Source organism: Chlorobiota bacterium (assembly GCA_016700335.1).
In the GTDB taxonomy this organism is placed as follows: domain Bacteria; phylum Bacteroidota; class Ignavibacteria; order OLB7; family OLB7.
Genome location: CP065014.1, coordinates 2,534,189 through 2,591,859, shown reverse-complemented (window position 1 = coordinate 2,591,859; position 57,671 = coordinate 2,534,189). Strand labels below are relative to the sequence as shown.

The following is a 57,671-nucleotide window of genomic DNA, read 5'->3' as shown; positions in this document are numbered from 1 at the left end:
AAATTAATTTTAAGTTAACTTCGGCAGGAGAATTAAATTCACTTTGGGATAGATATGATAATGCAAATATTATTGTTGAAGTGCAATTTAGAGTTACTATAACTGAGAAAGAAAAAAGAAAATTTTTAAAAATTAAGAGTATAAACTTTAAACAAAATTGGATTAAATCCATAATGAATTCTGGTAAAATTGTAGATGTACTAAAATCGAAAAACAATGATTTGACCCCCTTTACTTTACCTACAAATTTGATTATTTTACCTTCAAGTAAATGTTGGAAAAATATACTTAGACTTCAAACTTTTAAAGCTATATATTTTTTCGATAATAAGATAATGCCTATAATTGGTGTTGAGCAGGGAAGGGGACATTATTTAAGCATCAACCCAAATTATGATAAATTAATTCAAGCTATTAAAATAACATCAGATAGAATTAAAGGAAATAATAATGAATTACTTAAAAAGGAATTTGAAGGACATAATGATATTCAAAGTGACAAAATAATTCCAAAAGAGACTAGTAATTTATATTTAAAATACTTGACAATTAACTATTTCAAGAAATACAAAAAGGAGTTAAATGTACCTTTTATTGAAATTGAAGATCCAACAATTAAACAAATAAATTGTGATTAAAAAAATGTATTATTTTTCAATTCAGATTAACGATAACATACCATTTATAAATTGTTATTTCTAATTTGTTCAAAAAAAACTCCTGAACAAATTATACATTAAAAGATATTATTTTAATGATAAAATTATTCAGGAGAATTCAAAACAAACTATATTTAAGAATTTGCTCTTATTTTAATTAATCTTCATCATCATCATGATGTTGAGCTGCAGCAACAACTTTTGATTCTACATCTCTTGGAACTTCTTCATAATGGCTAAAATTTCTTGAATAGCTTCCACGTCCTTGTGTTAAAGACCTTAACCTAGAAGCATACCCGTTCAATTCAGCCAAAGGAATATGAGCTCTTATTAATTGAGAAGTTCCTTTTTCATCCATACCTAAAATTCTACCTCTATGAGATGACAAATCACCCATAATTTCACCCATAGATTCTGGAGGTGTAACAATTAAAATCTCCCATATAGGTTCCATTAAATATGGTTTAGCCTCTTTAATACCCTGTTTTAAACAATTTTTACCAGCAGTTCTAAAGGCATTTTCATTGGAATCAACTGAATGCATTTTCCCATCAAACAATACAACTCTTACATTTGAAACAGGGCAAGCAGCCATTGGTCCTTGATTCATAACTTCCATAATTCCTTTTTTAACTGCTGGAACAAATCGAGCATCTATAGCCCCACCAACAATAGAATTTATAAAGTGCAATTTTCCGCCCCAAGGTAATTCTTCAAATTCTTCACCCCTAACATGATACTGACCTGGTACAGGTTTGCCTTCTTCATAAGGTTCAATATGTAAGTGAACCTCTCCGAATTGACCAGCTCCTCCAGTCTGTTTTCTGTGTCTGTAACTAGTTTGAATTGAAGATCTAATTGCTTCTCTATAAGGAATTTTTGGGGATTTAGTTTCAACTTCAACATTATATCTAGCCTTAAGCCTTTGAATCAATACCTCAAGTTGAAGCTCTCCCAAGCCACTTATTAATGTCTCATTCGTCTCCATATTTACATTGACCCAGAAAGTAGGATCTTCGTTATGTAATTGATGTAAACCCTCAGCAATTTTTGCTTCATCACCCTTGCCTTTCATAATAACAGATAAATCTACAATAGGGCTTGGGTAAACTGTAGGGGCAAGCTTGATAGAATAATTTTTAGAAGTTAAAGTATCATTAGTATGAACTTTCTTTAATTTAACTAATGCACCAATATCACCATTATTAAGGTTATGTACTTCTTTTCGGTTTTTCCCATTTATAGAAAATATTTGATGAATTCTTTCCATACTATTATTAGAATTATTAACCATATCTAAACCGGAATGAATTGATCCGCTATAAACTCTAAAAAAAGATAACTCTCCAACATGATGTTCATTAATAGTTTTAAAAATAAATATTGTTGGTTCATCAGGCATAATACCTTCTTGTGAAGGTTTCTCAATTGGGCTTGGGCAATCTTCAACAATAAAATCCATTAATGGAGTAACTCCAATATTATCAGTAGAAGAAACCACAAACACAGGGAATATTTTTCTTTTTCTAAGTGCAGATTTAAGTCCTTTATCAATCTCAGAATCAGTAAGAGTACCATTTTCAAAAAAAGTATTCATAATTGATTCATCGCTTTCAGCAAGAGTTTCCATGAGTGCTTCACGTAAAGCTAATACTTTATCTTTAACAGAATCTGGAATATCTTTTTCATCATTGTGGGTACCACTTTTATCTAAAGCAAATCTCATTGTTTTTAATGATAGCAAATTTACAGCACCAACAAAATTTTGCCCTTCATAAACAGGGTATTCTAAAGGTATAATATCTCTAGAAAAGTGATTTCGTAAATAATCTAAAGACTCTTGAAAGTGAGCTTGATCTAAATCAGCTTTAGTTAAAGCAAAAATAACAGGCATGTTCATTTCTTCTGCTGCTTCCCATGCAATATCAGCACCATATCCAACACCTGTTGATTCATCAACTGTTAGCAACATAGTTTCAGCAACATGAGAACCAGATTTTACATCACCCAAAAAGTCTGTTAATCCAGGTGTATCAATTATATTGATTTTATGGTTATTCCAGCTGCAATTAAGTAATGATAATGTTAATGAATGTTGACGTGAAATTTCATCGGGATGGAAATCTGATTGAGTTGATCCTTCCGCGATTGACCCAATTCTGGAGATTTCATTTGTTGTATAAAGCATTGCTTCAGCAAGTGTAGATTTCCCAGAGCCACTATGTCCAGTTAAAACAATGTTGCGGATTTTGTCTGAAGAATAGTCTGTCATATTGAATACTGTTTAAGTTATTAAAAAAAATATTTTTAAAGCATTTAAAGAAAGAATTTTATAAAAAAAATGAAAACATTAGGTTACTAAAATAGTAATAGTTTGATGAAATTATTCTTCAAATTAGAAAATAATACTTGAAGTAAAGTAAAATGAAAAATCCTTAGATAATCTTTTTACATATTAAACTACTTTTATTAAAATTTATGAATTTTAAAAAAAATATCTCCCTTCTGATTTATCAAAAGGGAGATAAAAGAAAATATAAATTTAAAATGAAAAATATAAATTTAAACGGAATCTAAGAAAATTTCATTTTTAAGATTACCTAATAAATCAATTTCACATTCAACAACATCACCTGGTTTTAGCCACCAATTGTCTGTAATTTTAGAACCATTTAGTTCTAGAAAACATCCTGTACCAACCGTCCCAGAGCCAATAACATCTCCAGGATAAAGAGTTGTACCATAACTTGCACGTTCAATAATTTGAGCAAAAGTCCAAGTCATATCTTTAAGATTCCCTCTGGAAACTTCAGTTCCATTCACTCTAGTTACCATAGTCAAATCATATCTTTCACCCTTTTCACTTGGAATTCTCTTTTCTATCATTTCATCTCGAGTTAAAATATATGGTCCTATTGAGGTTGCAAAATCTTTTCCTTTTGCTGGTCCAAGACTCATTTTCATTTCTTCGAATTGAATTGTTCTAGCAGACCAATCGTTCATAATTGTATAGCCAAATACATAATCATCAGCATCTTCAGCTTTTATATTTCTACCTTCTTTTCCAATTACAATTGCACATTCAAGTTCAAAGTCAAGTTTATCAAGATGCAATGGCATAACTTCAACTTCGCCAGGACCAGTAACTGCATTATGGTTTGTAAAATAGAAAATAGGGAAAAGATCAAATTCTGGTATCATTTCAACTCCTCTGTTGCGTCTAGCTGCTTCTACGTGTTGTCTGAATGCATAGCCATCTCGCATTGAAGTTGGGTGAGGTATAGGTGCTAATAATTCAACTTCAGAAATAGGCTTTGATAATTCAGATGTTTCATCTTGATGATTTTCCATCCAAGATAAAACTTTATTTAAGAACTCCTTTGCTTCATCTCCCCCAAAAAGGAAATCATTAATAGAGGCTAAGTTCTCGAGTTTCATAAAGTCATCTGCTCCACCTGAAAGTTCGCAATAACTCTGACCTGCTAAAAATAAATTAACAATTTTATCATCTAGAATAATTCCTAAATATTGTTCATCATTCTCTTCAATAAATGTAACTAATTTCATTTTGATTTTTAAAATAAATTTTATATGTTCTATTTGTTCATTAAGTTTTATCATTAACATATTTCTAATTTCAAAATACATTAATGATTTATAAATTCAATCATTACTTTTTTTCTTTATTCCAAAAATTATAATATGTGTACTCTTCAAGTGCTTTGGAATATAAATGTAAAAATTCTACGCCTTGAGTAGGTTTCAATTTTTTGGCTTTAACACGTTTTCTAATAATAGATTCAATTTGTTTTTTTAAATCACTAGGAAAATATTGAACAATTCCAAGGGCTTCAACAACTTTTGTTCCACTGATATATTCTTCAATATAAAAATTATTAGGTTCATCACTATCAGCATATACATGAACTTCATTTACACGACCGAACAAATTGTGCATGTCTCCCAAAATATCTTGATAAGCACCCATTAAAAAGAAACCAAGGTAATAATCTTCGTTATCTATTAGCTTGTGTAATGGTAAATAATTTTGTTCCCCTTCTTCAGAAATAAATTTATCAACTTTACCATCTGAATCACAAGTTAAATCTACAATAGTTCCACGTTGAGTAGGCTTTTCATTAAGTCTGTGAATTGGCATTATTGGAAAAAGCTGACCAATTGCCCAATGATCTAATATGCTTTGAAATACTGAGAAGTCGCATAGATATTGATCAGTAAGATGTTCTTCAATATTATACAAATCAGCCGGCAAATAATCTCTATCTAAAGTATTAAGAACTTCATTCATTTTATTCATAGCAATCCAATATAACTGTTCAGCTTTTGCTTTATCTTCAAGTGACATATAACCAAGTGAAAATAACTGATCTGCTTCGGTTCTTTTTTCAACAGCATCATGATAAGCTTCTAACAATCTTGCTTTTCGTTGATTCTCACCTTTAATTGAGGTAATTGAATTTAAAGTTAAAATTACATCATTTAATTCTCTGACAGCAGGAACATCATTATTTGAAACAATAGGAATTTCAATTGCTTCATGTTTTTGAGTTTCTCCTAAAACACCCACAACAAGAACAGAATGATGAGCAGTTAAAGCTCTTCCGCTTTCAGTAACAATTATTGGGTGCACAACCTCCTCAATATCACAAATTTCTTTTATGGTATAAACAACTCCATTTACATATTCTTGAAGTGAGTAATTGATTGCTTGCTTTAAACCCGATTCTGGTGCATCATAATTAATACCAAGCCCACCCCCAACATCAAGATATTTGACACCCATACCAAGTTTATACAATTTGGCGTAAATTCTTGTAGCTTCTTTTACAGCACTTTTCATTGTTATTACATCTTGAATTTGAGATCCAATATGAAAATGTACTAACTTGAATGAGTCTTCTAAATTAAGTTCCTTAAGTTTATTTACAATCTTAACTGCATCACTAATTGAAACACCAAATTTTGAATCATCACCTCCAGACTCTGCCCAAATGCCACTTCCAGAAGTAGAAAGCCTGACTCTAACGCCAAATTGAGGCTGAATGCCAAGTTTTGAAGACTCTAAAATAATTTCTTCAAATTCTCTATACTTTTCAATAATTGGAATAACATTTTGGCCAAGTTGTTGCCCCATTAGTAACATTCTCATCATTGTTGAATCTTTGTATCCATTACATATCATGAGCATGTTATCGCGTTCTAAATAGGCTAAAGCAGCAACAAGTTCAGCTTTTGAACCACATTCTATTCCAAAATTATATGGTTCTCCTGCTTCTAAAATTTCACAAACAACTTCTTCGAGTTGATTTACTTTTATAGGGTAAACACCTTGGTAAATATTTGTATAATTAAATTCTTTTATTGCTTTTTTAAAACTTTCATTTAACTCAATTACTCTAGTATGTAATAAATCTTGAAACCTTATTAAACAAGGCAATTGAATTTTTCTTTTTTTTACTTCTTCAACAATGGAATGGATATCTATTTCAATTTTAGAGTTGTAAACTGGGCTGACAGCAATGTCTCCAGCTTTATTAATTGAAAAGTAAGGATGCCCCCAAGTATCTATACTATATAATTCAGTAGAATCCTGAATTGTCCATTTGTCATTTTGTTTCGAATTGTGTAAGCCATTCAAATTTTGGTTTTTTTTGGCTTTTGGTAATACTTTCTTTTTAACTACCGATTTTACGGATTTATTCATTAATTATTTAAATTTGTAAATAAAATTAAAATGTAACATTAAAGGTTATGTTCTAAATTACAATTGATATGAAAGTGTAAACTTAAATTTGTAAAAATTTTAAGCAAAATTAATGTAAGTTAAAATCATATTGAAAGTTTTTTAAAAATATGTTTTAGAATTAGAATCAATAATAAATTATCATATTAAAAAATGTTAATATTATCAAATATTAACTATTGATATTTTTTTTCAATCTTAAGGAGTTGGATACAACACATACCGAGCTTAATGCCATTGCAGCACCAGCTATCATAGGGTTAAGCAGACCTAACACTGCTAATGGAATTCCAATTATATTATAAATAAATGCCCAGAATAAATTTTGTTTTATTATTCGCATTGTTCTTCTTGAAAGTTTTATAAGCAATGGAATTTTATCTAGTGAACCACCAAGAATGCTAATCTGAGCAGTTTGCATAGCAATTTCAGTCCCTGTAGCCATTGCAATTCCAACGTCTGCTACAGCCAAAGCAGGAGCATCGTTAATTCCATCTCCTACCATTGCAATAATTTTATCTTGGGTTTTAAGTGCTATTACTTTATCACTTTTTTCGTTTGGAAGAACTTCAGATGCAAATTTTTTAATATCTAACTCCAGTGCAACCTTTTCAGCTGATTCAAATGAATCTCCGGTTAACATTGCAATATCATTACCTAACATTTTTATTTCATTCAAAATTTCTTTAGCATTTGATTTTACAACATCTGTCATTGCAACTGCTCCACTTAAAATACCTGATATTTCAATCCAGATTACACTTGACTGAGGAGGGGCATCATATCTGAATTCAGAAGGAAAAAGCTCTACACCACCAGATTTTTTGTTTAATTCTATAGCATTTAAAAGTTTTTCAACTGCCTTGCTTCTATCTAACCAGTCACGCCTTCCAACGAAAACATTTTCATTGTTTACTAAAGCTCTAACTCCAACTCCAGTTTCACTATTAAAATTTGTAGTTTCAAAAAAAGGTAAATTTTTTTCTTTTACAAAATTTACTAAAGCAACAGCTAAAGGATGCTCTGAATGCTGTTCAGCAGATGCAGCATAACTCATAGTCTCATCAAAAGTTAAGTTGCCAAACGATTGAGCGTCAATAACTTGAGGTTTCCCAATTGTAAGAGTTCCAGTTTTGTCAAAAACAAACAAGTTAACTTTCCCAATTTTTTCTAAAGCAACTGCATCTTTGATAAGAATTCCATTTTTAGCAGCATTGCCAGATGAAGTAATTACAGCAGTAGGTACTGCCAATCCCATTGCACATGGGCATGCAATAACTAAAACAGAAATTGCATTTAATAATGAGTAAGCCAAGTTTACACTTGTAAAATAATACCAATAAAAAAAAGTTCCTAAAGCAATTAACAAAACAATAGGGACAAAAACACTTGCAATTTTATCTGCAATTCTTTGAACAGGGGGTTTTGAAGATTGTGCTTGTTTTACAGTTTTAATTATTCCAGCTAGTAAGGTTTTATTGATTTCAGCGGTTGCCCTGAACAAAAAAGAACCAGTTGAATTAATGCTTCCTCCAATCACTTTATCATTTACAACTTTATCTTTTGGTAATGGCTCTCCATTAATCATAGATTCATCAATAGAAGAAAACCCACTTACAATAATTCCATCAGTTGGAACAACTTCGCCTGGTTTAACAAACAATATATCATCTGGTAAAACAAATTCCATGGGAACATCTGAAAATTCATTTTCACCAATTTTTTTGTGTGCAATTTTAGGTTTTAATTTAATTAAATCTTTTATTGCATCTGCAGAACTGTGAGTAGCACGGGCTTCGAGCCATCTTCCCAATAGTACTAAACATATTACCACAGAAGAACTCTCATAATAAATATCATGCAAAGTGAGTGATGAAATATCTAGGGAAGTAATTAAATAACCACCTTTGATAAGTAAAGTAAAAGTACTAAAAACAAACGCTGCCCCAGTCCCAATTGCAACAAGTGTATTCATATCAACTGAAAGATGTAATAATCCTTTAATTGAGGTTGTAAAAAATATTCTTCCAGGAAAAATAATAATAAACAATGTTAATACAGCTTGAGAAATTATAATTTCTTTCTGATAGTACATAAAGAAATCCATAAAACTTGGAATTATCATTGGTAACATTGCAGAAAAAAATACTAATGTTGCAGGAATCAATGATAAATAAAATCTTTTTTCAGCAATAACTAAATGATTGTTAGCAGCAGATTCTAACTTATAGTCATCTTCAATTAAAATAGAATTATAACCAATTTTTTTTATTTTATCATTAATCGAATCATATATTGTATCATTCGAAGTAATTACATTTGCACTATGATTAGCAAGATTAACAGAAACATCTATAACCCCATTAATTGAACGAATTGCATTCTCAACACGAACAACACAACTACTGCAGGTCATTCCATCAATTGAAAAAGTATAATTTGTATTGCCCATATTCATATTTACAAAAATAAGGAATTTGTTTTATAGTTCATTTTAATGTATTTACTTAAGTTAGTTATTATTATATACACTGGTTTTATTCCAATCTTATAAATTAAGTTTTTAAATTGAGATATTTTTTATTTTTTCTTCTAATTTCTTTCAATTCTTGTATTGATACAGCTAAAGAAGAGGCTAGAAAATTAAACAATCAAGCAATGGATTCACTTGATATTAATCCAGACGAATCAATGGCTTTAACAGATAGTTCATTATCACTTGATTCAACAAACACAGCTGTTTATTTTAATAGAGTTGGAATTTTTATGAGCAAAGGAGATTATCCAAAAGCTTTAAAAGAATTATTATCAATTGAAAAATACGAGCCAACAAATGCTGAAGCAATTGTATTTGAAGGGTTATTATACGAAATGACTGGAAATAAAGAAATGGCTAATTCTAAGTATAATAAAGGGGTAGAAATTTCTCAAATAAGAATTAAAAAAATGAGTTCCAACCAAGATAATTATAAATTCTATTCAACTATGTGTGGGGTTTATTTGATTCTTTCTGGAAAAGAGATTCAAGGTAAAAACTTGATTAAAAATGTGTTGAAAATAGATTCTAATTATGTTATTGCAAAAGAATTTTACAACAAATCAGTTGAAGAAATTAAATTAAAAATGCTTCACAATCCTAGTTCTAATTAATCAATTGATTTATTCTTTAAAATTAATTCTGCAACTATAAAATCAATTGGGTATGTAATTTTTATATTTGAAGATTCACCGAGAGTAATAAATATTTTTCCTCCGTTGGCTTCAACTAAAGATGCATCGTCAGTTCCTAAATATTCGTCCTTCAATGCTTTATTATATGCGGCTTTAAGAACCTCAACTTTAAACCCTTGAGGGGTTTGTGTTGCTCTAAGCTCATCCCTTTTTAAAGTTTCTATTGACAAACCATTAACAACTTTTTTTATAGTGTCAGCAGGAATTAAACCAGGTGATGCACCATCATAAATAGATGCTTTATTAATTACTTCAAGAATTAATTCTTTGGATGGGTTTGGTCTGGCAGCATCATGAACCAACACAATAGAACATTTTTCATCAAGAGAATTTATGGCATTAGCAATTGAATACTGACGTTCAGAACCACCTATAACATATTTAATACTTTGGAAATATATTTTATATTGCTCCAACCAATCTTCAATAAAAATTAACCACTCACTATCAACAGATATAATTACTTCATCAACAATACCAATAAATGCCGCAACAGTATGAGCAATTACAGGTAAACCATGAATTTGAACAAATTGTTTTGGAATTGTACTTCCAGTACGTTTTCCAATTCCAGCAGATGGAATGATTAATGAAATCAATTTAATGACTGAAAATTAGATAAAAAATTAATTATAAATTAAGCAAATTTAAATAACTAAATATTTAAAATTAAAACTTAATACTTAAATTTAAATCAATTTGTTAATCAGAGATTTGAATCTTAAGGTATGAAGTATAGCTGCAATCATAAGCCCAAATGTAAGACCTAACCAGTAACCAAATCCACCAAATTTAAAGTGTATTGCTAACAAATAACCTAATGGCAAACCAATCAACCAATAGGAAATTAGATTAGTAATCATTGGTCTTTGAGTATCCTTAAGTCCTCTTGAAGCACCAACTGAAGTTACTTGAATACCATCAAATATTTGAAATCCACCAGCAATAATTAATAAGCTAGAAGAATATTTTATTACTTCAAGATCAGTTGAATAAAGAGCAACAATGTCTTTTGAAAAAAGAAAAAAAGATAATGCTGTAAGGAACATAAAACCTGTCCCAAGAGAAATACCAACCCAACCTGATAATTTAGCAGAGTGAGGTTCATCCCTACCTATTGCATGTCCAACTCTTGTTGAAGTTGCAATAGAAATACCCCAAGGCACCATAAAAGTTAAGGCTGCAACATTTATGGCAATTTGATGAGAAGCTAAAGGAACCGTACCTAACCTGCCCATTAACAAGTTAACAAAATTAAACACACCATACTCAAGGCTGGCTGAAATTGCAATTGGCAAACCAAGTTTTAACAAAGTAATTATATTGGTATAATTTGGAATTAAAATGTACTTTCTGAAATTATAGATTTGAAATTCTTTATTAAATGAAACAATAAAGAAACAAATAATTAACTCCATAGTTACTGCAGTTGAGAATGCATAACCACAACCAATAATACCATATTTGTTGAACCCAAATTTACCAGTTACTAAAATATATGCAGTTATAGAATTAGTTAAAAAGCCAGAGAAAGCAATAATCATTGTTAATCTTGATTTACCTAACCCCAAAATAAATGACCTAAGAACTGAATAGAACATCCCTGAGAATATTCCAAAACTCCCTGCAAAAATATATTGTGATGCAAGTTTAGCTGTAGCCAAATTTTGCCCTGAATAAATTAAAATATTTTCTGAGTATCTTAAAATAACAAATCCAATAACTGAAAGTAAAATTGCAACCCAAAATCCTTGAGCTGTAGATTCCTCAATTTCAATTTTTCTGTTTGCACCAAAGGCTTGAGCAACAATAGGTACGATTCCTGAAATTGTAGAAAATCCAAATACTAAAAAAAAGAATAATAAAGAAGAACCAATACCTAAAGCACCAAGACTCTCTTTATTTATTCTACCAGCTAATAAAACAGCTACAACACCTGCACCCATACTTGCTAGATTATCTGCAACTACTGGCAATGCAAGTTTTGTCATCGCTTTAATTTCAGAGAAAATTTTTAATCTCATTCTTTACGCATTTAGTTGTCAAAAATATAGAATATTAAATTCATTTAAGATGTATAACAATATAAGTTGTGAATTCATATTGATAATAAACTGTTAGATAAACACAATAATAATCTTAAAAACAATTAATTTGGAAAATCAGTGTAACTTTAAGTGTTATTTTTGTGTCTTGAATAACTGAATAGTCTGCCTAATGTTTTATTCACTTGAATTTCAAAATTAATCTTTTACAAATATATTTATTCACAAATTGATGAATTCTAAAATTACAACTAAATTATTTTTTCCTTTGCTAATGCTAATTGGGTTTTTATTATTAAATAATTACTCTTCAGCTCAAACTTCAGCTCCTGATGAATTTTCAATGGGAAAATATTTTATAATTGCAATACCAGATACTACAGTTGCAAATATTGCAGATACAAATTCTAAAAGTGGTCAAACTGATGAGGCTGCAATTTACATTTACTCACAAGTGAATAATAAGGTTAAAGTAATAACACCAGGAGGAGGTCAAGTTAGGAATTATCAGATTGATGCAAAAAAATTCCAACAAGTTGATATGATGACTGGGATTGCTAAAGTAGCTAATCCAATAACTATACTTAGTGGAGTTAAGAGCATGGCAGCATTAAGGGTAGAGGCTGAGTTCCCTGTTATTGTTTATGTATATGTTTCTACCAAACATGGATCCGAAATGTATACAGCATTACCTGTTGAAGCATGGGGATTTGATTATTTTGCTGCAACAACACCGTCTGAGGTTGTTGTTAATACTGCTTTCGTAACAAACCCTAAGGATGCAACAACAACAATTGGATTTAATTTATCTGGAGCACCTGCTGAAGTTCTAATTATGGCTGCTCATGATAACACTATAGTTAGTTTTACCCCAAAATGTCCATTAGATCCTGAGCCGGAAGAAGGATACGTTATAACATTGAATGCTGATGAAGTATTTCAATTTACTGCTAAAGTAGATACAACAATTTCAGGATTTGGTGGAAATACATATGACTTAGCTGGAACAAGAATAACAGCATCCAAACCAGTTGGAGTAGTATCTGGAAATTCTAGAGGTAGAGTATTTTCAGATCAAGCTGGTGCAACAACGGGTAATAGTTGTAAAAATTTAATGATTGAATCACTTACTCCTATAGATGAAAACGGAACTAAATTTGTATACATGCCAACATTTGATGACAAAGTTCCAACTGGTGCAGCATTAGAAAGAGGTAAAAGACAAAACGAAATTGTTCGTGCTTATGGCACTACTCCTAACAAAACTACAAAAGTTACTATAGCTCCTGTCAATGGTACAGGTTCACCTCAAGTTTTATCTGTTGATTATGGTTCTGTTACACCATTAGTTGCAATGAATTTTATTCCTACTCAGGCTCGATATATGAAAACTGATTTGCCTTCTCAGTTAGTAATGAATTCAATTGGAGTATATGATGGTAAGCAGGGAGCCAGACCACCAAGAGGAAGCACTGATCCTGGTTCAGCACGCAAGACTCAAGAAGCGGATACTAGATCTCCATATAGTGTAAATTTAGTTCCAAGAGAACAATGGATATCTTTTGCTCCTTTTGTAAGCCCAGCAACATCTGTTGGAGATTATGTGCATAGAATTAATGTTGTATCAGATACTTCAAGCAACGGTAAAATTAAATTAGATAACGGACAGATTGTATTGTTAAACAGAGTAATACCTGGAACATCTTTGGCTTGGGGTTCTTCTGTTGTTAATCAAGGGTTCCATTATGTATATTCAACTAATGGAGCTAAGTTTTTTGCATTTGCATACGGATTAGCACCAGGTGAAGAAGTTTATGCACCGGCTGGTGCTACAGGACCTGGTGGTGGAGGAGCTACTGCACCAGATGAATATGATGAGTTTATAGCTTTATCTTATGGTTACCCATTAGCTCCAATGAGATATGCGTTTAGAAGAGAAGATACTCTTAATAAAAGATTTAGGGATTCAACTAATTTAACTTATGGAGATTCATTATCAAAAAGAATGGGAGATTCTATTATCTTTAATGATACTATGAATTGTAGCGAATTAACAACAAGAATGTTTGTTGTTAATACAGGTGCTGATTTAACTTATGTTGGTTTGAGATCTATTGAATTAATCAATTCTGTTAATTCAATTGTAAAATTTGTAAATCCTTCAAAACTTATAGATATTCCAGGCTCTATTGAAGCAACAATTAAAGTTACTCCAATTGATGCTACAAAAGATGCATCTGGTACTTTATTAATTAAAGATAGAAGTGGAAAAGTTTGGAAGAAACCTTATTTATATCAAAAAGTGTATGTTGATTTTGCTCCTACTAAATTAGATTTTGGTATTGTATCTTATGGTCAGCCTTCCTTAGCTAAAGATGTTATAATAACAAATCCTTTACAAAAAGATGTAAGTGTAAATTCAATAAAATTCAGAAAAGCAAATTTAGGCTTTAAGTTTGTGAACCTACCAACTTTGCCTAAAGTATTAAAACCAGCAGAACAAATGGTAGTTCAAGTGATTATTGATCCAGCATTTCAAAATAAAGATTTAGTTGATTCAATTGTAATTGATGGAGGTTGTGCAATTGTAAGTATGCCATTAACAGCAAGCACATTAAGAACTTGTATATTTGTTGAAGACTTGGATTTTGGACCTATGCAAGTTGGTCAAACAAGAAATTCGTATGTTAGAATATGCTGTCGAGAAGGTATTTTGAGATTTGATAATCCACTTATAACTGAAATAGTAACTTTGTTAAATAAAAATTTCATTCTAAATCCAGTTGAAATTGCATCATTAAAAACTAAAGTACTTCAAAGAGATGAATGTTTTAATCTATCTGTAAAATTTGTTGCAACAAAACCAGGTGAGGAAATTACAACAATAAGAGTATTTTCTAACGCTAACGGTTGTATAAAGGATACTGCTACTATTAGAGCCTATGTTGCAGAGCCAGGCAAAGCAGGACCAAAAATATCAGGACATGATTTTGGACAACGATGGGTTGTAAACACTGCTTTATGTACAAAGGATTCAATTCAACAATATGATACTCTAATATGGATTTATAATGAAGGAACAGCTCCTTTTAAGGTAAAACTTATTGAATTAATTGGTACAGATGCTGATAATGGAATTTTTGTTCTAGGTACTGGTCCTTCAGTAACACCTGGTACTGAAGTATTTGATGGTGATCCAGAAGCAACTAGAAGGTATCTTAAAATATTATTCAAGCCAATTGCTGAGAAAAAGTATAAATGTACAGCAAGATTAACTACTGATTCTGGAGTAGTAAAAGAGTCTGTTATTGAAGGTGAAGGAATTGAATCTCATATTGATGTAACTGACTTAGATTTTGGTAAAGTTCAATATAAAGGAGTAGGTTATAACGAAGTAGTTATTGTGACTGCAAAACCAACAAGAAGGCTTACTATAACAGATGTTGTTATTTTAAATAATCCAGATAAAGTTTTTTCATTAGCGCCTGGTTATGTTAAACCTACAAAAAATAAACCAATTATATTAGAACCTGGTGAAATTCATAATGTTGCAATTCAATTTAAAGGTAGAGATGCAGGTAAGTTTACTGGAACAGTTTGTATTGTTGCTGACCATACAACTTGTGAAGATTCTTGTGGAACTTTAAATGCACAGATTTCAGATACTATTGATGTACCTCCTGCTGAATATAAATTTAATATTACAGACTTAACTTACCAACCAATTTTAACATGTTTGAGTGATACTAATTATGTGGTTGTAACTAATATTGGTAAAACAAATGTTTTGGTTAAAAATGCAGTACTTGCTTCAACTAAAACTGAATTTGTGGTTGATAATTCAAATCTTCCAAAATTATTAGCCCCTGGCGTACAGGTTAGAATTAAAGTAATTTTCTCACCTTTTTCACCTGGAATTTATACAGATAAGTTAATTGTTACTGTATTAGATGAATCTGGACAGAAGGTTGTTGGATCACTCAATTCAAATTTAGTTGGAACAGGAGTTGAAGTTGCAGCAACAACTAGTATGAAAAGTAACTATGATTCAAAACCATGGGGTAATATATCAATTCCAATTTCTTTAGATAAATCTATTGATGAAGCAAAGCTTACAAGTTTAACTGTAAAAGTTAACTATGAACTTAATACAATTGTTTTAACTAATGGAAGTGAAGACAGAAAAAATTCACTTGTTGAAAATACAATTTTAAGAGGTTGGGATGTAAATGTTAAATCAGATATTAAAGGTGTTAATGGTGGTCAGTTTGAAGTTGTTCTAAGTGCCCCAGTTGGATCAGGTAAATTCTTAGAAGGTTCAGGTCAAATTCTAGATATGGATTTTGGATTGTTCTTAGGTGCAAAAAGTACTGATAAAATTTCTTATACTGTTACTCCTTCAGGTAATAATTGCATTATGTTTAGTGGCAATACTTCATTAGTTTCAGTTGATACAGTTTGCGGATCTAGAATTAGATTGATTGATATTACTTCTAGTACTTATGCTCTCAAACAAAATTCTCCGAATCCATTTAATCCTACAACTGATATTGAATTTAGTTTAGGTTTAGATGGTCAAACTAGAATAGAAATTTATAATATGAAAGGAGAAAAAGTAACAACTGTACTAGACCAGTTTATGAATCCAGGTACTTATAAAGTAACTTGGGATGCAACTGCCTTCCCATCTGGAATGTATTATTATAGACTTTCTTCAGGAGTTTGGAGTGAAACAAATACACTGATATTGCAAAAATAATTTATTCATCACGAACTTTGAATAATGTGATGTTGTATTAATTTATTATAAAAAGGTCAGGTATTTTTAATACCTGACCTTTTTTATTTTTGTATTTGCTATGAATTATAAATGATGTAAGTTAGTTTATATTTAATTTTAAATTACAATTGTCAGCCTTTAAAATGAAAAATATATTACTTTTATTTGCTTTAACTCAAATTCTATTAATTGAATGTTCTTTTGCTCAAGTACCTGGAGAAGAAATTTCAAAAGTTAGTAAAGCTAAGTTGAAAGATTCTTTATATATATTCAAACCAATTGCTCCTTTAATAGATTCAGTAGCTAACCTTAATGCAATCAATTCTGCAAAGTTTTCTTTAGATGTCCTTTTTAGTGGAAGTGGATTGGGCTTTGGAGCTACTTATTCAAAACAATTTGGAAATAAATTTGGAGGATTTATTTCATTAGGAATTTCTGGTTTTAGAAATAAAGATGAATTTGAACAATGGGTTGTTGACCCTATTCAGAATGCTTATGTACTTAAAGTACCTAACAAAATTAATAGGCTTTATAATATACCTTTAACTTTAGGAATAAAATATAGGTTATTAAGTGAAGGAGTTTTAGATAATGTATTCCCTTACTTAAATTCTGGTGTTGGTCCTGGATTAGTTATCAACGTACCGTATGAAGATACTTTCTTTTCAGATTTACCTTATACAAAAATGAATTTTACATTTGGCGGATTTATTGGACTTGGTGCTGATATTGGAAATGTTAACAACCCTACAATAGGAGTTAACTTAAAATATTATTTTATTCCTATAAAGCCAAGTATTGAAAGTATAATAAATGAACCAATTAATGATTTAGGTGGATTTGTAATTACAATGAACATTATTCTTTAATTATATCTGTAAAATTCAAGACTAACAAATAATATATTTTTATGAAAAAAACATTTCTTTTAATTCTTATCAATTTATTTGTAGCATTAAATTTAATTGCTCAGAATAAAGATTTAAAGACCTTCACAACCAAATCATATTCAGTTCAATATCCAAAGAATTGGGAATTCTCGAGCGATAAGATTAATAAAAATTTTTCGACTTTTATGATCAAATCACCATTAGAAAATACATTAGATACTTTTCAAGAAAATATTAATTTAGCTTTTGAAGACTTATCAAAATATAATACAAAAATTGATTTGGATATTTATATTGTTTCTGCTAAAGCAAATATATTGAAGATGTTGCCTGATATAAAAATACTTACAGAAAATAAAGGAATTCTCTCAAAATACGATTCTTACAATATCGAATATACTGGTACTTATGAAAGCTATAAATTAAAATGGAGACAAGTGATAATTCTTAAAAATAAAAAAGTATATATACTAAGTTATACTGCTAATGAAGATAATTTCAATGACTTTTATAATATTACAGATGATATTATAAAATCTTTTGTGTTAAAATAGATTACTTAAAATTGATTAATGGCTAAAATATTATTCTTTGCAATTGCAAGCGAAATTACAGGTATTAATGAAATTAACTTTCAAATTAAGAACGAAATTAATGTTGATAAACTATGGTTAGAATTATCTTTTTTGTTCCCTAAGCTAATTGAATCAAAAAATAATTTTAGAGTTGCAGTAGATATGGTTTATGTAAAAAACGATTTTATTGTAAATGATAATTCCTTGATTGCAATAATCCCACCAGTTTCTGGAGGTTAGTAGAATTGATTATTTTAAAAAACAATTTCCATTTGAAAATTTGAATTGAATTTATTTTTATAAATATTACTTCCCATGTTATAACTATTTATTGACACTTATTGTTACCCAAATTGTAGATAGTAAATCTTAAAAACTTTTAACTTTGTGTTTTTTAATTCTGAATTTAAATAATGATTATTGGAATAATTGGTGGAGGGCAGTTAAGTAAAATGTTTATTGAAGAGGCTAATAGATGGAATGTGAAATGCTTTTATCTTGATCCATCTGCTTACTGTTCAGCATCAATAGTAAATTCAAATGGTATTGTTGGTTCACTCAATGATGAAGAATCAATTAATTTACTTGCTTCTAAATGTGATGTTTTAACATTTGAAATTGAAAACATAAATGTTGAAGCTCTAATAAAGTTAGAAAATTCTGGTAAAAAAATAATCCCTAATGCAACAACATTAAAATTTATAAAAGACAAAGGCTTGCAGAAGTTATTTTATCTAAAAAATAACATTCCAACTTCGGATTTTTTAATATCAGATAATGCTCAAGATTTTTTATCAAAGTATAATTCAATTAAATCAGATAAGTTAGTTGTAAAAACTCGTACTGGCGGATATGATGGGAAAGGAGTAATTATTATTGCTAAAAGTGAAATTGGAATAAATAACATTCCATTTGATGGTGAAAATGTAATTATTGAAGAATGTATTAATTTTACAAAAGAAATATCGGTAATTACTGCAAGAAATCAAAATGGTGATATCTCTGTATTCCCTCCCGTTGAAATGGAATTTGATCCAAAAGGTAATTTAGTTAAGTTTACTTATTGTCCATCTTCTTTAAGTGATATTGTTTCTGAAAAAGTAAAGAACGTTGCTATCGACTCAATTGTTAAAATGAATGGTATTGGACTTTTTGCTGTTGAAATGTTATTAGATGTAAATGATAATGTTTTTGTAAATGAAATTGCTCCAAGACCTCATAATAGCGGACACCATACAATTCAGTGTTGTTATACTTCCCAATATGAACAGTTACTTAGAGTATTACTAAACAAACCATTAGGGAGCACTGAAATTATTAAACCTGGAGTAATGATTAACATTGTTGGTCCTGAAGGTTTTGAAGGTGATTATGAACTTGAAGGAGAAGATAAAGTATTACAAACTAAGGGTGCCTATTTGCACATGTATGGTAAAAAAGTCTCCAGACATTTTAGAAAGTTAGGGCATGTAACTATTATAGATGATGATATTGATTTATTAAAACAAAAATCTCATGAAATTGAAAAGCTCATTAAAGTCATTCAAAAAAAATAATGCTCAAGTTGCAATTATTATGGGGAGTGATAGCGACTTACATGTAATGCAATTAGCCGCACAAATTTTAGATGAGTTTGAAATAAGTTATGAATTAACAATAGTTAGCGCTCATAGAACTCCACAAAGGATGTATGATTTTGCAATAAATGCGTTGGAAAATGGAATAAAAGTTATTATTGCAGGGGCTGGGGGTTCGGCTCATCTACCAGGTATGGTTGCTAGCATTACACCATTACCAGTTATTGGTGTTCCTATAATGACTAAAACTTTAAATGGGGTTGATTCTTTGTATTCTATTGTTCAAATGCCAACTGGAATTCCAGTTGCTACTGTTGCAATAAATGGAGCAGCAAACGCAGGACTTTTAGCCGTGAGAATGCTAGCATTATCTGATGAAAATTTAATACTTAAAATGAAAGATTATCAATTAAATTTAAAAAATACAATTGAATCAAAAGCAAATAAATTAGAAAAATTAGGATATAAAAATTACAAAATTTAATTTTATACAACTCAATTAACATCTAATTGTTAGTTGATATGCAGCAATCCCAAAAGCTACTGCCACATTTAACGAATGCTTAACTCCTAACATTGGAATTTCAATTGCAGAATTACATAATTTTAATGCTTCTTCACTTACCCCAGAAATCTCATTCCCTGCAATAAATGCTAACGGATATTCAATTTTATTTGAATCTTTAACTGAATCAATTTTACTAATATCTATACTTGAATCGGTTTGCTCAAGAGCATAAACTTTAAAGCCCTCACTTTTAAGTTTAATAATTGCTTCACAGATATTATTATAATATTCATATGGAACTGAAAGATCTGCACCCAAAGCAGTTTTAGATATTTCCTTAAGCGGAGGTGATGGTGTGTAACCAGTTAATATGAGTTTTTTGAGTAACATTGAGTCTGCTGTTCTGAAACATGAACCAACATTATACAAAGATCTAATATTCTCTAATATCCCAATAACTGGCTTTCTTACGGTCTCTAAGGCATCTTTAGGTGATAACCTTTGAGTTAATAAATCTTCATAAGTTAATTTAATCATTCATATAACCAATATATAAGTTACTTTAAAAATGGGTTAGATTCTCTTTCAATTCCTATTGTTGTGCGGTCGCCATGACCTGAAAGAACTAATACTTTATCCTCAAGTTTGAGGAGTTTATCTTTAATAGAATTAATTAAAGTATCATAATCTCCACCAGGCAAATCAGTTCTTCCAATTGAGTTTTGAAAAAGAACATCACCTCCAAACAAAATTTTTCTTTCGTTATCATAAAAGCAAATACTTCCTTCAGTATGCCCAGGAGTATGCATTAATTTCAAATTTATATTTCCAAAAGAAAGTTCATCGCCATCCTCAATCAAATCAAATTTTGTTACAGGAGGAATATCAAAAGGTAATTCCCAAATGGTATGTTTCATCGGTTCAATTAGCCTATACGAATCTAAGTTGTGAATATATGTTTTCATATTAGGATACAGCAATTGCAACTTTTGAGCATCACCAATATGATCCCAATGGGAATGAGTTAATAGTAATGCAGAAGGGAAGGAATTGTAATCTGAAAGCTGAGAACAAAGCTTCAAAACCATATCTAAAGGAGCATCAATTATAACAGATGTATTTGTTTCTTCTTCATATAAAAGGTATCCATTTGTGTCAACAGGACCAGTTTCATACGTGTGTATTTTGATTGGCATATTTTAAAAAATGTTAAAAGATAACACTATATTTTTTATTGCAAAAATAAGTATTGTGAATAGAATTAATCATTGAAAACAAATTTGAGGATATAGAATTTGAATTCATATTTTATAAAAATTAATTTTAATAATTGAAAATTTGAAATTACAAAAAATTATTAAAAAAACCGAAACCTATGATATTAACAAAGGTTTCGGTTAAAAGAAATAAGATAAATAAAATAAATACAATTTGAAAATTTTTCAATCTTCAGAATTAAGATTATTATATTTATATATTGAAAAAAAAAGTAAATATAATATTTGGAAATAAATAGAAAAATGATTTTAAATAATCACAAATATATAAAATAAAAAAAACCGAAACCCCTGTTTTTAACAAAAGTTTCGGTTATAAAAAATTAGAATATTTATATAAAATAACTAACTAAGCATCAATAGGTTTTTTACCACTTTTTTCAATAACTTCAAGAGCAACACTTTTTGGTACTTCAGCATAATGATCAAAAGTCATTGCATAAATAGCACGACCTTGAGTTGCAGAACGTAGGGTTGTTGAGTAACCAAACATTTCAGCTAAAGGAACCATTGCTTTAATAACTTGAGCATCACCACGATTATTCATACCTTCAATTCTACCACGACGACTAGATAAATCACCCATTACATCACCCATATATTCTTCAGGAGTAACAACTTCAACTGAAACAATAGGTTCAAGAATTACAGGGCTTCCTTTTTTGCTAGCCTCTTTAAGAGCCATTGAAGCTGCAATCTTAAATGCCATTTCAGATGAATCTACATCATGGTAAGAACCAAAATGCAATCTAGCTTTTATATCAACAACTGGGTAACCAGCTAACACACCATTACGCATTGCTTCAATAAGCCCTTGTTCAATTGGCTTAATATATTCCTTAGGAATTGATCCACCAACTATTTCAGATTTGAATTCAAAACCTTTTCCTGGTTCATTTGGAGTAAACTCAATTACAACGTGACCATATTGACCTTTACCACCAGATTGACGAACAAATTTAGTATCTTGGTTAATTGTTTTGCGGATAGTTTCTCTATATGCAACTTGTGGCTTACCAACATTAGCTTCCACATTGAACTCACGTCTAATACGGTCAACTAAAATTTCAAGGTGAAGTTCACCCATACCAGCAATGATTGTTTGCCCAGTTTCATCATCAACACTTACTCTAAATGTAGGGTCTTCTTCTGCAAGTTTAATCAAAGCATCGCCAAGTTTATCTTGATCTGCTTTAGTTTTAGGTTCAATTGATTGTGAAATTACAGGTTGAGGGAAAATCATTTTCTCAAGTACAATTGGATTTTCCTCAGCACATAAAGTTTCACCAGTTTTTGTATCTTTTAAACCAACAATTGCAACTATATCTCCAGTATAAACCTCATCAATATCTTCACGGTGGTTAGCATGCATTTGAACTAAACGGCCTACTCTTTCACGTTTATTACTAACTGAATTAAATACATAAGAACCAGATTTTAAAAAGCCTGAATAAACTCTACAGAAAGTTAATCTACCAACGAATTTATCTGTAATAATTTTAAATGCCAACCCCGAAAATTTTTCTTCATCATTTGGCAAACGTTCAACATGTTCTTCTGTTTCATAATCATGACCAGGAGTAGGTCCAACATCAACTGGAGATGGCATGAATTCGATAACAGAATCTAACAATTGCTGTACACCTTTGTTTTTGAAAGATGAACCTAATAGAACTGGAACAATTTTTACTTCTAAAGTTGCTTTTCTAAGTGCATTCTTTACTTCTTCATGAGTAAGTTCTTCACCATTCAAATATTTTTTCTAACAATGTATCATCAACTTCAGCTACAGCTTCAAACATTTTTGTTCTATACTCTTTTGAAATCTCTAACATATCGTGAGGAATATCAATTACATCCCATTTCATTCCCTGAGTTGAATCATCAAAAATATATGCTTTCATATCCATTAAATCAATAATACCACGAAACATATCCCCCTGACCAACTGGTAATTGAACTGGAATAGCATTTGCACCAAGCCTTTCACGTATCATTTCAACAACTCTTATAAAATCTGCACCAACACGATCCATTTTATTTACAAATGCAATTCTAGGAACCATATATTTGTCTGCTTGCCTCCAAACTGTTTCTGATTGAGGCTCAACTCCACCCACTGAACAAAATAATGCTACTGCACCATCAAGAACGCGAAGTGAACGTTCAACTTCAATAGTAAAATCAACGTGACCTGGAGTATCAATAATATTGATACGGTGTTCCTTGAATTGAGTTTCAGAACCAGACCAAAAGGCAGTAGTTGCAGCAGAAGTAATAGTAATACCTCTTTCTTGTTCTTGTTCCATATAATCCATAGTAGCAGCTCCATCATGAACTTCACCTATTCTATGAAGTTTACCTGTATAAAAAAGTATACGCTCAGTTGTTGTAGTTTTTCCTGCATCAATGTGCGCCATGATGCCTATATTTCTCATTCTATCTAAAGGAGTCTTGCGTGCCATTTAACTAAATTGAATTATTGAAAATTAATTTGATTGAAAGAATTTTATATTAAAAATGTTCAGTTTTTAGTATGTTCTAAAAAATGCAATGGTCAGACAAAAATGCCTGACCTTTACAAGATATATCTATTGAAAAAATTATTAGGCTTTATTACAACATGAAGTTTATTTGTTACAAAATAAAAATTCAAAAAAGTCTAGTAATGTATCGATTTAATTACCATTTAAAATGAGCGAAAGCCTTATTTGCTTCAGCCATTCTATGTGTATCTTCGCGTTTTTTAACAGATGAACCTTCACCGTTAGAAGCAGAAATTAATTCATTTGCTAATTTGTTAGTCATCCCTTTTTCACGGCGGTCACCAGCAAAACGGATAATCCAACGAATTCCCAAAGTTTGTCTTCTTTCTGGACGAACATCCATAGGAACTTGGTAAGTTGCTCCACCAACACGACGAGAACGAACTTCTAAAGCAGGTGAAACATTTGAAAGTGCTTTTTTCAAAACTTCTAATGGTTCATTTCCTGTTTTTTCAGCAACAATATCTAAAGCACCATAAAGAACTTTACGGGCTGCATTTTTTCTACCTTGATATAATAACCCGTTTATAAACTTAGTTACAACAAGATCGTTAAATCTTGGGTCAGGTGTTACTATCCTTTTTTCTGCACGTTTCTTTCTCATTATGTATAAATGTATCTAAAATTAAATTCTTAAAAAATTCTTAATAAAATTATGTGAACTTACTTTCAAGTTAGTTAGTAATATTCAAAAAAAAATAATTCCCTTATTGATATAGCAATTTATTATGCTTTTTAAGGTCTTTTAGCTCCGTATTTAGATCTACTCTGCTTACGATTAGCAACTCCTTGAGTGTCTAAAGCCCCACGAACAATATGGTAACGAACTCCTGGAAGATCTTTAACACGACCACCACGAATAAGAACGATAGAGTGTTCTTGAAGATTATGACCTTCTCCTGGAATGTATGCAATTACTTCAAACTTACTAGTTAAACGTACTTTTGCAACTTTTCTTAAAGCTGAATTTGGTTTTTTTGGAGTAGTAGTATAAACACGTGTACAAACCCCTCTTCTTTGAGGACAAGATACTAAAGCCGGAGAAGAACTCTTGTATGGCTTATTAATACGCCCTTTGCGGACTAATTGGTTAATCGTTGGCACTTTTACTTATATATTAATTCTTGAAAATTAGACTTCTTTTAAAATTGAGAACTGCAAATATAGGGAAGTCAGTATTTATGACAATAAAATTATTTATATAAAATGAAAAAAATAGTAAATAAGGATTTGCTAGTTGTTGAATTTTGCAACTAGTTCATTAAATAATCTAAAAATAATCTAATAGCTGATTTTTATAACGAGTTTTAAGTTTGAAAATTAATTGATGAAAAGAAATAAAATTAAACATTTTACTTTATTTGATTTGTTTAAAACTTGGTTTGATATAAATTCAAAATCATTTCTATTAATCCCTAAAGTATAAAGCATTGGACTTACTAGAAATTATTATTCAATTATAATTATTAATTTAAATTTAGAAATAATTAATTTAGATAAGTGTAACTTTGCTTTTATAATTGTGTCAACCCTTTATAAAATTTCATTTTATGATTGAAAATAACATTTTTCAAGAAATACTTCTGAAATAATACCAGAAATTATCTATTAACTTTAAACATATATTTTTCACTTTTTATGATTTCTACTAGACTATCTAGATTACCATTTATGGTAATTATTTTTATGATGTTATTTGTAGTGATATCAAATAATGCCTTTTCTCAACCAAAAGTTATTGGCACCCCAAATGAATATGCTATGGGGAAGGTTTTTGTAATTGCTATTCCTGATTCAACAACAGCTACAAATGCAGATCCTGGTGCTTTTAATTTAGTACCTGGTGATGAGGCATGGGTTTATGTATATTCTGCTGTTGCAAATAAAATAGTTGTTTCTATTCCTGGAGGAGCATCTAGGAAATTTGATTTAGAAGCTGGTAAATTTAAACAAGTAGAAATTATGGCTTCAACATACAAAGTAACTAATCCAATTGTTACTGAAAGTGGAGTTATAAAAGATGCAGCAATGAGAATTGAAGCCGAACAGCCAATTCTTTGTTATGTTTATATTAATTTATCACAGTGTGCAGAAATGTACACAGCTATTCCTGTTGAGGCTTGGGGTACTGATTATAATGTAGCAAGTGTAGCTGGTGAAAGTGTTAAAAATACAGCAATTGAAGGGACTACTATTGCAACTACAAATAACCCTGCTGGTGGGCAAGCATTAATTATAGCAGCACACGATAATACTGTTGTAGCTTTTTTACCTGCTTGTCAGTTAGATCCTGACCCAATTGGTGGTTATTCAGTAACTTTAAATGCAAACCAAGTTTTCCTTTTAAGATCAGACATAGATTCTTTGACTGATGGTAAGTTTGATTTATCTGGTACTAATATAATTTCAAGTAAACCAATCAATGTAATATCTGGTGCAAGTAGAGCAAGAATTGATTATGATCAATCTGTAATTACAGGCAATACATGCAGAAACTATCTAATGGAAGCTTTATCACCAAATGATGCTCAAGGTACAGAATTCGTTTATTTGCCAACTTTAGATGGAAGGCAACCAACTGGAGCAAGAGAAAACGGAAAAAGAAATTATGAATATGTAAGAGTATATGGCACTACACCAGATGTTACAACAAATGGAACTTTCCTTGATGCAATAACTGGTGCACCTACAAACTTTTCAGTTCAAAAAAATAATGTTACTGTCATGAATACATTAAAGTTTGTTCCTCAAAGAGGAAGATATATTGAAACTAATGTACCATCTCAAGTTGTTAAATTTTGCCCTGGTGTTAGTGATTATGATCCAAATGCAAAAATTGATAGAAGAGCTGGAAGATTCCCTCCAAATGGGAATCCAAGCACTACAGTGCCTGCACAAGCATCAAAAAACTGGGCTTCTTATATGGTTAACTTAGTTCCAAGAGAGCAGTGGGTTTCTTTTGCACCATTTTATGTTCCAACTGGACCTAGAACAGATATTAATAATTATTATGGAATTGTTACTGATACATCAAATATAGGAAAAATTAAAACCGAACAAGGTACAGTAATTATTTTTAATAAGTTTATTCCTGGAACTAGGTTTGTTTGGGCAATGAATAATGTTAATGTTGGTCCACATTATTTTGAATCAACTAATGGTGGCAAATTTTATGCTGAGATTTTTGGGTTAACAAGCCCAGATGATCCAAGTGAAGTATATATTCCAGGTACAACTTCAGATCCTCCAGAATATGATGAAACACCTCAAGTTGCTTATGGTTATCCAGCTGCACCAAACAGATTTGCGTATAGAAGAGAAGATACTTTAAACAAGAAATTAAGAAAAGACTTAAAATTAGGATATGGAGACTCATTAGCCTTAAGAATGAGTGACACTTTAGTTTTTAGAGAAAAATGGAATGTGCTAATGATACATTAGAGGTTCAAGTAATTAATACTGCTCAAACTGAAACTTATGTTGGTTTAAGATCAATAGAATTATCGAATCCAATAAATGCAAAAATTAATTATTTAAATCCAACAATTGCAATAGATATAGCAGGAAGCACAATTGCAAAAGTTGCAGTTGTTCCAATTGATATTTCTAAAGATGCATCAGCAACAATTGTTATAAAGGATAGAAGTGGAAAAAAATGGACAAGACCATATAGTTATCAAAGAGAATATGTAGATTTTGCTCCTATAGCTTTAGACTTTGGAACTGTTTCATTTGGAGAAGCTTCAAATACATTAGATGTAACAGTTACTAATCCACTTCAAAAAAATGTAAACATATCGCAAATTCAATTCGAGAAAAATAATCAAGGGTACGAAGTTATAAATATGCCTAAGCTTCCTTTAGCATTAAAGCCATTAGAACAATTTGTATTGAAAATTAGAATTGATCCTAAAATTGAAAATGGAGTGTTAACTGATTTCTTAAATATAAAGGTGGTTGTGCTGATTTGAAGTTACCTTTAAAGGCAACATCAATAAAAACATGTATTTATGTAGATGATATATTCTTCCCAACAATGGAGATTGGTCAAACCAAAACTGCTAAGTTAAATATCTGTTGTAGAGAAGGAAGATTAACATTTAGTAATCCAAAAATTTTAGAAATAGTTACATGGGCAGATAAAACATTTAAATTAGATCCGTTAGAAATTGCTGCACTTAAAAACGTTATTTTAAAAGCTGATAGCTGTGTTCAATTAAATGTAAGTTATACTGCAACTGCAATTGGAGAGTTTAAAACAGTAGCTAATGTATTCTCAAATGCAATATCATGTTATAAAGATTCTTCAAATATTAGCGCATTAGTTCGTGAGCCAGGAAAACCTTTAGCAAGAATAACTGGTTATGATTTTGGAAAACAATGGGTTATAAATTCTAATACATGTACTAAAAATAAATTAAATCAATATGTGTATGATATTTATGTGAATAATGAAGGAGGAGCTAACTTCACAGTTAAAAGTTTAGTACTAACTGGTAAAGATGCTGATGATGGTTATTTTGCATTAGGAGTTAATCCTGCTGTTACTCCAGGATTGAAAGTATTTTATGGAGATTCTGTATCATCTAGAAAATTCCAACAAATTATTTTCAAACCGAAAGATGAGAGATTCTATACTTGCAAAGTTGTTTTAACTACTGAAGAAGGTCAAGTACGTGAAGCTGAAATTAAAGGTGAAGGGACTGAATCTCATATTCAAGTGAGTGATAAAGACTGGGGTGTTCTACAATATGTTAATGTACCATATCCTGATGGAGTATCTGTTAAAGGATTAAAGACACGTAGAACTACTGTTACTGGTTTAACATTAACTGGAGATCCTGAATTTACATTTGGCGTTGGATTTGTTTTACCTTCAGATAAAAATCCTAAAATTTTGGATATTGATGAAGATTGGATTGTTCCAATACAATTTAAAGCAACTTTTGATGGAGTTAAAACTTCTCAACTTTGTGTAATTTCAGATCATTCAAAATGTGATGATTCTTGTGCAACTCTTAAAGCAACAATTGGTAAAGACCCAGTATTTAATGCTGGTATTACTCCTGTAACTTTTAGAACAATTTTATCTTGTAATTCAGATACTAATTTTGTTCTTGTTACAAATACTGGAGATCAAGATTTATTGTTAAAAGAATATTCTATGAATCCAATAACATCAGCTTTTGGTGTTGTTCAGCCTTTTGCTCCAATTCAAATAAAAGTTAATGGTCAAGGAAGATTGCCAGTATATTTTAATCCTTTAAAATCAGGAGATGATTCTGCAACAATAAATATAGTTTTATATGATGCAGCTGGAACAAAAATTATTAAAAACTTGTCAACTAAATTGTATGGTAAGTCAATTGATGCAGTAACCAATTCAAGTATGAGAAGAGATTATTTTAATAAGCCACCTACTGGTCAATTGGCAATGCCAATTAATCTTGATAAGTCAATTGACGAAGCAAAAATTACAAGCTTAACAATTGCTTTAAATTATGGTTTGAATACAATTGCACTTTCTAATGGTACAGATGGTACTAAAGCAACTTTAGTACAAAATACAATTATTAAAAATTGGACTCCTAAAATTACTAAAAATGTTCAAACTCAAGGTACTGGTGGTTTCTTTGAAGTAGAATTGACTGCTCCTGCTGGAGAATATCTAAAAGGAACTGGTCCTTTATTGAACCTAGATTTTGGATTGTTCTTAGGGGATAAAGATACAAATCAAGTCTTCTATACTATTACACCTACATTTAATAAATGTGTTGTGTTTAATACTACACCTGGATTTGTTCAAGTAGATTCAGTATGTGGATCAAGAATTAGGGTAATGGAGTTAACTGGTGCAGTTTATGCCTTAAAACAAAACTCTCCAAATCCTTTTAATCCATCTACAGATATTGATTTTAGTTTAGGATTAGATGGTAAAACTTCAATTGACATTTATAATGAAGCAGGTGCTAAAGTTGCATCATTAGTTAATCAACATTTGAACTCTGGAACTTATAGAGTAACTTGGGATGCAGCTTCTTTCCCAACAGGATTGTATTATTACAGATTAACTTCTGGTACTTGGTCACAAACTAATGCAATGATGCTTCAAAAGTAATTTTAGTTTAGAATTGTTTTTTATTCAAACGGTCTGTTTTCTATCTTAAATAGAAGACAGACCATTTTTATTTGTTAATAAAAATTTAATTTTTATTAAAGAAAAATGTCCGAAATTTGTAACAGATTCTAATTGTGAGGCAATTTCTTTTTATCTCGAAGAATTTAAAATCTCAAATCTTTCTTTTTTTATTTCTAACATTTGATTCTTTTACAAGAAAAATACTTCTATAGTATTGGTATTGCCTTATGCTTAGCCATTACTTTTGTTTCTTGCGTTTCTGAAAATAATCAGAAAGCAAGTAGTGATAAAGGATCGAAATATGGAGGTACTTTTAGGGTAAATGAGGTTCAAGAAATTCGTACATTAGATCCTGCAAAATTAATTGATGCTCCGTCTCATCATGTTCTTCACCAAATTGGAGAATTACTTCTTGATTTAGATTCAAGTTTAAAATTAACACCTGAACTAGCCGAATCTTGGGAGACAAGCCCAGATGGCTTGACATATACTTACCATCTTAGAAAAGGGGTTATGTTTCATAATAACCCTTGCTTTCCAAATAGCAAAGGTAGAGAAATGAAATCTTCAGATGTTAAATACAGTTTTGATAGAATACTTGATTTAAGAGAAGGTGCTGCAAATGCAACATATTTTAGAGATAAAGTTAAAGGAGCAATCGACTATTATAAATCCACAGAAAACTTACCATACGATTCTACACCAAAAGTAAAAGGTGTAAGCGGCTTCCGAGTTGTTGATGATTATACATTCGCAATTGATTTAATAAAACCTTTTGCACCATTCAAATATTATGTTGTGAATGGTGGTTGTTATGTTTATCCAAAAGAAGCCGTTCAAAAATATGGTAAAGATTTTTTTAAGAATTTTGTTGGTACAGGTCCTTTTGAATTAGATCATTGGGTTCCTCAACAAGAGTTGTTATTAAAGAAAAACCAAAGCTATTGGGGGAAAGATTCCAAAGGAGGAGCTCTTCCATATTTGAATGAATTGAAATGGCTTTTTATTAAAGATGAAAAACAACAGATTAATGAGTTTAAACTAGGAAATCTTGAGGAATCATATCGTATACCAACTGAATTTTTTAAAAGTGTTGTTGGAGATGATGGAAAATTAACAGCAGATTGGTCAGGTTTTATTTTACATCGTGTTCCAGCTCTATCTACACAATATTATGGAATGTTATGCACATCAGATATTTTTAAAGATAAAAGAATCCGTCAGGCATTTAATTATTCTGTAGATCGTGATAGAATTATAAGATATGTACTTCAAGGTCAAGCAGCTGGTTCTGCTGTTCATGGACTTGTTCCTGCTTCAATGCCTAATTATAATGCTAATTCAATTAAAGGATATGTATATGATTTAGATAAAGCAAGAGCTTTACTTACCGAAGCTGGTTATCCGAATGGGCAAGATTTTCCAGAAGTTACATTAAATTTAAACGCAGGTGGTGGTAGAAATGAATTAGTTGCTGAAGCAATTCAAGAAATGATTTCAAAAGGTTTGGGGATTAAAATAAAAATGAAAGTACTAGAATGGCTCAACATCAAGAATTGATAGAATCAGGGAAAGCACCATTTTTAGATTAGCTTGGGTAGCAGATTATCCAGAACCTGAGAATTTTTTAAATTTATTTTATAGTAAAACTATACCTGCTTCAGGTCCTTCTTTTGTTAACTCAACTAGATATAAGAATCCTAAATTTGATGAATTGTTTGAAAAAGCTCTAAATGAACTTGATGATATTAAGAGATATGAATTGTATGCTGAAGCAGAACAATCTGCAGTTGATGATGCACCAATGCTTTGGATATTTCATGATTTAGATTTCAGATTAGTTCAAAAATATGTTCGAGATTACCCTTCAAATCCAATGGATAGAAGGGATTACAAAACTGTATGGTTCGACAATAATTAAATTGTTTTTTTTGTCATTTATATATATTTTAATAATTGTTACTAGTAATTTGGTTTTATGTTTTAAGTGAATTTAAATAAAAAATTTTTGATAAATATCCATAGAATATCACTTTTTTTAGTTGTTTGTTTGTTACTTCCTTCGTGTTCAAAGGAAGCACCTAGAAGTGCAAGTAATGCATTCTATTATAATGAAAGTGATGGACTAAATACTTTAGACCCTGCAAGAATTGGGGCTCGAGCTCCTTGGTGGATAGGTTCTCAAATTTTTACAGGTTTAGTTGGTTTGGATGATAATTTGAATACTAAACCCCTTATTGCAAAAAGTTGGGAAGTAAGTACTGATGGATTAGTTTGGACTTTTAATTTAAGAAGTGATGTAAAATTTGCTGATGATGATTGTTTTCAAAATAAAAAAGGAAGAAAGTTAACTGCAGCAGATATAAAATATAGTTTTGAAAGGATTTGCAATCCAACTAGTTCATCAACTGGGTTTTGGATATTTAGGGGTAAAGTTAAAGGTGCTGATGAATTTTATAAAGGATTAGAAGACAAAAAAATTGATTCACCAAAAGAGGTTACAGGATTTGAAGTTGTAAATGATTCTGTTTTTAAAATAACGCTTGTAGTTCCTTTTGCACCTTTTTTATCTATGTTGTCAATTCCTTATGCATACATTGTTCCTATAGAAGCTATTGAAAAATATGGACAAGATTTTCAAAAGCACCCAGTTGGAGCAGGACCTTTTGTTTTAATTTCTTGGAAACCAGATGAAATTTTAGTTTTAAAGAAAAACTCAAATTATTACGAGAAAGATAGTCAAAATAACCAACTTCCTTACTTAGATTCGGTTGTTGTTACTTTCATTAAAGATTCCAAAACTGAGTTCTTAGAGTTTTCTCAAGGAAAATTTGATATGGTTTCTAATTTAGATCCAACTTTAGCTGATGTTGTTTTTGATAAATCTGGGAAAAATTTATCAGGTGAATATATGAAATATCATCTACATTTAAAGCCAGCATTGAGTGTAGAGTATTATGGATTTAATTTAGATGAAAGTACTATTGGTGGAAAAGGATCTTTGTTAGCTACGAATAAATATTTAAGAAAAGCAATAAATTGGGGGATAGATAGAAAATCAATTATAGATTATGTATTAAAAGGAAAAGCTATAGAAGCTAATTATGGTCCTATTCCTCCAGGTACTCCAGGTTTTGCTGGCGTTGTTGGTTATATGTTTGATAAGGAAAGGGCATTGAAATATCTTGATTCTGCAGGATTTCCAAATGGTAAAGGTTTGCCAGAGTTTACTTTGCAAATAGGTCAAAATGAAAAGAGTGCTTCTATTGCTGAAACTATACAAGATCAATTAAAGAAAATAGGAATTAAAATAAAACTTGTTCAAGTTGATTTTCCACAACATCGTGAAATGATTTTAGATGGAAAACTACCATTCTGGAGAACAAGTTGGATTGCAGATTATCCAGATGCTGAAAATTTTATGGCTCTATTTTATAGTCCGAATAAGGCACCACAAGGTCCTAACACAACTCATTATTCAAATAAAACAGTTGATTCGTTATATAAATTAGCTTTAAATCCAAATTTGAAAAAAGAGGAACGCATGGTCTATTATGCTCGTGCTGAACGAGTTCTTTTAGATGATGCACCTTGGGTATTTTTATATTATAGTATTATTCAACGCATCACTCAGCCAAATCTCTCTGGCTATAGTGTTGATGCTCTTGATAGATTATCATTAACAAGAGTTAAAAAGGTTGCTCAGTTAGATGGTATCAATAAAGTAAAGTAATTTCAACAATATGAATTTCATGTAAAATTGAATTTGTTTATTTACTAACTTTATTAATTTTTCTCTCATCAATAATTAAAACCTGTTATTTTTTATTATGACAAGATTTTCTCTCTCAAAATCTCTTGCTCAATGTTTTTTAACATTGACATTTATTGTAGTACCATTTTTAAATGATAATTCTTCAACGCTTTATGCAAATGTTATTCGTAAAGCAAAACGTGGAAATGCTATTTCTGCTATGGAGAATTCGAAAAGAATGTTAGCTAAGAAGTTACCTGATATTGCAATTTTAGCTGGACTTAATCTAGCAGATTACAAAAATCTTGAAGTTGAAAATTTAAGTGGTGGGGAATATCCAGACCCAACCAAATCTCATTTAATTGAAAAGGTTTCAATTAATAAATATAATGAGGATTCTTTTGAAGATGAAGCAAATTTAGAAGAACAAGAAAACAATGAAAATGTTGTAGAAGATACTGAGTATATGAAATCTGAATTTTTAGGTTTCTTATCAACTATGTCTCCACAAAAAAGTTTTCAGGATAATATACTTTTTAATAATCATTCTGAAGGTCTAATTAAAACTGTTATGAACTGGTTAGGAACACGCTATAGATATGGTGGTATGGGAAGAAATGGGATTGATTGTTCTGCTTATACAGGTACTGTTTTCCGTGCTATTGGTGTTAATCTTCCAAGAACTGCTAGAATGCAATATAATGTTGGCTCAACTATTAGCCGTGAAAATTTACAATATGGTGATTTGATTTTCTTTAATACTCGTGGAGGGGTTTCTCATGTTGGCATTTATTTAGGGAATGATTTGTTTACTCATTCATCAAGCAGATATGGAGTTACAGTTTCAGAATTAACTGCAAGTTATTATTCAGCTCGATATATTGGTGGAAGAAGAGTGACTAGCTTTTCAGAAAATATTTCAAGTAACTAGTTGTACAAATTAGATAACATTATTTCTAAAAAATTATTTCAAATGTAACCTCTAAGCATTAACTATAAATGCATAGAGGTTTTTTTTAAGTTATGATTAAAGTATATAGTAAGCATCCATTATATGAAATTTCAGGTGTTTTATTCTTTAGTAAAGAGAATAATTTTGAGAATGAATATTTATCTTTAAGAATTAAAGAAGAGAGAGTTTATACGGATGATGTTATTAAAATTTTACCAGATATAAATAAAAACTATAAACATTATTTTGAATGGCAGATTAGAAAAAAATCATCAGATAATTTTATTAATTATTTAAATAAGAAATTTACAAATGAAATAAAAATTTTAGAAATTGGATGTGGTAATGGTTGGTTAATTAATAAAATAGCTCAATCGAATTTATCTTTAAAATGTATAGGCTTAGATATAAATAAATATGAATTAATTCAAGCTAGAAAAAATTTTGAAAATGATAGAATTGATTTTTGTTATGGTAATATTTTTGATGATATTTTTATTGAAAAATCTTTTGATGTAATTTTAATTGCAAGTTCAATTCAATATTTTAAGGATATAAATTTATTGTTTGATAAATTATTTTTGTTGTTAAATACGAGTGGTGAAATTCATATTATAGATTCACCATTGTATAAGATTTCTGAGTTAGAAGTGGCAAGACTTAAGAGTCAAAAATATTATAAATCAATTGGTTTTGAAGGTATGTCAGAATTATATTTTCATCATTCAATTAATGAATTTGAAAATTACAATTTAGAAATGATTTACAATCCTAATATTATTTTCAATAAAATTTCATCAAAATTTTTAAAAGATAAAACACCATTCCCTTGGATAAAATTTAAAAAATAAAGTATTAATATTTGAAACATAATAAAATAAATTTAAGATAAATGGAACCGAATTAAACTAATACTACCTAATCTTTCTAAACAATTAGACAATTTTTAATTAACTAAATTTAAATAATCAATCGTAATGAAAACAACAACAACGTATCTTTCTATTTTAGCTTTAGGCTTATTCTCAATAACAATGAATGCTTGTAAAGAAAGCATAACAGAAGCTAATATAACTGCAACTGCTGATGAAGATGCTGCTGAGTCAGTTGCAAGTGCAATTGGGCAAGATAATGGTGGAAGTACTGATCAATTATCAGATGTATCAGAAATAGCTTCATCTGTAGGATTAAAAACTAATATCATTTCAGATAAAAGTTCAAGTTCTCTACTAAACGCTGATGGTGTTGATAAAATTTATGATCCAGTTTCACAAAAATGGACTGTAAATTTAACTCGTAAAAAAGGTAGTGATAATTCAGTTGCTTATGCAAATATTACAAGAGTTTATCAATATCAATTCTTAAACTCTTCTGGAATGCCCCAAAAGGATTATATAACAAATGGCGAAACTGCAAGCTCTATGCTATTCCTTTTAGTTTCTGGAACTGGAGTTCATCACACTCCTAGAGTTTCTGGTGTGTTAAAATCTATAAGTGCAACTTGGAACGTAACAGGACTAAATACTAATGTAATTACAATTAATGGTAGTTTTTCTAAATCTGGTATTGATTCAATAACTACAAGAAATGGAGTAAGAATTATTGATCATTCAATTACATTAACTTATACAAATGTTACAGGACCAAGAGGAGCGGGTAAAGATTGGTATAAGACAACAACTGGAAATATTACAGGAGCTTATGTTGGGAATGTAACTGTTCAGAATGGTAATTCATATACTGAAAAAACTATTAACAAAACAATTGATATTACATTAGGTAATGGTGGAAAACCTGAAATAAAAATTGGTGGAAGAAAATTTTTCTCTAAATTATTTTCAGGCGAACTTGAAGGTTAATTTTTCATATTAATAAAATTAAAATAAAAAAAACAGGACTGTATGTAAACATATGGTCCTGTTTTATATATTGAGATACTCAAAAAATAATTTAATATTCTACAACTTACTTACATAAACTTGAATTAATTTAATCTCTGAATCATTTAATTCAGTCGAATTCCATTTTGGCATAAATTTATTTCTATTAGAATAAACAACTCCACCCTTTCCGCTTCGAATCACATTTGAGAAATTACCTTCATTTTTAATATTTACACCTACCGAACCACCCCTTGCATTAGTACCATGGCAATTCTGACAGAATCTAACATATAATCCATTGCCAGTTGTAGGTTTAGGAATTGTTCGAAGCAATGTTATAATCTCATTGAGTTGAATATCGGATAATGTATCTTTACCATAAGAGGGCATTGGATCATTAAAACCAGAACCATACTGTGTTCTACCATTTCTAATAACCCAATTCGAAAAACCAATATCAGGGTTTTTAATTTGATATCCCTTGTTTGCTACGCCATCACCTTCACTAGAATGACAACCACTGCACACTGCTTTATAATAATCATTTCCACTTAATTTTTTTGTATCAGTTTTAAGTGAAAGTAAATAATCTTGAATTTTGGCAATTGGAGCGTCATCCAAATCAATGGAACTCATTTTACCTTTTCCATTTTTTACTATATCTTTAATATGAGTATATCCTTTAATTGATCCAGAAAAAGTTGGTGTTCCAGTTACACTATCACCGTGACAACTTGAACAAAATTTTATATACAATTCCTGACCAGTTTCATTTGTTAGAATTACTACCAAACTTTTTAAAAAAAGTTCTATAGATTTAATAGAAGAATCAGATAAATCGCTAAAAGCTGGCATTGCTTTTCTTCCATGTTTAACAATAGAATCTATGTTTTTTTTTCCTACTAAACTACCAGAGTAAACTATTGAACCTTCTGCAGAGTCTCCATGACAAGATGAACAAAGTTTGCCAAACAATTGAGACCCTCTAGTTATTGAAGGAGTAGTAGTATCTAATATAACACCTGAATTCTTAATTGTTGTAACTGGCTTTGGACCTGGATTAGGGTCTAATATCTCACAACCTATTATATTTATAAATAAAATTGTGATAAATAAATAGTTGGTAAAATTTTTCAAATTTTTAATATATTATTTAAAAGGAAAATAAAACAAAAGAGGTTCAAAATTAATACATTTTTGCGTGAATTAGAATATCAATTTTTAAATGTATTTATCTAACAATATTAACTGGAATATCAAAATTTCCTTGCTTGGAATTTATATTTAAAATATATCCTCCAGAATTTAAATTTCTAACATTTAAAATAAAATCACATTTAATGCTTTTATCTGAAATGATTTTTTTTCCTGATGTATCATAGAGTTGATATAATATTTCACTACAATCTGATAATTTTTTTATTTCTATAGAAATATAACCGGTACTTAATCTAACTGGGTTTGGTTTTGCAATAATCTGCACTTCATTACTATCAAAAAAAGTTCTAACTGTTTCATTAACACTTGAAGTTGTAACTTTTTTTATATCATACAAACCAATAACATTATTCCCTTTATTTATGGTTATTTTTTGAATTGTGTTAGGAGTATCGAATGGATAAAATTGCAATCTTTCGTTTAGATAAAAAACTTTGTTAAATGATTTTCCATCAACTAAATCAAATTTAATATCAACTGGAATATTTATAAACTTACCAAGTGTATCAGATTGAACTTGATTTAATTTAACTACATATTGGTTTTTATTTTTTAATTCTAATTCAGCTTCAATGATTGGGAAACCAATTCTCTTAATCCATTGATCAAAAAACCAATCTAAATTTTTGCCCGAGAAATTTTCAAATGAATTTTTTAAATCATCAGTAGTTGCAATAGAATAAGAGAATTTTTTTAAATAGTTTCTTATACTCCCAAAAAATAAAGAATCACCCAATTCAAATCTAAGCATCCCCAAAACTACTGCACCTTTTGAGTAAATCGTAGCAGGATAATTTGATGATGGAGGCATTCTAGAAAAATCTTCAAGTGGTAATAAACCTTCTTGTTTTGTTGTACTTAAATAAGAGTTCTTACGCTTTTCTTGAGAATTGAAATATTCAACTTTACCTCCTAATTCTTCTCTCCATAAAGTTTCACAAAAAGTTGCAAAAGATTCATTAAGCCAAGCATATCTGAAATCAGCACAAGTAACTAAATCCCCAAACCATTGGTGAGATAATTCATGAAATCCAGTTTCATTAATTGTATCTCTAGATTTTGATATACTCTGATTAATAGATATAAGAGTTTGGTGTTCCATTGAACCTGTAGGGGTGTTTACAAAACCAACTTTTTCAAAAGGATAAGGAATAAATGTTTTACTTAAAAATTCAACCATTCTAGGTAGGTTTTTAAAACTAATTCTAGTGGATAATGTATCCACTGGTTTTGAATAAACGACTATAGGTATATTTAATATATTAGAATAAAAATTCAACGGTACTAAATTATCAACACTAAAAGTCATCAAATATGTAGACATTTGATCTTTAGATTCCCAATTAAAAATAGATGTTGAATCATTATTAATCTTACTTACTAATGAACCAACAGAAGCAACACTTAATCCTTTTTTGACTATAAAACTTAAGTTGCAAGTAGCTTTATCTTGTGGATGATCAAAGCAAGGAAGCCAATGGCGAGTAGTTGAGACATAATTTGCATGGAAGCCTACACCTATTGAATAGAGCATCCCACCATTTGAGAATACACCTCCCCAACTACCTGTACCAGACTCGGCTGTCATTTTACCAGAATATTTAACAATTATTTTTAGAGTATCTCCAACCTTAGTATTTATGGGTGTTTTTACAACATAGCTATCATTAACAAACTCAAATTTTGCTACTTCAGAATTAACAAAATTGATACTGTCAACTTGTAAATCTCTTAGATAAAAAGTAAAATGTTCAGGATTTTTTAACCATTTAATTGTAATAATACAAATCCCTTTAACATTAGCTAATGGTGCAAAAGTTAAATCTAGTTTTGCATTGTAATTTAAAACGTCAAATGAAGTCTCAAAATTTTGCAAAGCAGTCGGTACATTATTCACAACCAATTTAGGGGTTTGAGCATTTAAAAATGTAAACCATTGAAGTAATATAGCATTAACTAATACTACATATTTTATATTGAAATTGTAAATATTTTTCATTGCAAAAATAATTCGTTTAACTTTTAAATTATTAACAAATTGATTAACCAAATAACATATAAAAAATTAAAGCTATATATTAGCATCTAATAAATAGAAACAAAAAAAAGTATTAATTAGTAAATTTACAACAAACTATTAATTTTTTTTCTTCTTAAATAATCAACAACTGCTTGAACATTTTGAGAGGAACCTTTTTTGCAAATAAGAATTGCATCTGATGTATCTATTACAATAACATCTTCTAAACCAACAACTGCAATCATTTGGTTATCACTTCTAATAAATGAATTTTTGACATTTACGGCAATTACATCACCTTCAATAAAATTACCATCAGAGTCTTTACGAGCTAATCTGTAAGCCTCATCCCAGCTACCAACATCACTCCAGCCAAAATCCCCTTGAGCTACAAAAACATTATGTGCTTTTTCCATAATTCCATAATCAATTGAGATAGGATGAATATTACTATAGGCATTTACTAATGCAGATTCGAATTTGTTAGTTCCAATTTTATCTTTCACATAAGTAAGTTCATCAAAAATCAAAGGTAGATGTTCCTTAAAAGCATCTAATATAGTATCAACTTTCCAAATAAACATACCACTATTCCATAAAAAATCACCACTTGCTATAAACCTTTCTGCTGTATTAAAATCTGGCTTTTCAGCAAATGTAAGTACTCTTCTTAAGCCATCATTAAAAAAGGGATTATATTTATCTGTTTGATCATTTCTTTGAATGTAACCATAACCAGTTTCAGGTCTTGTTGGAGATATTCCAATTGTTGCCAAACAATTCAATTCATCTGCAGCAATAGAAGTCATTGATAACAATCTTTGAAATTCTCCAACATTTTGAATATGATGATCTGCTGGTAATGTAATCATAACGGCATTAGGATCTCTAGCTTGTAATACAAAAGCAGCTAGTGCAACGCAAGGAGCAGTGTTTCTACCAAATGGTTCTGAAATAATATTTTCATAAGGTATTTGGGGATTCTGTTCATGAACTTGTTCAATCTGTAATTTATTTGTAACTATTAATATCTTATCATAAGGAATAAAAGGTTGTAACCTAGAGATAGTGTTTTGAAGCATTGTCCCTTCACCTAAAATATGAAGAAGTTGCTTTGGAGATTTCTCACGACTACGTGGCCAAAGTCTAGCACCTACACCACCAGCCATTATAACTGCATAAATATTCATTCAATAATTATTTTAATGATTAAAGTTAATTAAGATAATTTTTAATAAGTTGTAAATTAAAATTACACAAATTAAATTATAAAAATGTAACTATTTACAAACAATATCAAGAAAATTTTTTAATATCTCAAGAATTAGGAAGTTCTATTTGATGAGGTTGTAAAATGGATTCCTTTCCTTCTCTATAAAAGATATTATAAGTATCAAAGGGAATAATTTTTCCATTAGGGTGTACTATATGAACACAAGATCTTTTAACTGAGCGTACATCAAAATTATATGGATCTAAAAATTGCATGATAATAATTCTAAAAAGATTATCATACCCGATATTCTCTGGAGCTTTTACAAACGGAATACAGCATAATAGCTGTCTTAAAGATAAAGAGGCAGAAATAGGTGAATGAGAAGTTGAAAAGAGTTTAAATAAATGATCTTTAATATCATCATTTTGTTCATAAACAATTGTATTCCCCTCAACACCAAGCCACACATCATCTGGTATAAGGCTTGTAAGAGGGATTACATCACCACCTAATTTTAAAGCATAAGCCATAGCCAAACAATCTGGATGACAAGGAACAGGAATTATATCATTAGATTTAAAAACATTACTTTGATCAAGTATGTTTTGTCGGACTTCAGACAGAGTTAACCTATCAGTAGCTGGATTAAAATCTTCTGTTCTTCCTGCAATTTGAACAGGTTGAAAAGTTATACCTCTAACACATTTTTGCTTTATAGCAAATTTAATAATATCACCAATTTCATCATCATTCAGACCTTTAACTAAGGTAACAACTAAATTTGTAGAGATATTATATTTGTTTAAATTTTCAATAGCCTTTAATCGAATATTTCTCAAATCTGCCCCTCTTAGAGTTAAATGTGCTTCTACTTTAAAAGAATCAAACTGAAGATAAATTTCAAACCCCGGCATATAATTTGCAAGTTGTTTTACAAATTCTGGTTCTTGAGCAATTCTAATTCCATTTGTATTTATCATCAAATGCTTAATAGGTCTAGATTTACATAAATCTAAAATTTTAAAGAAATCAGGATGAATTGTAGGCTCTCCACCACTAATTTGTACAATATCAGGTTCGCCTTCATTCTCAATGATTTTGTTTAACATAAACTCAATTTGCTCAAGAGAACGATGCAAGAGTTTGGGTGAAGATTCAGCATAACAAATTGGGCATGTAAGATTACAATTATCAGTGATTTCTAACAAAGTTAAGCAGCTATGCTGTTCATGATCAGTACACAATCCACAATCATAAGGGCAGCCATGTTCAACAGGAGTATTGAATTTAACTGGCATTTGACCAGGCTTAAGAAAATTTCTTTGTTTTTTATAGTACTCAATATCTGTTGATATTAATACCTTCTCAAATTTGTGAGTAGGGCAAAATTTATGAAGATAAACATTTTTATCTTGAAAAATTACTTTTGCTTCTACTTTTGATAAACATTGTGAACAAATGCTATTTGTTAACTCATAAAAAATATAAGGACGATCCATAAATTGAATATTATTTTTAATTATAAATTTTTAAATTATTTTAAATTGATTACAATAAATATTCAATTTTAAATCGATTATATCAAACTGAAATAAATAAATTATCACTCCTTTATAACAATTCCAGCCGCAAATCCTCCTACTTCAATATTAGAGTTAATACTTTTTGTAAGAACATTAACTTCATATACTAAACCAGAAACTGTTGAATTGCCTATTATTGGATGATGTAATTCTGGATCTTTTTGATTCTCACAAGTAACATATGCTTTACTGCTATTTTGAGTAAATGCTATTGCATGAGGTTGGCTTTTGAAACCAGAAATTGTTTGAGTTACCTTAGAATTTAGAATATTAATTATTGAAAGACTATTATCAGCTTGATTAGGTACCCAGATTTCATCTTCGTTAGGTGTAAATGCTATTATAAGTGGTCTGTTCCCAACTTTTATACTGTCAATTACTTGCCATTTTGGAATATCTATTACTCTTACTTCTGAATGTTTTCTACAACTTACATAAATTGTTCTACCATTTTTAGATAGGATTAAATGATAAGGTTCTACAGTTGCAACTCCATTAGGTGCTAAAGGAGAATTAGGTATTATTGAAAGTCTTCTTGTAACTTCAAATGTCGTCAAATCAATCTCAGATATTTCATCGCCATAAGCATTAGCAGAATAAAGAAATTTCTCATCCTGACTTAATACAAGACTATGGGAACCTCTTCCTACTTCTTCAATTGTTCTAATAACTGTCATATTTTTTGTATTAACCATAAAAATGAATTTCTCATTTGTATTAAAATTAGATACAAACAAATTTTCTCCATTTTTTGTTAAAATAATTTGAGATGGAGAACTACCAACTCTCAATTCACCGAGTTTTTTATAGGTTTCAGTAGAATATTTTTCAATGTAACCAGAAGCAATCAAGTTTACATAAAAATACTTTTTATCTGGGGAAAGAGCGATATTATGTGGAGCTTCAGGTGGTGTTGTATTATCATCTCTATTACCAACAGTAATAAATCTTGTTAACAATTTTTTTTCTAGATCTATTACACTAACTTTATCTTCAGACTGAGAAGTTAGAAAAATTCTTTGACGATTTGGTGAATCTAAGTTTATTTCACTATTATCATTTTTAGCTCCTTCATCTATCCAACGCTTGATTGTTTTGATGTAAGATAATGGTAATTTATTCCGACCAAATGGCATTGATGGAGTTGAAACTGGGGCGAACAAAGTATCGGAATTTATAATGCTCAATAGTAAACTTTTCTTGCCTGAAAAAGGAACTACTATTGCACCTAATTTTGAACCATTAAATATATCTTGCCAAGAATCTAAAGATACTCCATTGAATTTTTCTCCATTTATATGACAACCTATTCCAGCACATGATTGCTTTAGAATTGGTTGAATATGTTTAGAAAAAATTATAGAATCAGAATCTGAGGGAATAACAATTGATGGTTCAGTTGGTAATTCTTTTTTACAAGAAACCAAAAAAAGAAGTACAATCGAGGCAAAACAAAATGATAATTTCATTTAATTAGATTAAAGTATATTTTTTTTAGATCCACCAATTTCAACTCTTTTATCACCTTTCTCAATTATAAATTTCCCATCTTGTATATCAAAACTCAACTTTTTTGAAATTGGTTTAGATTTCCTAGATGTTAGCATATTTAATCTAGTTTGACGAGCTAATAGTTTAGAAACACCTTTCTCAATTTCCTTCTCTGAAGGAAAGAAAGTATTATAAGTGTGAAAAGCTAACCCAATACCCCATCCTATTAAAGGAAACACAAACCATTCACCTCCAGTAGCAATACTTAAAAAGAATAGAGCAGTATTAACAATAGCATAACTTACAAAATGACTTCGCCATTCTTCTTTAGAATGAATCAAAAACTTGTTTCTTGCCTCTTCAAATGGTGCAACATTATTCTGTTCATAAATAGCTCGATCAATTTCTTGAGGAGATATCCCCAACTCTTTTGCAGTATCTAAAATGTCTTCATAGCCCAAGGTTGAACTACCAGTTTTTCCATCTAACGCTCGCTTTAAAATAGCTTGAAGCTCTTCATGTGTAAATCTACGATTTTCTTGATTAGACTTAATATTGTCTGAATTATCAGAAATTGAAATATTCATTTTAATATTGGAATTAATATTATGTTCAAATTTAATTAATTTGTAATGAAATAGTAATAGAAAAAGTTAATATCAACAATTATGATGCCAAATAAATCTTACCTAAAATTTGATTAATCAATTTTATCTTATTGAAAAGTTAATTGAAACTAAGATTTACAATTAGAGTTTATTTCAAATAACTAAATAATTAAATTTTTCATAAATTACATTAGCTAAATTTTTTTGTATTGACTTTTTATAATTATTACATAACAATTTTTTGATTCAAGTAAAAAAAATAATTCTACTCTTAATATGCTTAATATTATTCAATAGTTGTGTTAATACTGTTCGATTTCCAATTCAGAATGTCTCTGATGATTTTGAAAAATCTGAACTATGTGTCTATTCAAGTATTACAAAACCTAATTTAGATACAACAGTATATCATTACAACTCAACAGGAATTTATTCAAGTATTAAAAAAGTTAATGGAATTAACACAAATCAAAACGAATATGGTTTATCTTTTGCAGTAAATGAAACAACAAATAATGGATTTATAACTGTTAGAAGATTAGATTTTGATTCAATTTATCAAGATAAGATATTTAGTATTGAATTCCTTAAAATAGATTCTGCAAATTTTAAAAATACTTTAATTGTTAAAACAAATTATAAATTACAAACTATAGGAACTCCGGCTGTAAATTCTATTAATGGCGAAAGTTTTTTTACATCAAAAAATGTTGATGTAGAACTTTCTAATAGTGATTATAATATTTACAAAGGAAAAATCAAAGATAATGTAATAGAAAAGTGTTTGAATTCTGAACAATCAAGTTTAGGTTTTTGGGATGGACAGCCTTCCATTAGTATTGATGGCAATACAATGTATTTTGTAAGTGACCGACCTGGTGGGTTTGGAGGTACTGATATTTATATATCGCAACGAGATTATCTAGGGATTTGGTCACGCCCGCAAAATCTTGGTCCTTTTGTAAACACGCCATGTGATGAACTTACGCCTTTAATTTGTGATAACGACAAACTTCTTATCTTTTCATCTTCTGGTGGAGAAAGTGCTGGAGGTTATGATTTATTTAAATGTCCGCTTTCATACAACAGAAGACCTATAAAAAAATCAGAAAATTTAGGCAGACCTATTAATACATTTTATGATGAGTTGAGTCCTTCATTGCCATCATGGGGAAATTCTGATACATTATTATATTATGCTTCAAATCAAAACCCTGATAAAGGATTTGATATTTTTGTTTTTCATCAAAAAAGAGATTTCTTACCAAAATTTGTTGTTAATGACTCAATCTCAAAATTTGAAAAAGAGAATTATACAGATAAAATTGATGAAGGTGATGATGATAACGAAATTATTAAACTGATTGAGGAAGGGAGTAAAAAAAATCAAAAAAGATTTAATTTTAAAAAGAAACGTAAACAAGAAATTAGTAAGGGTTCGGGTGATTCAACTTCATTTACATATGACATAGAATTTATACCACCAAACTATGTTAAGATTAATAAGAAATATACTTATGTACCAGAGATTATAACATTAAGAGTCAATTTTCCATATAATGAATTTAATTCTCCTTATCCATTTACATTAGATTCAAACGGCTATGCAACAAAGGAATATTGGGGGGATATGTTAGATAAAATTGCACAAGTATTATTACCAGCCATAAAAAATGGTAAATATCAATTTGATATTGTTGGTCATACAGATTCAATAGGATCAGATTCATATAATTTTGAATTAGGATTAAAAAGAGCAAATTTTGTTAAAGAAGAATTAATTAAAAGAGGTGTTTCAGCTGATGGTTTAATAACAAAAAGTGAAGGTAAAAACAAGTTTGTATTACCTAAAGAAAATGAAACTGATGATCAATATAGATTAAGATTAAGGAGAGTTGAAATTGTTAAAAGAGGAAAGGTTAAATCAAATTAATTTTATATTCTGTTGTTGTAAAAAATATTTAAAATGAAATTGTTTAATAAAATAAATATAATAGTTATTTGCGTTTTAGTAATATTATTTACAGGTTGCTCTTTTAGTATTTCCAGGATTGAATCTGATAAATATACTTTAACTGAAGTAGATACAACTGTTTATACAGATGTTAAGAATTTACCTGGTAATGGTAGGGATAATGGTACAATTTATCCATCTCCAAGAGTAAGTAATTCAACTAGAAGGTATCTTCAAACTGATACAATTGTTGAAAGACGTTATCCCAATTTCCTGAGGTTTGGAATAATTGAAGGTATTGGCTTAATTGCACCAGGCACATCAACAGATGGAACAGGGAATGGGTTGTTTGGATTTTTCAAATCTTTAAGTGCTAAACATCCTGATGATACAAAAATTATGGGGGCAAATATTTTTAGATTTGTTCCTTTTGAGAGTCAATTCAAATGGTTAACAGACTCTCCCAACTGGGTTATTGGTACTTCATTAACAGAGTTTATAACTTTTCAGAAAGACTCAAGTATAAATTTAGATCGTGGTGAATACCTAATTGGAGTGATCCATTCTTATTTAAAAAGAAGATTTTATTTAAGAGATGAAGTTCCATATATTTTTTATACTCCATATTTAGGAGTATCTTTTTTCCCTTCACAATACATTAACCTTGGTGTTTCATTGGATGTTGGATCTTATGGGGGATTAAATATTAGAAGTTATGCAGGTTTTGTTTCTGGAACAACATGGGTAATTGGTGAAAAGGATGGCAAAAACCCAAATTTAACTTTTCCTTATTTTGGAATCGGAATATCTGCTTTAGATTTTATAAATAAACCAAGCGAACTTGAGGTTGAATGGGATAACCAAAAACATTCGGCTATTGAAGTTAGTGCTTTAAACATTGCAGTAGTTCATACTTTTGGCTCTGATTCAAAATCATTTTTTAATACCGTATTGCAAGATTCTTTAGGTGAAACATTTACTGGTGGAATTCTTAAATTTGGTACAGCAAACTTCCCAATTAGATTGGGTGACATTGAGAACTTTTTTATTGGGACTTCTCTATTAAATATTCATGCTTTAAATAAAAATGCAGTTGGATTTGGTTTTTTGCCATTAAGAATAGGATATAGAGAGAGTTTTTATAAAAATGTTTTAATTTTAGAACCCTCTTTTGAACAAACTTTTTATCCATCTATGATTACTAATATCTGTTTAAGATCAAGTTTAACTTTGACTGACTGGACCCAATTTGACATTGTATTAGGTTATTCTCATATATCACCTTTCAATGATCCAGCATCTGGATTTGAAACATTAAAAACAACTCAAAGTTATGGTACAGGTTATATAGGTGTAGGAATTGGAATTGGTGATTTTATGAATTCTATTGATAGAGTTTTAAGTGATAGAAAAAAGTAAAATTTTGTCTTGTTATTGCGATATAACTCAAACAGCAAATGTATAAATTACATACAAAAATATTATTATTATTATTATTTGGATTGCTTTTAGCTTCTTGCGAACCAAATAAGATTATAATATTATATGGTGAAGATAGATATCAAGGAAGAATTTTAACTGACTTTGAAGGAGTGATTGTAAATAAATCTAAAATTTTAATGAGTCCAAATTCAAAGTTAGCTGTAAAAAATCCTGGAACAACTCAATTTATTGCACAATGTCAACTTAAGCTAATAGATGGCAATGGCTTGGACATTAAATTTAGAACGACATTAAATCCTATAGATTCCTTAAATTTTATCACATTTCATTATTCAAAAGATAAATCTTGGATTAGGAATTCTTCACCTCAATCAGTTAATGATTCAATTATTAAAATCTCAAATTTGTGTGAAAAAGATTCTTTAGCAACAATTAAAATTATGGTTGAAGGCGATTATTCTACAATTAGCATAAATTCAAAAAAATTATTTGAAAGTAGATCTTATTTACCCGCAACAGAATATTTGATTTTTGAGGTTCTACCAGGAAGTTTGGTAGAAATATCAAATTTAGGATTTTTGGATTTGAAAGATATTACAATGCAACCTGACAAAAATGAAAAATATAGATATGGTGGATTCCCCAAAATATTAATTAAAACAAAAAAGTTAAAATAAAAAAATAATTATAGTTACACCTCGTTTTATAAATAGTCACAAATAAAAATTTTAGCTAAATTCGTTTCTAAAAATTATAATTTAATTATCTATATTTTACTAATATGAAAAAAGTATTATTTACATTATCTTTAATGATCTTTGCAATATCAATTAATTATAATTTAGTTGTCTTTGCACAAAAAACATCTTCACCCCCAAAATCTGAAACAGTTAATCAAAACAATTTTGATGATAAATTTCAAAATGAAATTGGCTTAATGGCTCAGAATTATTGGACTCCAAAACTTAATGAATACAAAAATAAAATTGATAGAACTTTATCAACTTCTGATTTAAATGACTTAAACAAACTCCGTGCTAAATGGGGTGTACTGATTGGTAAGTTATCCGATAATGCTGAACAAAATGTTAAGAAGAAAAATGTAACAAATAATAAAGCTAATGTTGATATTAAATTAGAGGATGATAGTGATATGGGGAATTTGATGGAAGTATTTAATATCTTCTCCTCAACTCAAACAATTGCTGCAAAATATAGAACTGATCTTGATAAAGTTGGTGATGAGGTTATTGATAACGTATGTGAGTTTATTGGAAACGTGGCTAATACTATTGACAAATTTCAAGATGTAAAAAGCCAAACTTCAACTAAAATTAAAGGAGAAAAAAGTAATAATGATGGAGCTCAAGATTTAAGGGAAATTGCAACATCTTTAAAAGACGTTGAAAAAAGAAAAGATATATCTCAAGTTTATGATATTGCATTTGAACCAATAATTTTGTTATTTAGTGGGACAGATTTGCGTGAGCTTTTAAGTGGCATGGGAGATAAAATTGATTTTGCTAAACCAGTTGCTGGTATGAATATTCCTTCTGGTTCTGTCTTAAAACAAAACATTCCTAATCCAGCTCGTGGAAATACAGTAATAAAATATAATTTGTTTGAAAATACTTCTGAAGTATCTTTAAAACTTTATGACGCAAATGGTAGTGAAGTTATGAATTTGACTCAAGGATCCCAACAAATTGGAGAACATGATATTAAAGTAGATGTTTCAAAACTTTCTAGTGGATCTTACTTATATCAATTAAAAATTTCAACTTCAATTGGTGATCAAGTTTATGCAAAAACAATGCAAGTAGTAAAATAATTTTAAAATTTTATTATATTTTCAAGGCTTGATGATTTAACTTCATCAAGCCTTAATATTTATAATGGAAACTTTTATTAAAAAAAATTAAACTTATAATAACATTAGATTTCATGTTCAATAAGTTATTTTTGCAAATTAATTTTTCAAAATCTTTATTGAAAATTCTATTAAGTCTTTTTATGGTTATACCTTTTAAAGTTAGAATATTTAAATCAAAAAATATAAAATATTTAGGTTTAGTAATTTTTATTTTTGTAATTATCCAATCTATTACTAAATCTCAAGTTACTGGTGATAAGCCAATTAGAGAAGTGATTGATACAAATATGTTGAAAGAGTTGAAGTTATCTGCTGATTCTTTAATGCAGACAATAGAAAACGATACACTTGCTTTAGATACCACCACTGAAGAAATTAGCCTAAATTCCAATCAGTTGATAAATGCTTATAATTCATTTTTTAAAAAAGAAAAATTAAAAAGTGTATATGTAATGACTGCTTTTTTAGAATCAATGGATAATGAAGACTACTCAAAATTGCTTCCAATGAAGAATAGGGGTAGTTTGATTTCTGCTCCCTTTGGTGCAAAATTAAAACATAATGTTGTTTCTTTACAATTACCTAAAACTGATAAAAAACGAAAATCTAATTTTTCTATACCCCCAACATCTAGTAAATACTTCTCATCTGATTCATCATTTTATGTGATAATTGATTACTATAAAAGAAAATATGGGTTAGATTTTAAAGTTCATTCATATTTACCTGAAGGAAGTAAAGATTCAATGCAAGTTGCCAGATCTGTGAAAAAGATGAAGAATTCAATAGTATCAATTATTGTTTGGAATCCTACTTTTAGTTCTGAATCAACTCAAGGTTCTAAAAAAGGAAAAGGAAAATCTTTAAATAAAGTTAACTTAACTAAGTTAAGCAGTAAAACTAGTATTGCAATACAAGAGACTGCTTTTAGATCTAATGATACTCTTATTGTTGAAGGTCCAGATGCAATGGTTGAGTTTACTTGGAAAGTACCATATCGTGATTTAATTCAAAGAGCAGCTATTGATTTTCAAATTGATCCTTTTTTAATTGCATGCCTTATTCAACAAGAATCTAACTTTAGTAATACTGCATGTTCAGTTGATAGTGCTATGGGGTTAACTCAAATGATTGGACCAACTGCAATAGCAATGGGTGTTACCGACCCAACTGACCCAAAACAATCTATTTATGGTGGGGTGAAATATTTGAAGTTAATGCTCAGAAAATTTGAAGGGAACATAGAATATGCTTTAGCAGCCTATAATGCAGGACCTGGAAATGTTATTAAGTATGGTGGTGTACCCCCATTTGATGAAACAAGAGATTATGTAAAGAGAATTATGACAAGATACAGGGAAAAAGTTTCAGGTAGATGGGTATCTCCAAGCATAAGAACTAAGATATAAATTGAATGAATTATTCCAATTTATGAGTTTTATTTTCCAATTTTTTTTTATAAGATTTAAAATTGGAAACTTATAAATCCATAATAATATTTTTATAACAATTCCCATCTAAATCCTTATATATTCACAAATTATCTATTAAATAATGTTATTAGCATTATTTTATATAAATTTTTTTTCAAAAAAAATATGAACAAACAGACAATATATTTTTTATTTTTATTTTCAATTATTAACATTGTTAGTTACGCTCAAGTTATAGAAAAGAAAACAAAAGATGATAGTAAAAATACTGGTAACATTATTGCATTACTAAATTCAGAACAAATTACTGATAAAAGATATAATGAACTTTTAAAAGATAAATTAGAATATTTATATCAAAGTGGATCTAAAAATGATTTGAATTCTGGAATTGAAGATGCATGTTTTTCTCAAATGATCGATGAACAATTAATGATTCAAGAAGCTAGTAAGTTAGGAATAAATGTTACTTATGATTTTGCATTTAAAATATTACTTGACAATCCTCCACAATTTGTTCAAGATATGTTTAAATCTCCAAATGGAAATTTTAGAAGTGATGTTTATAAACAAGTTATTCAAAACCCAATGCTAATAACAAGGTATGTTAACAAACCAGGTAAATCTGAAAAACAAGTAACTGATGAGTGGAAAAAAGATATAATACAATTAGTGAATTTTGTAAAAAGAGAAGAGGTTAAAAAACAACTTGGAAACAAATTGTACAAGGACAAACCTCTTTCAACTAAAATGGTTTTAGATAGATATTTTGCAGAGAAAACCCTAATAACTGGTTCGGTTGTTCGTGCACATCATTTGTCTATTCCAGACAGTCTTGTCCCTGTAAGTGATATTGAAGCTAAAGCTTGGTATGAAGCTCATAAATCAGATTATAATTTTACCGAATCTAGATATATTTCTTCAATGATTTTTCAAATGTCACCTACTAGATCTGATTCAATAAAACTTAAAAGGTCAATGGACTCTGTTGTTAAAAAATGCAATGAAACACCTAAAGAAAAAAGACCTGAATATATAACCTCAGTAATGAGAAATCTTCCTGAAAGTAAGTTGCCAAATGGTTCTTTTTATACACCATCAAAAGTACCAAAACCATTGTTAGAAATTGTAGTTAAATCAAAAGAAGGGGATATTATTGGTCCAATTGTTCAAGGATTCGATGCATCTTTAATTTATATTGATAAAATTTCTCAATCAAATGATACTATGATTCGTGCTAGGCATATTTTTTTAAAAGCTGCAAACGATTATAATTCAGATTCTTCTTATGTAGAATTATTAAAAAAGATTAGAGATACTATAAAAAGTGATGCAGATTTTGCTGATTATGCTCAAAGGTTTGGTCAAGATGGAACATTAACTAAAGGTGGAGATTTAGGTTATCTAGGTAAAGGAAATACAGTTCATACTTTTGATAGTGCATTATTTCAGAATCCATCAATAGGCAAATTAATTGGTCCTATTAGAACCGAATTTGGTCATCATTTAATATATATATCAGATATTTGGAACAAAGGATATAATATTAGAGAATTAAGATTCCCATATCAGATTTCAGAAAAAGTTCAAGAGGATGTTGAAGATAATTCACAAAAATTTTATGATTTGTTAAAAGCAGGGAAAATGAATGATAGTATTGCTCAAGCAATGAAAAACAAATTTCCAGGTAGTATTATTGATACATCTCAACTTGAAAGAATGGAGAATTATGGTAATACCCAAATATTAAATGAATTTGCTTTCAATGCAAATGTTGGGGATATTGGAAAATTTAGAACTCCTGGTAATAGAATTACAATTATCAAGTTATTAGCAAAACGGCCATCTGGAATTCCTCAGTTTGAAACTTTTCCAAACTATGTTGCAGCTCAAGCTAAAAGAGCTAAGCAAATGACTATGTTAAAACCTAAAATGCAAGAACTTTCAAAAAAGATAACTGTGGATATGTTAGTTGGTCCAATGGAAGAATATGCTAAAATAATCAATGTCTTTTTAATGAAAGGGCAACCGATAAATACAATGCCTGATGAAGAACCAACATTATTAGATTCGTTAGTTACTTATACTAAAACAAATCAACATAGTGGACCAGTAAGAGGTAAAAATGGATATTATTTTCTTAGAGTTAGTGAAAAATCTGGACCAAATATGGATGATTGGGAAAGAGATAAAGAAGTGTTTGCTGAAAAATATTTAAGTAAATACAAAAATGCAATGGTAACAGATTTAATAAATAAATCTAGATCTTTTTCTAAAGTTAAAGATTTAAGACCCCAAACAATAAAGGTGCTTAAGGAATTTATTAAAATAGAATAAATTTCCAGTTAAAAATTTATTTTTAATTAATTAATTATTAAAAGTAGCAAAAAGAAGGTAACAGTTTAATGCAATTATAATTGTAGCAATTATGGATGATAATATTATCATCCATAATTTGTTTACAAATTCACCCATAATTTTCTTTTTAGAAGTAAATAATATCAATGGTATAACTGCAAAACTTAGTTGAAAACTTAAAACAACTTGTGATAAAATTAGAAGTTTACCTGTAGCATTTTCACCAGCAATAATAGTTGTGATTACTGCTGGAACTACAGCAATTAATCTAGTTATCAATCTTCTATAAAAAGGATTTATTTTAAGATTCAAAAACCCCTCCATTACAATTTGACCAGCAATAGTACCAGTTAGAGTGGAGTTTTGACCAGAAGCTAATAATGCAATTGCAAACAAAATACTAGCCAAAGTAGTACCTAATAATGGAGTTAACATTTTATGAGCCTCTTCAATTTCGGCAACTTGTGTGAAACCATTTGTATGAAATGTACCAGCTGCAACAATTAAAATTGCTGCATTAACAAAAAGTGCGAAAGTTAAAGCTAAAGTAGAATCAATTGTACCAAATTTTATAGCTTCCTTTTTACCAAAATTTGTTTTTTCATACTTTCTTGTTTGAATTACAGATGAATGTAAATACAAATTATGTGGCATTACAGTTGCTCCTAAAATACCAATTGAAATATATAAAGCCTCCTTATTAAAAACAATATTTCTATCTGGAATAAACCCTAATAAAACTTTAGTAATTTCTGGTTTTGATAAAATTATATCAATCCCCAAACAAATAGCAATTGTAGAAATTAATACTATAACTAATGCTTCGATATATCTAAACCCTTTATTTTGCAAATACAACAAAGCAAAAACATCAACAGTTGTAATACAAACTCCGATTACTAATGGTATTCCAAACAAAAGTTTTAAAGCAATTGCAGAACCAATAACTTCTGCCAAATCAGTTGCAATAATTGCTATCTCTGCAAATACCCATAATAAAATTGATACTGGTTTCGAAAAATTTTCATGGCATGCTTGAGCTAAATCTCTTCCAGTAACAATGCCAAGTTTTAAAGCTAAAGACTGAAGTATAATTGCCATAAAATTAGAAATAAGGATTACACTCAAAAGCATAAAACCAAATTTTGACCCACCAGCAATGTCTGTTGCCCAGTTACCTGGATCCATATAACCAACAGCTACAAGGTAACCAGGACCAGAAAAAGCCAAAAGTTTCTTGAAGAAAGAAGCATTCTTTGGAATAGTTACCGAATTGTTAACTTCTGGTAAACTTACTTTTTGTAAATCTGATTTATTGAAAATATTTTTTAACATTATTTGTTCTGAAATTTAATTTTTGACAAATATACTTTCTGCCAATTTTTTAGATATAATAATTTCCTTGGATTTATACTTTATTCGAATTGATCCATCAAACAGATAAATTTCTAGAATTTTAACTGAACTATTCAATTGTAATCCAATATTAGAAAAATATTTTAAAACTTCAGGATTTTCATCTTCAATTTTTGATAAGTGAACAAAACGTTTAGATTTAATTTCCGATAATTGAATCAAATTTTCATCTGGCAACCAACCATTCTTATCTGGAATAGGATCCCCATGTGGATCATGAGTAGGGTTGCCAAGAAAATCATCTAATTTATGAATTAGTTTTTCTGAAACAATATGTTCAAATTTGTGAGCTAGAATATGTATTTCATCCCAATCAAATCCAAGTTTTTCTGACAAAAAAACTTCCCATAGCCTATGCCTTCTTGTAATTTCTAGTGCTAATTTTTTTCCTTTTTTTGTAAGTGATGCACCTTGATATGGTTTGTAATTCATCAAGCCTTGATTGGATAACTTATTAAGCATTTCAGTAACAGAAGCTCCTGAAATACCCAATTCTTTAGATAACGAATTGTTTGATGCAATCCCATCCTTTGCTTCAATATGGAGTATAGCCCTTAAATAATCCTGAGAAATATTGTTTCTATTTTCTAAAATCATAATACAAATATACTGAAAATAAATTTTAGGTTAACCTAAAAATAATTACTAGCAAAAAAAAGCTGTTCATATTAAAGTATGAACAGCTTTTTATAAAAATAATTCAGAAAAATTAATCCTCATCTTCATTTAACTTCTCAACTTCTCTATATCGAAATTTAAGTTTACCATCTAACATTTCCTCTAATGCTAAAAATGTTGGTTTAGGAATTCTATCAAATTCACGACTAATTGCTAATTGGTCAAAGTTCATAATATCGTTATCATCATCATTTGGATTAATAACGTCTGCAAGTCTACGATTTAAATCATCACGTAGTTGATCATTAATTTGCCTAGCACGTTTTGATATAACAACGATTGCTTCATAAATGCTTGCCGCAGGTCCTGTTGCCTGCTTTAAATCTACTGGACGAATTGCCATAATATTTTTTATATAATTTATATTTTTTAACTTAAACTGTAATTCAACTTTATTTCTAGTTGATAATATTCTAATTTTAAACAAAAAAATTGAATTATTAAGTTATAAATCTGATTTTACAATAAGAGCTTCGATTTCAGAAACTGCTCTTTCAACTACATCATTTAAAACTATAAAATCAAATTTATTCATCTCTTTGAGCTCCATTTCAGCCCTATTAATTCTTTTAGAAATAATCTCTTTACTTTCGGTTTGCCTATTAAACAATCTTTCTTTTAATTTATTAATTGAAGGTACAGTAATAAAAATTAAAATTGAATTTTCAGGAAATGCTTTTTTAATACTTAAAGCACCTTTAACATCAATATCAAAAATAATAATCGATTTCTCATTAATTGTAAGAATCCTGTTTATCTCACTATTTAAGGTTCCATAATAGTTTCCAAAAACTTCTTCGTATTCAATAAAATCTCCTTCTAAAATTTTATTATTAAATTCTTCTATACTAAGAAAGTAATAATCTCTACCATTAATTTCATTTGGTCTTTTTAAACGGGTTGTAGCAGAAACAGAGAATTTCCAATCTGGATTTTTTTCAAGTAATCTTCGCGTTATTGTTGTTTTACCAGCACCAGAGGGAGCTGAAATTACAAGTAACTTAACATTCATATTTTTACTCAATATTCTGAACTTGTTCTCTAATTTTTTCGAGTTCTTCTTTTATTTTAACAACTAATTGTGCAATTTCTGCATTGTTACATTTAGATCCAATAGTTGTAACTTCTCTTCCCATTTCTTGTAATAAAAAGTTAAGCCTCCTTCCAGCTGGCTCTTGCCCATTCATTGCTTCTAAGAAGAATTTTGAATGACTACGGTACCTAACACATTCTTCTGTAACATCTAATTTATCTGCTAACAATACTATTTCTAACTGAAGCCTTTGTTCATCAATTTCATCATTTTCAAATAATTGTGCAACTCTTAAACGTAATTTTTCTCTTTCAGTGGGTAATAAGTTATTTGATAATCCTACTACTTTTTCTAGTATTGATTCTATTTCTCTAATCCTATTTGAAATATCTCGACCAAGTTCATAGCCTTCTTTCCTACGCATTTGATTTAGATTGTTAACAGCATTTGATATTGCTTTAGATATCAAGTCCCAATTATCAATTACATCATCTTCAGCTGGAGTCATAATTTCATTAGAGAAACGTAATATATCAGCTAAAGAAACTGTCTCCTTAATTTTAGCAATTTTCCTAATTTCTTCTAGGGCATCTTTATAAGATTTTAGAGCTTCAGTATTAATCAACAATTTTTTTGCTTTTGAACTTTGTTCAATTCCAAGAAAAAGATTAATTTTTGCTCTAGAAACTTTGCTTCTAATTAGTTCTTTAATGTCATTTTCTCTGAATTGTAATTCACGAGGCAACTTAGAAGAGATCTCCAAAAAT

General features: G+C 29.5%; 44 protein-coding genes and 1 pseudogene (2 of these 45 running past the window's edge). 23 read left to right on the top strand and 22 right to left on the bottom strand.

The genetic code is table 11. The features are described from left to right. Window positions 1–638: the 3' portion of a hypothetical protein gene (locus IPP08_10520; GenBank protein ID QQS66189.1), read on the top strand. 43 nt of this gene lie to the left of the window's left edge; 638 of the gene's 681 nt are visible here — the last part of the coding sequence; the start codon falls outside the window, past its left edge; the stop codon is at window positions 636–638. 178 nt (window positions 639–816) lie between these two features. On the opposite strand, the gene IPP08_10515 is transcribed toward IPP08_10520, so the two are convergent. The 4 genes from IPP08_10515 to IPP08_10500 all read right to left on the bottom strand — a co-directional run bounded on the left by IPP08_10515 (window position 817) and on the right by IPP08_10500 (window position 8,875). Further along, the gene (locus IPP08_10515) at window positions 817–2,931 is read right to left on the bottom strand and encodes an elongation factor G (protein ID QQS66188.1); all 2,115 of its coding nucleotides are present in this window, start codon (window positions 2,929–2,931) and stop codon (window positions 817–819) included. A gap of 290 nt (window positions 2,932–3,221) precedes the next feature. Beyond that, window positions 3,222–4,226, bottom strand: a complete 1,005-nt coding sequence (locus IPP08_10510; protein ID QQS66187.1) for a fumarylacetoacetate hydrolase family protein — start codon at window positions 4,224–4,226, stop codon at window positions 3,222–3,224. 103 nt (window positions 4,227–4,329) lie between these two features. After that, window positions 4,330–6,384 carry a biosynthetic arginine decarboxylase gene (gene speA / locus IPP08_10505; GenBank protein ID QQS66186.1) on the bottom strand — a complete coding sequence of 685 codons (2,055 nt, stop codon included), beginning with the start codon at window positions 6,382–6,384 and terminating at the stop codon, window positions 4,330–4,332. Between the two features lie 211 nt (window positions 6,385–6,595). Next, window positions 6,596–8,875 (bottom strand): copper-translocating P-type ATPase, encoded by a 2,280-nt coding sequence (locus IPP08_10500; GenBank protein QQS66185.1) that lies wholly within the window; start codon window positions 8,873–8,875, stop codon window positions 6,596–6,598. A 116-nt stretch (window positions 8,876–8,991) separates the two neighbouring features. Between IPP08_10500 and IPP08_10495 the strand changes: the two genes are divergently transcribed. Beyond that, complete coding sequence (locus IPP08_10495; GenBank protein ID QQS66184.1) at window positions 8,992–9,573, top strand: hypothetical protein; 582 nt, start codon at window positions 8,992–8,994, stop codon at window positions 9,571–9,573. On the opposite strand, the gene ispD is transcribed toward IPP08_10495, so the two are convergent. Together ispD and IPP08_10485 are read right to left on the bottom strand one after the other, a co-directional pair. After that, window positions 9,570–10,253 carry a 2-C-methyl-D-erythritol 4-phosphate cytidylyltransferase gene (gene ispD, locus IPP08_10490; protein QQS66183.1) on the bottom strand — a complete coding sequence of 228 codons (684 nt, stop codon included), beginning with the start codon at window positions 10,251–10,253 and terminating at the stop codon, window positions 9,570–9,572. The genes IPP08_10495 and ispD overlap by 4 nt on opposite strands. 90 nt (window positions 10,254–10,343) lie before the next feature. Continuing rightward, window positions 10,344–11,678, bottom strand: a complete 1,335-nt coding sequence (locus IPP08_10485) for an MATE family efflux transporter (protein QQS66182.1) — start codon at window positions 11,676–11,678, stop codon at window positions 10,344–10,346. 253 nt (window positions 11,679–11,931) lie between these two features. Here IPP08_10485 and IPP08_10480 point away from each other — a divergent pair, with 253 nt between their 5' ends. The 6 genes from IPP08_10480 to purE all read left to right on the top strand — a co-directional run bounded on the left by IPP08_10480 (window position 11,932) and on the right by purE (window position 20,005). Then, a complete protein-coding gene (locus IPP08_10480) occupies window positions 11,932–16,458 on the top strand; it encodes a T9SS type A sorting domain-containing protein (GenBank protein ID QQS66181.1) in 4,527 nt (1,508 codons plus the stop codon). 164 nt (window positions 16,459–16,622) lie between these two features. Further along, on the top strand, window positions 16,623–17,348 hold the full coding sequence (locus tag IPP08_10475; GenBank protein QQS66180.1) for a hypothetical protein: 726 nt from the start codon (window positions 16,623–16,625) through the stop codon (window positions 17,346–17,348). Between the two features lie 41 nt (window positions 17,349–17,389). Continuing rightward, window positions 17,390–17,923 carry a hypothetical protein gene (locus IPP08_10470; GenBank protein QQS66179.1) on the top strand — a complete coding sequence of 178 codons (534 nt, stop codon included), beginning with the start codon at window positions 17,390–17,392 and terminating at the stop codon, window positions 17,921–17,923. Window positions 17,924–17,941: 18 nt separating this feature from the next. Further along, window positions 17,942–18,184 (top strand): MoaD/ThiS family protein, encoded by a 243-nt coding sequence (locus tag IPP08_10465; GenBank protein QQS66178.1) that lies wholly within the window; start codon window positions 17,942–17,944, stop codon window positions 18,182–18,184. 173 nt (window positions 18,185–18,357) lie between these two features. Then, window positions 18,358–19,500 carry a 5-(carboxyamino)imidazole ribonucleotide synthase gene (locus tag IPP08_10460; protein QQS66177.1) on the top strand — a complete coding sequence of 381 codons (1,143 nt, stop codon included), beginning with the start codon at window positions 18,358–18,360 and terminating at the stop codon, window positions 19,498–19,500. Continuing rightward, window positions 19,460–20,005 (top strand): 5-(carboxyamino)imidazole ribonucleotide mutase, encoded by a 546-nt coding sequence (purE, locus tag IPP08_10455; GenBank protein QQS66176.1) that lies wholly within the window; start codon window positions 19,460–19,462, stop codon window positions 20,003–20,005. The genes IPP08_10460 and purE overlap by 41 nt, the downstream gene beginning before the upstream one ends. Before the next feature lie 15 nt (window positions 20,006–20,020). Here purE and IPP08_10450 read toward each other — a convergent pair whose 3' ends face one another. From IPP08_10450 to IPP08_10430, 5 genes and pseudogenes are all read right to left on the bottom strand, one after another. After that, window positions 20,021–20,566, bottom strand: coding sequence for a TrmH family RNA methyltransferase (locus tag IPP08_10450; GenBank protein ID QQS66175.1), 546 nt, complete (start codon window positions 20,564–20,566; stop codon window positions 20,021–20,023). Window positions 20,567–20,586: 20 nt separating this feature from the next. Then, entirely contained in the window at window positions 20,587–21,225 is a 639-nt protein-coding gene (locus IPP08_10445) for an MBL fold metallo-hydrolase (GenBank protein ID QQS66174.1), read from the bottom strand. Between the two features lie 430 nt (window positions 21,226–21,655). Then, window positions 21,656–23,771: pseudogene (fusA, locus tag IPP08_10440) on the bottom strand (elongation factor G). Between the two features lie 217 nt (window positions 23,772–23,988). After that, complete coding sequence (gene rpsG, locus IPP08_10435; GenBank protein QQS66173.1) at window positions 23,989–24,456, bottom strand: 30S ribosomal protein S7; 468 nt, start codon at window positions 24,454–24,456, stop codon at window positions 23,989–23,991. A gap of 131 nt (window positions 24,457–24,587) precedes the next feature. Further along, complete coding sequence (locus IPP08_10430; GenBank protein QQS66172.1) at window positions 24,588–24,956, bottom strand: 30S ribosomal protein S12; 369 nt, start codon at window positions 24,954–24,956, stop codon at window positions 24,588–24,590. Window positions 24,957–25,490: 534 nt separating this feature from the next. Between IPP08_10430 and IPP08_10425 the strand changes: the two genes are divergently transcribed. From IPP08_10425 to IPP08_10385, 9 genes are all read left to right on the top strand, one after another. Further along, complete coding sequence (locus tag IPP08_10425; protein ID QQS66171.1) at window positions 25,491–27,293, top strand: IgGFc-binding protein; 1,803 nt, start codon at window positions 25,491–25,493, stop codon at window positions 27,291–27,293. Beyond that, a complete protein-coding gene (locus tag IPP08_10420; protein ID QQS66170.1) occupies window positions 27,269–27,823 on the top strand; it encodes a hypothetical protein in 555 nt (184 codons plus the stop codon). The genes IPP08_10425 and IPP08_10420 overlap by 25 nt, the downstream gene beginning before the upstream one ends. Then, window positions 27,820–29,970 carry a T9SS type A sorting domain-containing protein gene (locus IPP08_10415; GenBank protein ID QQS66169.1) on the top strand — a complete coding sequence of 717 codons (2,151 nt, stop codon included), beginning with the start codon at window positions 27,820–27,822 and terminating at the stop codon, window positions 29,968–29,970. Before IPP08_10420 ends, IPP08_10415 begins: the two co-directional genes overlap by 4 nt. Before the next feature lie 201 nt (window positions 29,971–30,171). Next, window positions 30,172–31,551: an ABC transporter substrate-binding protein gene (locus IPP08_10410; GenBank protein ID QQS66168.1), complete on the top strand. Its 1,380-nt coding sequence runs from the start codon at window positions 30,172–30,174 to the stop codon at window positions 31,549–31,551. A 154-nt stretch (window positions 31,552–31,705) separates the two neighbouring features. Continuing rightward, a complete protein-coding gene (locus IPP08_10405; protein QQS66167.1) occupies window positions 31,706–31,912 on the top strand; it encodes a hypothetical protein in 207 nt (68 codons plus the stop codon). A gap of 87 nt (window positions 31,913–31,999) precedes the next feature. Further along, window positions 32,000–33,724: an ABC transporter substrate-binding protein gene (locus IPP08_10400; GenBank protein QQS66166.1), complete on the top strand. Its 1,725-nt coding sequence runs from the start codon at window positions 32,000–32,002 to the stop codon at window positions 33,722–33,724. A 97-nt stretch (window positions 33,725–33,821) separates the two neighbouring features. Next, window positions 33,822–34,676 carry a C40 family peptidase gene (locus IPP08_10395; protein QQS66165.1) on the top strand — a complete coding sequence of 285 codons (855 nt, stop codon included), beginning with the start codon at window positions 33,822–33,824 and terminating at the stop codon, window positions 34,674–34,676. Between the two features lie 92 nt (window positions 34,677–34,768). Then, window positions 34,769–35,548: a class I SAM-dependent methyltransferase gene (locus tag IPP08_10390; GenBank protein QQS66164.1), complete on the top strand. Its 780-nt coding sequence runs from the start codon at window positions 34,769–34,771 to the stop codon at window positions 35,546–35,548. Between the two features lie 126 nt (window positions 35,549–35,674). Then, on the top strand, window positions 35,675–36,556 hold the full coding sequence (locus IPP08_10385) for a hypothetical protein (GenBank protein QQS66163.1): 882 nt from the start codon (window positions 35,675–35,677) through the stop codon (window positions 36,554–36,556). Window positions 36,557–36,655: 99 nt separating this feature from the next. Here the strand turns inward: IPP08_10385 and IPP08_10380 are convergent, their stop codons facing one another. The 6 genes from IPP08_10380 to IPP08_10355 form a co-directional block, all read right to left on the bottom strand. Next, a complete protein-coding gene (locus IPP08_10380; GenBank protein QQS66162.1) occupies window positions 36,656–37,717 on the bottom strand; it encodes a c-type cytochrome in 1,062 nt (353 codons plus the stop codon). Window positions 37,718–37,811: 94 nt separating this feature from the next. Beyond that, on the bottom strand, window positions 37,812–39,797 hold the full coding sequence (locus IPP08_10375) for a M1 family metallopeptidase (GenBank protein ID QQS66161.1): 1,986 nt from the start codon (window positions 39,795–39,797) through the stop codon (window positions 37,812–37,814). A 125-nt stretch (window positions 39,798–39,922) separates the two neighbouring features. Continuing rightward, entirely contained in the window at window positions 39,923–41,008 is a 1,086-nt protein-coding gene (locus tag IPP08_10370) for a mannose-1-phosphate guanylyltransferase (protein QQS66160.1), read from the bottom strand. Between the two features lie 127 nt (window positions 41,009–41,135). Then, entirely contained in the window at window positions 41,136–42,533 is a 1,398-nt protein-coding gene (locus tag IPP08_10365) for a radical SAM protein (protein QQS66159.1), read from the bottom strand. A 104-nt stretch (window positions 42,534–42,637) separates the two neighbouring features. After that, window positions 42,638–44,086: a beta-propeller fold lactonase family protein gene (locus IPP08_10360; GenBank protein ID QQS66158.1), complete on the bottom strand. Its 1,449-nt coding sequence runs from the start codon at window positions 44,084–44,086 to the stop codon at window positions 42,638–42,640. 9 nt (window positions 44,087–44,095) lie between these two features. Beyond that, window positions 44,096–44,695, bottom strand: a complete 600-nt coding sequence (locus IPP08_10355) for a 2TM domain-containing protein (protein QQS66157.1) — start codon at window positions 44,693–44,695, stop codon at window positions 44,096–44,098. Window positions 44,696–44,957: 262 nt separating this feature from the next. On the opposite strand from IPP08_10355, the gene IPP08_10350 reads away from it, so the two are divergent. From IPP08_10350 to IPP08_10325, 6 genes are all read left to right on the top strand, one after another. After that, window positions 44,958–46,649 (top strand): OmpA family protein, encoded by a 1,692-nt coding sequence (locus IPP08_10350; GenBank protein ID QQS66156.1) that lies wholly within the window; start codon window positions 44,958–44,960, stop codon window positions 46,647–46,649. Window positions 46,650–46,682: 33 nt separating this feature from the next. Next, window positions 46,683–48,089: a hypothetical protein gene (locus IPP08_10345; protein ID QQS66155.1), complete on the top strand. Its 1,407-nt coding sequence runs from the start codon at window positions 46,683–46,685 to the stop codon at window positions 48,087–48,089. 38 nt (window positions 48,090–48,127) lie between these two features. Next, window positions 48,128–48,790: a hypothetical protein gene (locus IPP08_10340; GenBank protein QQS66154.1), complete on the top strand. Its 663-nt coding sequence runs from the start codon at window positions 48,128–48,130 to the stop codon at window positions 48,788–48,790. Between the two features lie 104 nt (window positions 48,791–48,894). Further along, window positions 48,895–49,944: a T9SS type A sorting domain-containing protein gene (locus IPP08_10335; protein QQS66153.1), complete on the top strand. Its 1,050-nt coding sequence runs from the start codon at window positions 48,895–48,897 to the stop codon at window positions 49,942–49,944. Window positions 49,945–50,102: 158 nt separating this feature from the next. Next, entirely contained in the window at window positions 50,103–51,395 is a 1,293-nt protein-coding gene (locus IPP08_10330) for a lytic transglycosylase domain-containing protein (protein ID QQS66152.1), read from the top strand. 189 nt (window positions 51,396–51,584) lie between these two features. Continuing rightward, on the top strand, window positions 51,585–53,756 hold the full coding sequence (locus tag IPP08_10325) for a peptidylprolyl isomerase (GenBank protein QQS66151.1): 2,172 nt from the start codon (window positions 51,585–51,587) through the stop codon (window positions 53,754–53,756). A 30-nt stretch (window positions 53,757–53,786) separates the two neighbouring features. On the opposite strand, the gene IPP08_10320 is transcribed toward IPP08_10325, so the two are convergent. The 5 genes from IPP08_10320 to IPP08_10300 all read right to left on the bottom strand — a co-directional run. Continuing rightward, window positions 53,787–55,112 (bottom strand): Nramp family divalent metal transporter, encoded by a 1,326-nt coding sequence (locus tag IPP08_10320; protein ID QQS66150.1) that lies wholly within the window; start codon window positions 55,110–55,112, stop codon window positions 53,787–53,789. 15 nt (window positions 55,113–55,127) lie between these two features. After that, complete coding sequence (locus IPP08_10315; protein ID QQS66149.1) at window positions 55,128–55,790, bottom strand: metal-dependent transcriptional regulator; 663 nt, start codon at window positions 55,788–55,790, stop codon at window positions 55,128–55,130. Window positions 55,791–55,902: 112 nt separating this feature from the next. After that, window positions 55,903–56,214: a DNA-directed RNA polymerase subunit omega gene (locus tag IPP08_10310; GenBank protein QQS66148.1), complete on the bottom strand. Its 312-nt coding sequence runs from the start codon at window positions 56,212–56,214 to the stop codon at window positions 55,903–55,905. 102 nt (window positions 56,215–56,316) lie between these two features. Further along, window positions 56,317–56,883 carry a guanylate kinase gene (gene gmk, locus IPP08_10305; protein ID QQS66147.1) on the bottom strand — a complete coding sequence of 189 codons (567 nt, stop codon included), beginning with the start codon at window positions 56,881–56,883 and terminating at the stop codon, window positions 56,317–56,319. A gap of 4 nt (window positions 56,884–56,887) precedes the next feature. After that, window positions 56,888–57,671 carry the 3' portion of a YicC family protein gene (locus IPP08_10300; protein QQS66146.1) on the bottom strand. It continues 86 nt past the right edge of the window, so 784 of the gene's 870 nt are visible here — the last part of the coding sequence; the start codon falls outside the window, past its right edge; it ends in the stop codon at window positions 56,888–56,890.

Bases quoted from the DNA above. Each gene is read 5' to 3' on its own strand.
- IPP08_10515 (QQS66188.1), bottom strand. From the start codon at position 2,931: ATGACAGACTATTCTTCAGACAAAATCCGCAACATTGTTTTAACTGGA.
- IPP08_10510 (QQS66187.1), bottom strand. From the start codon at position 4,226: ATGAAATTAGTTACATTTATTGAAGAGAATGATGAACAATATTTAGGA.
- speA (QQS66186.1), bottom strand. From the start codon at position 6,384: ATGAATAAATCCGTAAAATCGGTAGTTAAAAAGAAAGTATTACCAAAA.
- IPP08_10500 (QQS66185.1), bottom strand. From the start codon at position 8,875: ATGGGCAATACAAATTATACTTTTTCAATTGATGGAATGACCTGCAGT.
- IPP08_10485 (QQS66182.1), bottom strand. From the start codon at position 11,678: ATGAGATTAAAAATTTTCTCTGAAATTAAAGCGATGACAAAACTTGCA.
- IPP08_10480 (QQS66181.1), top strand. From the start codon at position 11,932: ATGAATTCTAAAATTACAACTAAATTATTTTTTCCTTTGCTAATGCTA.
- IPP08_10475 (QQS66180.1), top strand. From the start codon at position 16,623: ATGAAAAATATATTACTTTTATTTGCTTTAACTCAAATTCTATTAATT.
- IPP08_10470 (QQS66179.1), top strand. From the start codon at position 17,390: ATGAAAAAAACATTTCTTTTAATTCTTATCAATTTATTTGTAGCATTA.
- IPP08_10465 (QQS66178.1), top strand. From the start codon at position 17,942: ATGGCTAAAATATTATTCTTTGCAATTGCAAGCGAAATTACAGGTATT.
- IPP08_10460 (QQS66177.1), top strand. From the start codon at position 18,358: ATGATTATTGGAATAATTGGTGGAGGGCAGTTAAGTAAAATGTTTATT.
- purE (QQS66176.1), top strand. From the start codon at position 19,460: ATGAAATTGAAAAGCTCATTAAAGTCATTCAAAAAAAATAATGCTCAA.
- IPP08_10450 (QQS66175.1), bottom strand. From the start codon at position 20,566: ATGATTAAATTAACTTATGAAGATTTATTAACTCAAAGGTTATCACCT.
- IPP08_10445 (QQS66174.1), bottom strand. From the start codon at position 21,225: ATGCCAATCAAAATACACACGTATGAAACTGGTCCTGTTGACACAAAT.
- rpsG (QQS66173.1), bottom strand. From the start codon at position 24,456: ATGAGAAAGAAACGTGCAGAAAAAAGGATAGTAACACCTGACCCAAGA.
- IPP08_10425 (QQS66171.1), top strand. From the start codon at position 25,491: ATGATTTCTACTAGACTATCTAGATTACCATTTATGGTAATTATTTTT.
- IPP08_10420 (QQS66170.1), top strand. From the start codon at position 27,269: ATGGAATGTGCTAATGATACATTAGAGGTTCAAGTAATTAATACTGCT.
- IPP08_10395 (QQS66165.1), top strand. From the start codon at position 33,822: ATGACAAGATTTTCTCTCTCAAAATCTCTTGCTCAATGTTTTTTAACA.
- IPP08_10390 (QQS66164.1), top strand. From the start codon at position 34,769: ATGATTAAAGTATATAGTAAGCATCCATTATATGAAATTTCAGGTGTT.
- IPP08_10385 (QQS66163.1), top strand. From the start codon at position 35,675: ATGAAAACAACAACAACGTATCTTTCTATTTTAGCTTTAGGCTTATTC.
- IPP08_10375 (QQS66161.1), bottom strand. From the start codon at position 39,797: ATGAAAAATATTTACAATTTCAATATAAAATATGTAGTATTAGTTAAT.
- IPP08_10370 (QQS66160.1), bottom strand. From the start codon at position 41,008: ATGAATATTTATGCAGTTATAATGGCTGGTGGTGTAGGTGCTAGACTT.
- IPP08_10365 (QQS66159.1), bottom strand. From the start codon at position 42,533: ATGGATCGTCCTTATATTTTTTATGAGTTAACAAATAGCATTTGTTCA.
- IPP08_10360 (QQS66158.1), bottom strand. From the start codon at position 44,086: ATGAAATTATCATTTTGTTTTGCCTCGATTGTACTTCTTTTTTTGGTT.
- IPP08_10355 (QQS66157.1), bottom strand. From the start codon at position 44,695: ATGAATATTTCAATTTCTGATAATTCAGACAATATTAAGTCTAATCAA.
- IPP08_10345 (QQS66155.1), top strand. From the start codon at position 46,683: ATGAAATTGTTTAATAAAATAAATATAATAGTTATTTGCGTTTTAGTA.
- IPP08_10340 (QQS66154.1), top strand. From the start codon at position 48,128: ATGTATAAATTACATACAAAAATATTATTATTATTATTATTTGGATTG.
- IPP08_10335 (QQS66153.1), top strand. From the start codon at position 48,895: ATGAAAAAAGTATTATTTACATTATCTTTAATGATCTTTGCAATATCA.
- IPP08_10325 (QQS66151.1), top strand. From the start codon at position 51,585: ATGAACAAACAGACAATATATTTTTTATTTTTATTTTCAATTATTAAC.
- IPP08_10320 (QQS66150.1), bottom strand. From the start codon at position 55,112: ATGTTAAAAAATATTTTCAATAAATCAGATTTACAAAAAGTAAGTTTA.
- IPP08_10315 (QQS66149.1), bottom strand. From the start codon at position 55,790: ATGATTTTAGAAAATAGAAACAATATTTCTCAGGATTATTTAAGGGCT.
- IPP08_10310 (QQS66148.1), bottom strand. From the start codon at position 56,214: ATGGCAATTCGTCCAGTAGATTTAAAGCAGGCAACAGGACCTGCGGCA.
- gmk (QQS66147.1), bottom strand. From the start codon at position 56,883: ATGAATGTTAAGTTACTTGTAATTTCAGCTCCCTCTGGTGCTGGTAAA.